Origin of the sequence: Acinetobacter sp. A1-4-2 (genome assembly GCF_040233925.1) — a bacterium.
Classification (GTDB): Bacteria; Pseudomonadota; Gammaproteobacteria; order Pseudomonadales; family Moraxellaceae; genus Acinetobacter.
In genome coordinates, this window is sequence record NZ_CP157981.1 from 2,302,594 (window position 1) to 2,360,264 (window position 57,671).

General features: G+C 41.4%; 52 protein-coding genes and 1 tRNA gene (2 of these 53 only partly in view). 23 read left to right on the forward strand and 30 right to left on the reverse strand.

Annotated elements, in window-relative coordinates:
- Both ABJ384_RS11215 and prpF read right to left on the reverse strand, forming a co-directional pair.
- Positions 1 to 13, reverse strand: partial view of a farnesyl diphosphate synthase gene (locus ABJ384_RS11215; RefSeq protein WP_349927374.1) — the beginning only. Its footprint begins 896 nt before the window's first position; 13 of the gene's 909 nt are visible here — the first part of the coding sequence; it begins with the start codon at positions 11 to 13; its stop codon lies beyond the left edge, outside the window.
- A 219-nt stretch (positions 14 to 232) separates the two neighbouring features.
- Positions 233 to 1,423, reverse strand: a complete 1,191-nt coding sequence (gene prpF, locus ABJ384_RS11220; protein ID WP_166171231.1) for a 2-methylaconitate cis-trans isomerase PrpF — start codon at positions 1,421 to 1,423, stop codon at positions 233 to 235.
- 326 nt (positions 1,424 to 1,749) lie between these two features.
- Between prpF and ABJ384_RS11225 the strand changes: the two genes are divergently transcribed.
- From ABJ384_RS11225 to ABJ384_RS11240, 4 genes are all read left to right on the forward strand, one after another.
- Positions 1,750 to 3,105, forward strand: a complete 1,356-nt coding sequence (locus tag ABJ384_RS11225; RefSeq protein ID WP_349927376.1) for an amino acid permease — start codon at positions 1,750 to 1,752, stop codon at positions 3,103 to 3,105.
- Positions 3,106 to 3,195: 90 nt separating this feature from the next.
- Positions 3,196 to 3,268: transfer RNA gene (locus ABJ384_RS11230), tRNA-Arg, on the forward strand.
- 564 nt (positions 3,269 to 3,832) lie between these two features.
- Complete coding sequence (locus ABJ384_RS11235) at positions 3,833 to 5,086, forward strand: transporter (RefSeq protein WP_349927378.1); 1,254 nt, start codon at positions 3,833 to 3,835, stop codon at positions 5,084 to 5,086.
- Between the two features lie 329 nt (positions 5,087 to 5,415).
- Entirely contained in the window at positions 5,416 to 6,636 is a 1,221-nt protein-coding gene (locus tag ABJ384_RS11240; RefSeq protein WP_349927380.1) for an outer membrane protein transport protein, read from the forward strand.
- 71 nt (positions 6,637 to 6,707) lie between these two features.
- Here ABJ384_RS11240 and thrH read toward each other — a convergent pair whose 3' ends face one another.
- Positions 6,708 to 7,325 carry a bifunctional phosphoserine phosphatase/homoserine phosphotransferase ThrH gene (thrH, locus tag ABJ384_RS11245; RefSeq protein ID WP_086196902.1) on the reverse strand — a complete coding sequence of 206 codons (618 nt, stop codon included), beginning with the start codon at positions 7,323 to 7,325 and terminating at the stop codon, positions 6,708 to 6,710.
- A gap of 199 nt (positions 7,326 to 7,524) precedes the next feature.
- Here thrH and ABJ384_RS11250 point away from each other — a divergent pair, with 199 nt between their 5' ends.
- Both ABJ384_RS11250 and ABJ384_RS11255 read left to right on the forward strand, forming a co-directional pair.
- Complete coding sequence (locus ABJ384_RS11250) at positions 7,525 to 8,256, forward strand: phosphoadenylyl-sulfate reductase (RefSeq protein WP_349927382.1); 732 nt, start codon at positions 7,525 to 7,527, stop codon at positions 8,254 to 8,256.
- Between the two features lie 167 nt (positions 8,257 to 8,423).
- Entirely contained in the window at positions 8,424 to 9,809 is a 1,386-nt protein-coding gene (locus ABJ384_RS11255) for a wax ester/triacylglycerol synthase family O-acyltransferase (RefSeq protein ID WP_349927385.1), read from the forward strand.
- Positions 9,810 to 9,885: 76 nt separating this feature from the next.
- Here ABJ384_RS11255 and ABJ384_RS11260 read toward each other — a convergent pair whose 3' ends face one another.
- The 6 genes from ABJ384_RS11260 to ABJ384_RS11285 form a co-directional block, all read right to left on the reverse strand.
- On the reverse strand, positions 9,886 to 10,056 hold the full coding sequence (locus ABJ384_RS11260) for a PA1571 family protein (protein ID WP_086196905.1): 171 nt from the start codon (positions 10,054 to 10,056) through the stop codon (positions 9,886 to 9,888).
- Between the two features lie 135 nt (positions 10,057 to 10,191).
- The gene (gene rng, locus ABJ384_RS11265; RefSeq protein WP_166171219.1) at positions 10,192 to 11,646 is read right to left on the reverse strand and encodes a ribonuclease G; all 1,455 of its coding nucleotides are present in this window, start codon (positions 11,644 to 11,646) and stop codon (positions 10,192 to 10,194) included.
- 42 nt (positions 11,647 to 11,688) lie between these two features.
- The gene (locus ABJ384_RS11270) at positions 11,689 to 12,255 is read right to left on the reverse strand and encodes a Maf-like protein (protein WP_349927388.1); all 567 of its coding nucleotides are present in this window, start codon (positions 12,253 to 12,255) and stop codon (positions 11,689 to 11,691) included.
- Positions 12,243 to 12,734: a rod shape-determining protein MreD gene (gene mreD / locus ABJ384_RS11275; RefSeq protein WP_086196908.1), complete on the reverse strand. Its 492-nt coding sequence runs from the start codon at positions 12,732 to 12,734 to the stop codon at positions 12,243 to 12,245. Before mreD ends, ABJ384_RS11270 begins: the two co-directional genes overlap by 13 nt.
- Positions 12,721 to 13,578: a rod shape-determining protein MreC gene (gene mreC, locus ABJ384_RS11280; protein ID WP_086196909.1), complete on the reverse strand. Its 858-nt coding sequence runs from the start codon at positions 13,576 to 13,578 to the stop codon at positions 12,721 to 12,723. The genes mreD and mreC overlap by 14 nt, the downstream gene beginning before the upstream one ends.
- 15 nt (positions 13,579 to 13,593) lie before the next feature.
- Positions 13,594 to 14,640, reverse strand: a complete 1,047-nt coding sequence (locus ABJ384_RS11285) for a rod shape-determining protein (protein WP_086196910.1) — start codon at positions 14,638 to 14,640, stop codon at positions 13,594 to 13,596.
- A 132-nt stretch (positions 14,641 to 14,772) separates the two neighbouring features.
- On the opposite strand from ABJ384_RS11285, the gene gatC reads away from it, so the two are divergent.
- From gatC to gatB, 3 genes are read left to right on the forward strand one after another with little or no spacing between them, the layout of a single operon-like run.
- Positions 14,773 to 15,087: an Asp-tRNA(Asn)/Glu-tRNA(Gln) amidotransferase subunit GatC gene (gene gatC / locus ABJ384_RS11290; RefSeq protein ID WP_086174772.1), complete on the forward strand. Its 315-nt coding sequence runs from the start codon at positions 14,773 to 14,775 to the stop codon at positions 15,085 to 15,087.
- Positions 15,088 to 15,139: 52 nt separating this feature from the next.
- Entirely contained in the window at positions 15,140 to 16,618 is a 1,479-nt protein-coding gene (gatA, locus tag ABJ384_RS11295) for an Asp-tRNA(Asn)/Glu-tRNA(Gln) amidotransferase subunit GatA (RefSeq protein WP_349927391.1), read from the forward strand.
- The gene (gene gatB / locus ABJ384_RS11300) at positions 16,618 to 18,093 is read left to right on the forward strand and encodes an Asp-tRNA(Asn)/Glu-tRNA(Gln) amidotransferase subunit GatB (RefSeq protein WP_349927393.1); all 1,476 of its coding nucleotides are present in this window, start codon (positions 16,618 to 16,620) and stop codon (positions 18,091 to 18,093) included. Before gatA ends, gatB begins: the two co-directional genes overlap by 1 nt.
- 48 nt (positions 18,094 to 18,141) lie before the next feature.
- Here gatB and ABJ384_RS11305 read toward each other — a convergent pair whose 3' ends face one another.
- Both ABJ384_RS11305 and ABJ384_RS11310 read right to left on the reverse strand, forming a co-directional pair.
- Positions 18,142 to 18,954 (reverse strand): hypothetical protein, encoded by an 813-nt coding sequence (locus ABJ384_RS11305; protein ID WP_349927394.1) that lies wholly within the window; start codon positions 18,952 to 18,954, stop codon positions 18,142 to 18,144.
- A 415-nt stretch (positions 18,955 to 19,369) separates the two neighbouring features.
- Positions 19,370 to 19,894, reverse strand: a complete 525-nt coding sequence (locus tag ABJ384_RS11310) for a hypothetical protein (protein WP_349927396.1) — start codon at positions 19,892 to 19,894, stop codon at positions 19,370 to 19,372.
- Positions 19,895 to 20,128: 234 nt separating this feature from the next.
- On the opposite strand from ABJ384_RS11310, the gene ABJ384_RS11315 reads away from it, so the two are divergent.
- On the forward strand, positions 20,129 to 20,707 hold the full coding sequence (locus tag ABJ384_RS11315) for a DJ-1/PfpI family protein (RefSeq protein WP_349927398.1): 579 nt from the start codon (positions 20,129 to 20,131) through the stop codon (positions 20,705 to 20,707).
- Between the two features lie 90 nt (positions 20,708 to 20,797).
- On the opposite strand, the gene ABJ384_RS11320 is transcribed toward ABJ384_RS11315, so the two are convergent.
- The 3 genes from ABJ384_RS11320 to sbmA all read right to left on the reverse strand — a co-directional run bounded on the left by ABJ384_RS11320 (position 20,798) and on the right by sbmA (position 24,506).
- Positions 20,798 to 21,793: a hypothetical protein gene (locus ABJ384_RS11320; protein ID WP_349927400.1), complete on the reverse strand. Its 996-nt coding sequence runs from the start codon at positions 21,791 to 21,793 to the stop codon at positions 20,798 to 20,800.
- A gap of 326 nt (positions 21,794 to 22,119) precedes the next feature.
- A complete protein-coding gene (locus ABJ384_RS11325) occupies positions 22,120 to 23,190 on the reverse strand; it encodes a DUF1176 domain-containing protein (RefSeq protein WP_349927402.1) in 1,071 nt (356 codons plus the stop codon).
- A 119-nt stretch (positions 23,191 to 23,309) separates the two neighbouring features.
- Positions 23,310 to 24,506 carry a peptide antibiotic transporter SbmA gene (gene sbmA / locus ABJ384_RS11330; RefSeq protein ID WP_349927404.1) on the reverse strand — a complete coding sequence of 399 codons (1,197 nt, stop codon included), beginning with the start codon at positions 24,504 to 24,506 and terminating at the stop codon, positions 23,310 to 23,312.
- Between the two features lie 562 nt (positions 24,507 to 25,068).
- Between sbmA and ABJ384_RS11335 the strand changes: the two genes are divergently transcribed.
- Positions 25,069 to 25,263: a hypothetical protein gene (locus ABJ384_RS11335; protein ID WP_086196922.1), complete on the forward strand. Its 195-nt coding sequence runs from the start codon at positions 25,069 to 25,071 to the stop codon at positions 25,261 to 25,263.
- A gap of 275 nt (positions 25,264 to 25,538) precedes the next feature.
- Here the strand turns inward: ABJ384_RS11335 and ABJ384_RS11340 are convergent, their stop codons facing one another.
- A complete protein-coding gene (locus ABJ384_RS11340) occupies positions 25,539 to 26,339 on the reverse strand; it encodes a hypothetical protein (RefSeq protein ID WP_349927406.1) in 801 nt (266 codons plus the stop codon).
- Positions 26,340 to 26,608: 269 nt separating this feature from the next.
- The gene (locus tag ABJ384_RS11345; protein WP_349927408.1) at positions 26,609 to 27,331 is read right to left on the reverse strand and encodes a hypothetical protein; all 723 of its coding nucleotides are present in this window, start codon (positions 27,329 to 27,331) and stop codon (positions 26,609 to 26,611) included.
- A 308-nt stretch (positions 27,332 to 27,639) separates the two neighbouring features.
- Here ABJ384_RS11345 and metG point away from each other — a divergent pair, with 308 nt between their 5' ends.
- Complete coding sequence (gene metG, locus ABJ384_RS11350) at positions 27,640 to 29,697, forward strand: methionine--tRNA ligase (RefSeq protein ID WP_349927410.1); 2,058 nt, start codon at positions 27,640 to 27,642, stop codon at positions 29,695 to 29,697.
- 440 nt (positions 29,698 to 30,137) lie between these two features.
- On the opposite strand, the gene ABJ384_RS11355 is transcribed toward metG, so the two are convergent.
- Positions 30,138 to 31,285 (reverse strand): IS3 family transposase gene (locus ABJ384_RS11355; RefSeq protein ID WP_349927412.1). Its coding sequence is split into 2 segments (ribosomal slippage): positions 30,138 to 31,039 and positions 31,039 to 31,285, totalling 1,149 coding nucleotides; the frame shifts between segments, so codons are not numbered across the junction.
- 255 nt (positions 31,286 to 31,540) lie between these two features.
- Between ABJ384_RS11355 and ABJ384_RS11360 the strand changes: the two genes are divergently transcribed.
- Positions 31,541 to 32,020 carry a DUF4145 domain-containing protein gene (locus ABJ384_RS11360; RefSeq protein WP_349927414.1) on the forward strand — a complete coding sequence of 160 codons (480 nt, stop codon included), beginning with the start codon at positions 31,541 to 31,543 and terminating at the stop codon, positions 32,018 to 32,020.
- Positions 32,021 to 32,261: 241 nt separating this feature from the next.
- Positions 32,262 to 33,236, forward strand: a complete 975-nt coding sequence (locus tag ABJ384_RS11365) for an MBL fold metallo-hydrolase (RefSeq protein WP_349927416.1) — start codon at positions 32,262 to 32,264, stop codon at positions 33,234 to 33,236.
- A 43-nt stretch (positions 33,237 to 33,279) separates the two neighbouring features.
- On the opposite strand, the gene ABJ384_RS11370 is transcribed toward ABJ384_RS11365, so the two are convergent.
- Positions 33,280 to 34,260 (reverse strand): diguanylate cyclase, encoded by a 981-nt coding sequence (locus ABJ384_RS11370; protein ID WP_180042995.1) that lies wholly within the window; start codon positions 34,258 to 34,260, stop codon positions 33,280 to 33,282.
- A 552-nt stretch (positions 34,261 to 34,812) separates the two neighbouring features.
- Between ABJ384_RS11370 and ABJ384_RS11375 the strand changes: the two genes are divergently transcribed.
- Together ABJ384_RS11375 and ABJ384_RS11380 are read left to right on the forward strand one after the other, a co-directional pair.
- A complete protein-coding gene (locus ABJ384_RS11375; protein WP_349927418.1) occupies positions 34,813 to 36,066 on the forward strand; it encodes an exonuclease SbcCD subunit D C-terminal domain-containing protein in 1,254 nt (417 codons plus the stop codon).
- A gap of 9 nt (positions 36,067 to 36,075) precedes the next feature.
- Positions 36,076 to 39,672: an AAA family ATPase gene (locus ABJ384_RS11380; RefSeq protein WP_349927420.1), complete on the forward strand. Its 3,597-nt coding sequence runs from the start codon at positions 36,076 to 36,078 to the stop codon at positions 39,670 to 39,672.
- 81 nt (positions 39,673 to 39,753) lie between these two features.
- Here the strand turns inward: ABJ384_RS11380 and ABJ384_RS11385 are convergent, their stop codons facing one another.
- Together ABJ384_RS11385 and ABJ384_RS11390 are read right to left on the reverse strand one after the other, a co-directional pair.
- On the reverse strand, positions 39,754 to 40,551 hold the full coding sequence (locus ABJ384_RS11385) for a thioesterase family protein (protein ID WP_349927422.1): 798 nt from the start codon (positions 40,549 to 40,551) through the stop codon (positions 39,754 to 39,756).
- Positions 40,552 to 40,711: 160 nt separating this feature from the next.
- Entirely contained in the window at positions 40,712 to 41,398 is a 687-nt protein-coding gene (locus ABJ384_RS11390) for a YggS family pyridoxal phosphate-dependent enzyme (RefSeq protein WP_349927424.1), read from the reverse strand.
- Positions 41,399 to 41,521: 123 nt separating this feature from the next.
- On the opposite strand from ABJ384_RS11390, the gene ABJ384_RS11395 reads away from it, so the two are divergent.
- Entirely contained in the window at positions 41,522 to 42,559 is a 1,038-nt protein-coding gene (locus ABJ384_RS11395; protein ID WP_086196416.1) for a type IV pilus twitching motility protein PilT, read from the forward strand.
- Between the two features lie 25 nt (positions 42,560 to 42,584).
- A complete protein-coding gene (locus ABJ384_RS11400) occupies positions 42,585 to 43,706 on the forward strand; it encodes a PilT/PilU family type 4a pilus ATPase (protein ID WP_349927426.1) in 1,122 nt (373 codons plus the stop codon).
- Between the two features lie 71 nt (positions 43,707 to 43,777).
- Here ABJ384_RS11400 and fur read toward each other — a convergent pair whose 3' ends face one another.
- Positions 43,778 to 44,215, reverse strand: a complete 438-nt coding sequence (gene fur / locus ABJ384_RS11405; protein WP_086175193.1) for a ferric iron uptake transcriptional regulator — start codon at positions 44,213 to 44,215, stop codon at positions 43,778 to 43,780.
- Positions 44,216 to 44,327: 112 nt separating this feature from the next.
- Between fur and bamE the strand changes: the two genes are divergently transcribed.
- Positions 44,328 to 44,726 carry an outer membrane protein assembly factor BamE gene (bamE, locus tag ABJ384_RS11410; RefSeq protein ID WP_166171149.1) on the forward strand — a complete coding sequence of 133 codons (399 nt, stop codon included), beginning with the start codon at positions 44,328 to 44,330 and terminating at the stop codon, positions 44,724 to 44,726.
- Positions 44,727 to 44,771: 45 nt separating this feature from the next.
- On the opposite strand, the gene ABJ384_RS11415 is transcribed toward bamE, so the two are convergent.
- From ABJ384_RS11415 to ABJ384_RS11455, 9 genes are all read right to left on the reverse strand, one after another.
- Positions 44,772 to 45,095, reverse strand: coding sequence for an RnfH family protein (locus ABJ384_RS11415; protein ID WP_349927428.1), 324 nt, complete (start codon positions 45,093 to 45,095; stop codon positions 44,772 to 44,774).
- Entirely contained in the window at positions 45,095 to 46,177 is a 1,083-nt protein-coding gene (locus ABJ384_RS11420) for a hypothetical protein (RefSeq protein ID WP_349927429.1), read from the reverse strand. The genes ABJ384_RS11415 and ABJ384_RS11420 overlap by 1 nt, the downstream gene beginning before the upstream one ends.
- 142 nt (positions 46,178 to 46,319) lie before the next feature.
- Positions 46,320 to 46,775 (reverse strand): bacteriohemerythrin, encoded by a 456-nt coding sequence (locus tag ABJ384_RS11425; RefSeq protein ID WP_349927430.1) that lies wholly within the window; start codon positions 46,773 to 46,775, stop codon positions 46,320 to 46,322.
- 417 nt (positions 46,776 to 47,192) lie between these two features.
- Positions 47,193 to 48,041, reverse strand: coding sequence for a class II glutamine amidotransferase (locus ABJ384_RS11430; protein ID WP_349927431.1), 849 nt, complete (start codon positions 48,039 to 48,041; stop codon positions 47,193 to 47,195).
- 194 nt (positions 48,042 to 48,235) lie between these two features.
- Complete coding sequence (gene argB / locus ABJ384_RS11435; RefSeq protein WP_086196423.1) at positions 48,236 to 49,135, reverse strand: acetylglutamate kinase; 900 nt, start codon at positions 49,133 to 49,135, stop codon at positions 48,236 to 48,238.
- A 10-nt stretch (positions 49,136 to 49,145) separates the two neighbouring features.
- Positions 49,146 to 50,570: a phosphomannomutase/phosphoglucomutase gene (locus ABJ384_RS11440; protein WP_349929745.1), complete on the reverse strand. Its 1,425-nt coding sequence runs from the start codon at positions 50,568 to 50,570 to the stop codon at positions 49,146 to 49,148.
- A 461-nt stretch (positions 50,571 to 51,031) separates the two neighbouring features.
- Positions 51,032 to 51,484, reverse strand: a complete 453-nt coding sequence (dut, locus tag ABJ384_RS11445; protein ID WP_166171142.1) for a dUTP diphosphatase — start codon at positions 51,482 to 51,484, stop codon at positions 51,032 to 51,034.
- Between the two features lie 51 nt (positions 51,485 to 51,535).
- Positions 51,536 to 53,575, reverse strand: coding sequence for a UvrD-helicase domain-containing protein (locus tag ABJ384_RS11450; protein WP_166171140.1), 2,040 nt, complete (start codon positions 53,573 to 53,575; stop codon positions 51,536 to 51,538).
- Between the two features lie 135 nt (positions 53,576 to 53,710).
- On the reverse strand, positions 53,711 to 54,364 hold the full coding sequence (locus ABJ384_RS11455) for an OmpA family protein (protein ID WP_086196426.1): 654 nt from the start codon (positions 54,362 to 54,364) through the stop codon (positions 53,711 to 53,713).
- Between the two features lie 248 nt (positions 54,365 to 54,612).
- On the opposite strand from ABJ384_RS11455, the gene ABJ384_RS11460 reads away from it, so the two are divergent.
- The 4 genes from ABJ384_RS11460 to minD all read left to right on the forward strand — a co-directional run.
- Positions 54,613 to 55,536, forward strand: coding sequence for an acyltransferase (locus ABJ384_RS11460; RefSeq protein WP_349927432.1), 924 nt, complete (start codon positions 54,613 to 54,615; stop codon positions 55,534 to 55,536).
- Positions 55,537 to 55,554: 18 nt separating this feature from the next.
- Positions 55,555 to 56,607, forward strand: a complete 1,053-nt coding sequence (locus tag ABJ384_RS11465; protein ID WP_349927434.1) for a preprotein translocase subunit SecA — start codon at positions 55,555 to 55,557, stop codon at positions 56,605 to 56,607.
- A gap of 122 nt (positions 56,608 to 56,729) precedes the next feature.
- Entirely contained in the window at positions 56,730 to 57,461 is a 732-nt protein-coding gene (minC, locus tag ABJ384_RS11470) for a septum site-determining protein MinC (protein WP_349927436.1), read from the forward strand.
- 66 nt (positions 57,462 to 57,527) lie between these two features.
- Positions 57,528 to 57,671 carry the 5' end (the start) of a septum site-determining protein MinD gene (minD, locus tag ABJ384_RS11475; RefSeq protein ID WP_086196430.1) on the forward strand. It continues 669 nt past the right edge of the window, so 144 of the gene's 813 nt are visible here — the first part of the coding sequence; the start codon lies at positions 57,528 to 57,530; the stop codon falls past the right edge of the window.

The following is a 57,671-nucleotide window of genomic DNA, read 5'->3' on the forward strand; positions in this document are numbered from 1 at the left end:
TTAAAGATGACACATTCGCCTCGAATACTTTGCTTTGGGAATAGATCGGGAAAATTAAAAATGACCCCGATCTAATATACAACGCTCTTGTCACCTTCGACAGAGAACTTGCGATTCCTCATCTACATGAGAATTGAACCGTCATCATCGTTTAAGCTTTAATCAGGCTAACTTATTGATCAATGACAAGCAGCATGATACTGCTTTCTCGCAAGATTCTCTATCTTGTTTGCTATTTCAAGCTATCTTCCGGAATTCGGACCCAGCCTTCCATCAGTACCCGCGCACTGCGGCTCATGACAGCTTTTTTGACCACCCATTGTCCATTTTCCTGCACAGCTTGTGCGCCGACTCTTAAGGTACCTGATGGATGTCCAAAGCGTACTGCTTCACGTACTCCGCCACCTGCTGCCAGATTAACCAAAGTTCCAGGAATCGCAGCAGCCGTACCGATCGCCACTGCAGCCGTTCCCATCATGGCATGATGCAGTTTACCCATCGACAAGGCACGAACCAGCAAATCGACATCAGTGGTTTGAATATCTTTACCGCTTGAAGATGTATAGGCTTTAGGTTTCGATACAAAGGCAATTTTCGGGGTATGCTGGCGCTTTTCCGCTTCGGAAATATCCTGAATCAGACCCATCTGTTTTGCGCCATAAGCGCGGATAGTTTCAAAACGTGCCAGTGCCTGAGCATCGCTATTGATGGCATCCTGTAATTCAGTACCTTCATAACCAATATCTTCTGCATTTAAAAAAATGGTCGGAATACCGGCATTAATAAAGGTTGCCTGAAAAGTTCCGATTTCCGGTACTTCAAGAGTATCTACGACATTCCCCGTCGGGAACATGGCTCCGCCCTCTTCACCATCATCAGCCGGGTCCAGAAATTCAATGGCAACTTCAGCTGCCGGGAAAGTCACCCCATCCAGCTCAAAATTACCAGTTTCCTGCACCTGTCCATTGGTGATCGGCACATGGGCAATAATGGTTTTTTGGATATTGGCTTGCCAGATACGGACTGTACAAATGCCATTTTCCGGAATACGTTCTGCACTGACCAAGCCATTGGAAATGGCAAATGAGCCGACTGCAGCCGTTAAGTTTCCGCAGTTACCACTCCAGTCCACAAAAGGCTGATCAATCGAAACCTGTCCAAATAAATAATCGACATCATGATCTGGCTGGACACTTTTGGCCAAAATCACGGTTTTACTGGTACTTGAAGTTGCTCCACCCATGCCATCAATCTGCTTGCCATATGGATCAGGGCTTCCAATCACTCGCAGCAATAACTGATCACGCACTTTTCCAGCCTGCTGTGCAGCTTGTGGCAAGTCATCCAGTTTAAAGAACACCCCTTTACTGGTACCGCCACGCATATAAGTTGCTGGAATCTTGATTTGTGGAGCAAAACTCATTTCTCTTTTATCCTTTCATTTATCATTGTTGTACATCGCCGTCAGCAAAATGCTAAAAAGTATCATAGCGATTTTTTTATGAAATAGATGCTTTCTTGACTTAAGTATAAAAAACGAATATCAAACTTTTTTTCATCATTTACCTCATTTTATTTTATGTATTAAAAAATAAAATTAATTTATTGATTCAAAATAGGAATATATAAAATATTTTTTATATGATTATTTTTTAACAATCCCTCTCTAGAGCCCGTACTAGGCTTATACATTTCAATCTATTACAATCCATTTCAATCCTTTCCTTACACATTGTCGGGCTGAATACTTTGAACAACGAGTCTTCCAAACTTCAGCGTGGCTTAAAGAACCGTCATATCCAACTGATCGCCATGGGCGGTGCAATTGGGACAGGCTTATTCTTAGGTTCCGCACAGGTCATCCAATCTGCTGGTCCTTCCATCATTTTGGGTTATGCCATTGGTGGTTTAATCGCCTTTTTAATCATGCGCCAACTGGGCGAAATGATTGTTCATGAGCCTGTAGCAGGATCATTTAGCCACTTTGCCAATAAATATTGGGGCAAATTCCCAGGCTTCCTGGCGGGCTGGAATTACTGGATTTTGTACGTTCTGGTTGCCATGACAGAGCTTACTGCAGTCGCCAAATATATTAATTACTGGTGGCCGCATATTCCTGCATGGGCTTCGGTACTGTTATTTTTCATTGTCATTACTCTGGTCAATCTCGGCAATGTCAAGTTTTATGGCGAATCCGAATTCTGGCTTTCCATTGTTAAAGTGACTGCCGTGATTTCCATGATTGTTTTCGGCCTGTATTTATTACTGACTGCAGATGCAGGATCAACCTCTTCATTTAGCAATCTTTGGTCACATGGCGGTTTCTTCCCGAATGGTTTTGAAGGCCTGTTCTATATGCTGGCTTTCCTCATGTTCGCCTTTGGCGGTATTGAACTGATTGGTATGGCGGCTGCAGAAGCCAAAGACCCGGAAAAGACCATTCCTAAGGCCATTAACCAGGTCGTGTTCCGTATTCTGATTTTCTATATTGGCTCACTCACGATTCTTTTATCCTTAGTGCCTTGGAACCAGCTGGAACTGGGTGGTATGGATAAAAGTCCATTTGTAATGATTTTCAGTCAACTCGGAATTGGCTGGGCAGCACATCTACTCAATTTCATTATCTTGACTGCGGCACTGTCTGTTTATAACAGTGGTATGTATGCCAATAGCCGTATGCTGTATGGTCTGGCACAGCAAGGCAATGCACCGAAAGCGTTCATGAAAGTAAATAAACAAGGTGTGCCTGTTCCTGCTGTTTTATTCTCAGCCCTGCTCATTTTCGGTTGTGTGCTTTTAAACTACTTTGTCCCAGAAGACGCTTTGGGCCACTTGATGTATGTGGTCGTAGGTGCCTTGGTGCTAAACTGGGCCATGATTAGTTTGACACATTTGAAATTCAAACAGGCTGTCAAAAACGCTGCGATTCAAACCAAGTTCCCGGCACTCTGGGCTCCTGTCAGCAATTATGTGGTACTGATCTTTATTGCGACAGTACTTTATATTATGTGGACCCAAGGTTTTAAAGAATCCGTATTGATGATTCCCGTCTGGATAGTGCTGATGTTTGGCCTATTTAAAAGCCTAAAGACGAAGAAATCTTAAACATAAAATTCGTTTAAATCATTTTAAAAAGTTATTGTTTCGACAATAACTTTTTTTTTACCTGTATTTGCGCTACATTAGCTGCGCATTGCGCCCTTAGCTTAACTGGATAGAGCAGTTGCCTCCTAAGCGACCGACGTGGGTTCGAGTCCCGCAGGGCGCACAATACTTTTCACCCTAGAATGTTTAATAAAAATAATCTAAAGCCCTATTCAGCCTGCCAGATCTCGCTTCCCTACCTGCCTATATTTAAACTTTCCCTTAGTCAGGTAATGATACGAGTGTTTTAAAATTCCCAAATAGCAATTAATAATAAAAAATATTTAAAAAATTAAATTTCCTGACCTGCTGTTTTTTAAATTTCAATTATTACGTTTGAAGAGAGAACTCTATCACATAAAAATACGATACTTTTTATGATAAATGGTCATTTTTTAATCAAACAAATATTCACATAAAATAATTATCAATTTAGTTTAATTAATTATTTTTCAATTATTTAAAATAAACTATTAGTATAAATTTAGACTAAAAACTCTAATACGTTCATTTTTTAAACTCCAGAGTTTTTTATAGAGCATTTACTCTTTTTTTTATTGTGCTATTTTTGTCACATGGAGTAACAAATGATATCTGGTTATATAACTGATATTAGGAAAATAAATTTAGCGCATTCAAAAACACAAATCAGCCGTAATAAAATTTGTACCTCAAGGAAAGACACAAAATGAAATTAAAAACTCTTAGTACCGCAATGATTCTTGCAACAGTACCAATGACGGGTGCATTTGCAGCTGCACTAGATCGCTCAGGTCAATCTATTTCAGCCTTCCTACAACCGGGTAACTATTTCGAAGCGGGTATTTCTGTTTTAGATCCAACCGTTGAAGGTAAAGCGAAAGCAACTTCTGGAGGGGGCTCATTATCTGATATGGGAGATGATTATTATTTTCCTACAGCAGCACTGAAGTTCCAGCCAACTGAAAAATTCTCTGTAGGCATCTTATATGACCATCCATTTGGAGCAGATGCTACTTACTCAAGTTCAGATCCGTTAGTTGCTGCAGGTACTGGCTTATTCCATCTTAATGGCGAAAGTACAGAAGTAGAAGTGACTACACAAAATTTATCTTTGATCTTGGGTTTCCAACCAATTGAAAATATCAATATTTATGGTGGTGCCGTTTATCAAACTGTAGAAGGTGACGTACAACTTCGTGGTGCAGCCTATGGTTCTGCAAATGCTTTAGGCAAATATAATGCATCAATGAAAGAAGATTCTGCAGTGGGTTGGTTAGCAGGTTTCGCCTACCAGATTCCAGAGATCGCATTAAAAGCTTCTTTAACATATCGCTCAGAAATCGATCATGAAGCGGCTACTCGTGAATATGGTCAAAGTAATATTCTGGCGCTTGTTGCTCAAAATCCTGCCGCTGCTTTATATGATGTTAATACAACCACTAAAATCACAACTCCACAGTCTGTAAACTTGGATTTCCAAACTGGCATCATGGCAGATACCGTAGCATTTGCTAATTTACGTTGGGTAAACTGGAAAGATTTTTCTATTCGTCCAGAGAAATTTGGTCAAATTGCGCAAACTTTAGGTGCTGTTGGTCAAACCCCTGATAATCCTAATGGCTTTGACTTAGTCGCTTATACAGATGATCAAATCTCAGCAACCGTTGGTGTTGGTCGTAAACTGAGTGAACAATGGGCTGGTAATGTTTCAGTAGGTTATGATACCGGTGCAGGCAACCCTGTATCTACCCTTGGCCCAACAGAAGGTTACTGGAATGTGGGTCTAGGTATTCAATTTTCACCTGCTCCTAACTACTTCATCGCTGGTGGTGTGAAATACTTCATGCTAGGCGATGCTGCGGCCCAACCCGCATCTATGTTCGGAACAAATAAAGCAATTGCAGAATTCGAAGATAATGATGCATGGGCTTATGGTCTTAAAATTGGTTACCGCTTCTAATCTTATTTAACCAAACAATAAAAGACCATTGTTCGCAATGGTCTTTTTTTTCAGTCTTTGATTAGCATTTAATATACACTTATAAATTAATAGCTGTATTTTCAATCAAACAGTTAATTTTTTATTTTGAAATTTACTCCATTCTTTATAATTTTCTTTTTATTTAAAAATCATAAAGATAATTTAACAAAAATAGAATTATTACTCTATCAAGCATCATTTGTGTGCTTACAAGTCAATTATTAAACTCTAGCAGAGTATTTACTCTTTTTTTATTTATGTTACTTTTCCAGCACTTTTAGTTACAAAATGGCATCAGGGAAAGAACCATGAAGCTCAACAAAATATATTCAGCAGTTTTAATTAGCTTACTTCCATCTGCTTCAGTATTGGCCGCTGGCTTAGATCGCTCAGGTCAATCTATAGCCGCATTCTTACAACCCGGAAATTATTTTGAAGCAGGCATTTCTATTTTAGACCCTGAAGTTTCAGGTAAAGATAAGTCTGGAAATACGGCTACAGATATGGCTGGTGACTACTATTTCCCACATGCTGCTTTGAAAGTTCAAGCGAATGAACACTTTTCTGTAGGTTTAATTTATGATCAACCTTATGGTGCGGATGCAGAATACTCTGGAAATAATAATTTTGTAGAAAATCGTCCTGTTCCTTTTAAAGGTGGCACCTCTGTCGAAGTAGACACACAAAACTTAAATCTCATATTAGGCTACCAACCGACTCAGAATTGGAACTTATATGCAGGTGCCGTATATCAAACTGTGGATGGTACAGTACTACTTCGTGGTACTACCTATAGTGCTTTCAATGGCTACGATTTTAGAACGGGTGAAGATGAATCGGCAGGCTGGTTAGCAGGTGTTGCATATCAAATTCCGGAAATTGCACTCAAAGCTTCCGTCACCTATCGTTCAGAAATCAAGCACAAGATCAATGCTTATGAACGCTTTAATGCTGCAGGCATGACAGGCAATACCCTATTAGATAATGCAATGACTGCCTTGAATGCATCTTCAGGACAAACTGAATTAACCACGCCACAATCTGTCAATGTTGATTTACAGAGCGGCATTATGGCGGACACTGTTGCCTTTGCAAATCTGCGTTGGGTGGATTGGTCTAATTTTAAAGTTCAACCCTACAATTTTGGAAAACTCTCTCAAATGCTTGGACAAGCAGGTCTGGTACCGGGAAAACCGAATGGCTTTAATCTAATTGACTATAAAGACGATCAAATTTCTGCAACAGTAGGCCTAGGCCGTAAACTGAATGAACGTTGGGGTGCCAATGTCTCTGTAGGCTGGGATTCAGGTGCAGGTAATCCAGTCACCACCCTTGGTCCAACCGAAGGCTACTGGAATGTGGGAACAGGTGTGCGCTTCTCCCCTGCTGAAAATTACTTTATCGGAGCAGGTGTGAAATATTTCTGGTTAGGTGATGCTGATGCTGTGACTGGAGCTCATACCCAAGCAGGACAATTTGCGGATAACCATGCTATCGCTTATGGTTTGAATGTAGGTTATAAATTCTAAACATATTTTATATGTTTAAAAAAGGCGTACCCATCGGGTACGCCTTTTTTTACTTATATAAATATAAGGATTTATGCTGGAATATTACGCACTGAAGCATTACGAATCGCTTCTTTTAATGCATCATAACCGTGAATAGGCGGGAACTGAGGGAATTCAGCAATGACATTTTCCGGTGCATCAAACAGGAACCCGTGGTCTGCTTCGCCCAACATCGTAGTATCGTTATAAGAATCGCCTGCTGCAATCACACGGAAGTTCAAACCATGCAGGGCTTTAACAGCTTGGCGTTTTTGATCAGGCTGACGAAGTTTATAAGCTGTGATCATGCCATTTTCATCAGTTTCTAACTTGTGACAGAAAATGGTTGGCCAATCGAGTTGCTTCATTAAAGGATGAGCAAACTCATAGAACGTATCGGAAAGAATAATCAATTGAAAATGTGTACTCACCCATTTCACAAATTCTTTTGCACCTGGGAAAGGTCCCATCTCTGCAATTACTTCCTGAATATCATTTAAGCCTAAACCATGCTCTTTTAAGATATTCAGGCGCTGCGTCATTAACACATCGTAGTCTGGAATATCACGTGTAGTGGCTTCCAACGCTTTAATTCCAGTTTTCTTGGCAAAGTTAATCCAAATTTCCGGAACCAACACCCCTTCAAGATCAAGACATACGATTTCCATGGGCTCTCCCAATGTCAGTAAAAAATTTTGCGTTATGATAGCTTAAAAATAGAGATTTCAGGGGCTGTTTTTTAAATCTATTTTATTCATAAGCATTTATTTTTTAGTGCTAAGCGGATTATTTCAATTCCATTAAAATCATTGTGAATTAAACTAATATAGGTTTTTAAGTGTCCAAGCCTATACGCCAGGAACTGTCATGACTAAAATCCCTACCATTGACCTTGTTGATGCACTTGCATCTGAATATGCCGATAAATCTCCCAGCGAGATTCTGGAACTTGCTTTAAGTCAAGAAGGTGAAATTGCCATTTCATTTTCAGGTGCTGAAGATGTGGTTTTAATTGATATGGCTTCTCATTTGGGCAAACCTTTTCGTGTCTTTAGTCTCGATACCGGTCGTTTACATGCAAAAACCTATCAATTTATCGATCAGGTCCGTAAACATTATAATATTGAGATCGAAATTTGTTTCCCTGAAACAGAAGTGATGCAAAAACTGGTGACTGAAAAAGGTTTTTTCAGCTTCTATCAGGATGGCCATCAGGAATGTTGCGGTATCCGTAAAGTTCAACCCTTACGCAAAAAGCTGGCTACACTGGATGGCTGGATTACCGGTCAACGTAAAGATCAAAGTCCGGGGACTCGTAATGAAATTCCAGTGGTGCAAGCAGATGCCGGTTTTTCAGGTCCAGGAAAACAGCTGATCAAATATAATCCTTTGGCAAACTGGTCAAGTTCCGACGTGTGGAACTATATCCGCATGATGGAAATCCCTTATAATCCGTTGCATGAGCGTGGCTTTATTTCGATTGGTTGTGAGCCCTGCACTCGTCCTGTATTGCCAAATCAGCATGAACGTGAAGGCCGCTGGTGGTGGGAAGAAGCGACCCATAAAGAATGCGGGTTACACGCAGGAAATTTAAAATAATATTTAAAAAAATCACTGTTATTCAGTGATTTTTTTAACTTATCATTACACATAAAGCAGTTCATTTCTTTTTGAAAAAAGATATACTAAAAACACTCTTTTATATAATTCTAACAAGCCTGTTCATATAAGAACAGGCACAAAATTGCAGTGAGGCATTCAACGCTATGCGTCCATTACACCCAATTGATTTTATTTTTCTGTCGCTTGAAAAGCGTCAGCAACCGATGCACGTCGGTGGGCTGTTCCTGTTTCAAATTCCTGACAATGCACCTGATACATTTATTCAAGACCTCGTTGCTGATATTCGTAAATCCAAATGTCTTCCTGTTGCGCCTTTTAATAATAAACTCAATGGCCTATTTTGGGATGAAGACCAAGAATTTGATCTAGACCATCATTTCCGCCACATTGCACTACCGCACCCGGGTCGAATCCGTGAATTACTGACTTATATTTCACAAGAACATAGCGCACTGCTTGATCGTGCCAAACCACTCTGGACCTGCAACATTATTGAAGGCATTGAAGGCAACCGCTTTGCCATGTACTTTAAAATTCACCATGCTATGGTTGATGGTATTGCCGGTATGCGTTTAGTAGAAAAATCACTATCCTATGATCCAGAAGCCAAGAGTATTGTGCCACTCTGGTGTGTCGAAGGTCCTCGTGCTAAACGATTAAAAGAACCGAAAGCAAGTCGTATAAAGAAAGTCATGGGGGCTGTAAAATCACAATTTGAAGCGACCCCTAAAGTCATGTATGAACTATCGCAAACCATCTGCAAAGATATGGGGCGCAATCCTGACTATGTTTCCAGCTTCCAGGCACCCAGCAGCATTTTAAATCAGCGAGTCAGTTCATCACGCCGTTTTGCCGCACAATCCTTTGAATTGGGCCGCTTAAGCAAAATCGCAAAAGCACTGGGTGTCACCATCAATGATGTAGTCTTGGCCATCTGTTCTGGCGCACTGCGTGAGTATTTGATCAGTCATCACGCATTGCCGAAAAAACCGCTGATTGCTATGGTTCCTGCTTCAATTCGTGATGATGATTCTGAAGTTTCAAACCGTATTACCATGATTTTGGCTAATCTGGGCACACATAAAGATACGCCTTTAGAACGCCTGCAAATTATTCGCCGTAGTGTGTTAAATGCCAAGCAGCGGTTCAAACGCATGAATTCAAATCAAATTTTAAACTATAGCGCATTAGTTTACGGTGCAGCAGGTTTAAATATTGTCTCGGGAATGATGCCAAAACGCCAAGCGTTCAATATTGTGATTTCTAACGTGCCAGGGCCACGCGAACCGCTATACTGGAATGGTGCAAAACTGGATGCACTCTATCCAGCTTCAATTGTACTGGATGGACAGGCACTGAATATTACCATGACCAGCTATCTAGATAAACTGGAAGTGGGGTTAACTGGTTGTCGTAATGCCTTACCGAAAATGCAAAACTTGCTCACGCACCTGGAAGATGAAATTCAGCACTTTGAAGAAATTGTAGGTCAAGATATTCCACCAAAAAAGTTAAAAGCGGTGAGTTAACCGCAGCTTCAAAAGAGTGAATAATAAATAAAATAAGGGACCTTTTAGAGGTCCCTTTATTTTCTATTGCACGAAATTAATTCTTAATTGCACGACATTGATTTAATAGTTGATGACAAACTGAATGAATCATGGCAGCTGTAATTTGAACTTCTTTACCCTGCTCATTGACGATATAACCGTTTTGGCTCATTTTATTATCTGTAACTTTCGTATTTTGTTGAACTGCTACTTGGCTTATACTCATGTCATACCTCTTGTTTGCTAAACCAAAACTGGGAGATTTTGGCTTTGGCTACTTGTGTATGACTAGTATTAAAAATTCAGCCTAAAAAGTAAAATTTCAGATGTAACAAGTGTTTAACGATATTCTGTTACAATTTCAGCTCAGAATGATATCGTATTGCTCTTGCGTATACAGATTTTCCACCTGAAATTTGATGATACGCCCTATAAAGTGCTCTAAATCGGCCACTGCAGGTGCTTCCGCTGTTAACAATCGGTCAATCACCAAAGGGTGTGCCACCACAGTAAAACCACTTTTACATTCAAAAGCGCGGGCATATCTTAAAATTTCCCGAAAAATCTCGTAACACACTGTCTCTGCCGTTTTCACATAACCCCGTCCCTGACAGGTTGGACACGATTCACATAATAAGTGTTCTAAAGATTCACGAGTACGCTTTCGGGTCATTTCCACCAGGCCCAGTTCGGAAACCTGGGTAATTTTGGTTTTGGCATGATCACGTTCCAGCATACGCTCAAACTGGCTCATGACTTCTTCACGATGCTGCGCTTCCTGCATGTCAATGAAGTCAATAATAATGATGCCACCCAAATTACGTAAGCGTAGCTGACGGGCAATGACTTGAGTCGCTTCCATATTGGTTTTAAATACGGTGTCTTCTAAAGTCCGGCCACCGACATAGGAGCCGGTATTGACATCTATAGTGGTCATAGCTTCAGTCTGGTCGATCATCAAATAGCCACCCGATTTCAATGCTACGCGGGTTTGCAGGGCCTTCTGAATATCTTCTTCAACATTGTACAAGTCAAAAATGGGACGTTCACCCGGATAGTGAACCAGTCGATCTTGCATACTGGGAACAAACTCAAGTACAAATTCTTGCAACTTGGCATGTATTTCACGTGAGTCGACAGAGATTTTAGAAGTATCTTCATTGGCCAAATCACGAATCACGCGCTGTGGCAGCGGCAGTTCTTCAAAAATCAGAGAAGGGACAGCAATGCTTTTTTGCTTGCGCTGAATAAATTCCCAAAGTTTGGCCAAATATGCCATATCCTGTGCAATTTCAGCTTCAGGAATCCCCTCTGCCGCAGTACGGACAATGACGCTGCCGGGTAATTTATGCTCGCTTTGAATGCGTTCGATCATCGAACGCAGCCGATCTCGTTCTTCTTCTGATTCAATGCGTTGTGATACACCAATATGATGACCATAAGGCATCAATACCAGATAACGTGAAGGAATGGAAAGATCGGTAGAAAGACGCGCCCCTTTGGTCCCGAGCATATCCTTCATCACTTGCACCGTGAGAATCTGACCGGGTTGCAGCAGTTCAAAAACGTTGGGGGTCGGTTGATTGCGGGGCCAGACCATATCGTTGATATGGAGGAAGGCGGTTCGAGAAAGACCAATATCAACAAAAGCAGCCTGCATACCCGGAAGTACACGCACCACTTTGCCTTTATAAATATTGCCCACCAATCCACGCTTAACCGTACGCTCAACAAATAATTCATTGACCGTGCCGTTCTGGATTAAGGCCACACGACATTCCATAGGTGTGACGTTAATCAACAACTCGTCAGACATAATAAAACTCAAAACATTATAAAAATTCTTTTTTGAGGTCAGTTAATTTAGTGCCTTAACTGCCTGTAATAACTGTACGGTTTCATGTAAAGGCAAGCCCACGACATTGCTATAACTGCCTTCGATACGGGCAATATAACGCGCTGCGATGCCTTGAATGGCATAAGCACCCGCTTTGCCTAGGGGCTCCCCTGTTGCCCAATAACTTTCCATATCATTGAGACTTAACTTTTGAAACTCAACCTGTGTTCGTACCACTATACTTGATTTTTTTGTACTTGTACGCACACAAACACCTGAAAACACATCATGCTTGCGCCCAGAAATGCGCTGCCACATTTCAAAAGCATGTTGTTTTGATTCAGGTTTACCTAAAATCTGATTATCCACACCTAAACTGGTGTCAGCGGCGATGACGATGGCATCCGGAAATTGCTCCAATACAGCTTGAGCCTTGCTACAGGCTAAACGCTCGACATAGGCGGCAACATCTTCTCCGTCAAGAATAGATTCATCGATATCCGGACTATAAATCTCGAATTCTAAACCTAACTGTTGCAGCAGTTCCCGACGCCGTGGAGAACTCGAAGCCAGAATTAAACGCGCCATTTTTTAAGCATAAAATACATGACAGGGAAAACCAGCACACTGCTCAATAAAGGCTGCCAGTGTCGGGTAATGGAAAATTGCAAGCCACCCATCGTTTGGGCAATCCAGATCACAAATAAATGTGCCATTACTGCCAGAAAGCTAATCACCCAGAGATTGCCAAAGGTCATGATGCGTCGTTCACGGGTTAAAAACCGGACAATAAAGGTAATCAACACAAAACTTAGTGCATTCATGCCTAAAGGGGCATCCACCAGCAGGTCGGTAAACATGCCGGTGGCAAAGGCAAACCAGATTCCGCACCATGTAGGTTGGCACATCACCCAAAATAGCATGAGCAGCAACATGAATAAGGGACGTGCACCTGACACGGCATAAGACAATGGATAAACCATCAGCACCGAACAGACAATGACTGAAACAATGATCGCAATTAAAGGATCCCGATTGCTTTCAGCCCGTAATTTAGCGAGTGGCATGTGGCTGCTCCATCGCTAATGAATCAGAAAAAAGTACCACGACATGATGTCCACCGGCCAATTGTGCGGCTGGAATGACTTCAATCTGGGCAAATTCACCCGAATTATGCCGGTTGACTTTAGACACTGTGCCGACCAGATAGCCTGCAGGGAAATGTGCACCCAAACCTGAGCTATACACTTTTTCACCCACCTTGACATTGGCACTGGTCGGAACATATTCCATCTTCAAATGACCTAAATCACCTGTACCCGAGACAATGGCACGCATCCCGGTATGTTCCAAACGCACAGAGAGAGAATGTTCTTTATCGGACAGCAACATAATACGACTACTATGCGAATTGACATTGATGATCTGCCCCATAATTCCTTTATCATCCAGTACGGTTTGACCGACCTTAAGCTGACTGTTGGAACCACGGTTAATCACAATAATATGCCGTAACGGATCGGCATCTGTACCGATGACTTCTGCAATTTCCATGCGTCCATCAATAATCAAAGGCGTATCCAGCAGACCTCTTAAACGGGTATTTTCGGCAGAAAGTTCAGATAATTTTTGCAGACGAACCTGAGCCTGTAACAACTCGGCTTGCATCGCGGTATTTTCACGACGTAACTGGGCTTCAGACTTGGTTTGTTGATTGAGCCATTCTCGCGATAACACTGGATAACTTGCAAGGGCATAAATAGGATTATATGCCGCATACAAGACATCACGTGCGGGCTGAATCACATGCGGCATGCGCCAGTTAAAAAACAGCACCACCAGACATGTAATCACCGCAATGATAAATGAGCGAAAAGATGGCGGTTGTCGAGAAAACAGTTGTGTTTGCACCGCCTGGTCCCTAACTTAACCTACAAATAACATGTCGTGATTTGGATTGTCGAAGAATTCCAGAACCTTGCCACCACCACGAGTCACGCAAGTCAACGGATCTTCAGCCACAACCACAGGCAAACCGGTTTCTTGCGCAAGAAGTTTGTCCAGGTTACGAAGTAGTGCGCCACCACCAGTCAGCACAATACCACGTTCTGCAATGTCAGAAGACAGTTCAGGCGGGGTTTGTTCAAGGGCAGATTTAACCGCAGAGACAATATTTTGTAATGGGTCTGAAATCGCCTGGGTAATTTCGTCTGAAGTCACAGTAATGGCGCGAGGCACACCTTCAGCCAGGTTACGGCCACGCACTTCAATTTCCAGCGGCTTCGCGCCTTCATCCGGAAGTGCCATACCCACTTCTTTTTTAATCACTTCGGCAGTGGTTTCACCAATCACACAGCCATGCGCTTTACGCACGTAGTTAATGATCTGTTCATCAAAGACATCACCACCAATACGGAGCGAATCTGCGTAAACACAGCCCTGCAATGAAATAATTGCGATTTCAGTGGTACCACCACCCACATCGACCACCATAGAACCACAGGCCTGTTCAACCGGCATACCGGCACCAATTGCAGCAGCCATTGGCTCTTCAATTAAGCGGACATCACGTGCTCCAGCATTGAATACCGCTTCACGAATGGCACGGCGCTCAACCAGCGTTGATTTACACGGTACACACACCACCACACGCGGTGCAGGCGGGAATAGACGCTTTTCATGTACTTTACCAATAAACTGGTTCAACATGGTTTCGGTCACTTCGAAATCGGCAATCACCCCGTCTTTCATCGGGCGGATTGCAGAAATATTTGCAGGTGTACGACCGAGCATTTGTTTAGCATCAAGACCAACCGCGGCAACGATTTTCTGTGAACCGCTGTGACGGATGGCCACAACCGTCGGTTCATTTAATATAATGCCTCGTCCTGGTGCATAAATAAGTGTATTTGCTGTACCTAAATCAATGGCTAGATCGGGCGAAAACAAGCCAATTAGTCTTTTTAGAATCACGGAGACGTTCTCGATTAAACTTTATGTGGACGCAAGGTGGCAACTTTAACTAAATGTGATGATTTGGACAAGTCAATCGCTTATTATAACGCACGATATTTTGAATTTTTTTAATACTGATTAGGTAATATTATGTCTACATCGGATGCACAGCATTCTGCAGATTTAAATGCAAAAACAGTTTCAGCAATCGCACATCTGGCTCGATTGTCGCTAAATGATACGCAATCTGCTGAATATGCTCAAAGTCTAAATAAAATTTTAGGCATGATGGAAACCTTAAAAGGCATTGACACTGAAAATGTCGAGCCGCTTAAAAGTCCATTTGACCATCCACAGCCCTTACGTGAAGACGTGGTTTCTGAAGAAAATCATCGTGAAGAATATCAAGCTGTTGCACCGGCAACCCAAGATGGCTTGTACCTTGTTCCGCGTGTGATTGAATAATCTTTATTCAGTTAAATCATTTTATTAAATTAAACGTAAAGAAATATTTCTCATGACAGATTTACATCGCTTATCGATTCGTGAACTTTCCGAGGGTTTAGCTGGGGCTAAATTTTCGTCTCGCGAATTGACTGAACATTATTTAAAACGCATTGCAAAAATCGATGCCCAAGTACAATCTTATGTGACCGTAACCGCCGAGCAGGCATTGGCCCAAGCCGATGCTGCTGATGCTGCAATTAAAGCCGGCAATGCAACTTCCTTAACCGGTGTGCCAATTGCACATAAAGATATTTTCTGTACCCAAGGCATTAAGACCACAGCCGGTTCTAAAATGCTGGACAATTTTATCTCTCCTTACGACGCGACCATTGTAGCGAAAGGTAAAGCTGCGGGCTTAGTCACTCTTGGTAAAGTGAACATGGACGAATTCGCCATGGGTTCAACTTCCGAGTCTTCTTATTTTGGCGCGACCAAAAACCCGTGGGCACTGGATCACGTTCCGGGTGGTTCTTCAGGTGGTTCTGCTGCGGCTGTAGCGGCTGACCTTGCACCATTTTCAACCGGTACCGATACTGGTGGTTCAATCCGTCAGCCTGCGTCTTTCTGTGGTTTGACCGGTCTGAAACCAACTTATGGCCGTGTATCACGTTTCGGTATGATTGCCTATGCATCATCTCTGGATCAGGGTGGTCCAATAGCGCGTTCGGCTGAAGACTGTGCTTACCTGATGAATGTGATGGCAGGTCATGACGCAAAAGATTCTACTTCTGTAAACAAAGATGTTGATGATTATGTGGCAAACCTGAACGGTACATCAGTTAAAGGTTTACGCATTGGTATTCCGAAACAGTACTTCAACGTTCACGGCTTAGATGCAGACGTGAAAGCACGTGTTGAAGAATCACTGAAAAAATTGGAAGAGATGGGCGCAACGTTGGTTGAGATTGACCTCAACATGACAGAAGCTTATGTTCCGACGTATTACCTGATTGCCCCTGCTGAAGCATCTTCAAACTTGTCACGTTTTGATGGCGTGCGTTATGGCTACCGCTGTGAAGATCCGAAAGACATTATGGACTTATACAAACGCTCTCGTTCAGAAGGTTTTGGTAAAGAAGTTCAGCAACGTATCCTGATTGGTACTTATGCGCTTTCTGCGGGTTACTACGATGCTTACTACGTGAAAGCACAAAAAGTCCGTCGTTTAATTCAACAAGACTTCCTGAAAGCTTTTGAAAATGTCGATGTGATTGCAGCCCCTTCTGCGCCAACCACGGCTTACAGAATTGGTGCAAACCTGTCGCCTGTGGAAATGTACCTGGGTGACATTTACACTATCGCGGTGAACCTGGCAGGTCTACCTGCGATTAATGCGCCTGTTGGTTTTGACAAAGATAACTTACCTGTTGGCTTACAGCTGATTGGTAACTACTGGTCAGAATCTCAATTGTTGTCTGTGGTGCATCAATACCAACAAGCAACGGATTGGCATACAAAACGCGCTGCAATTGCTGAGGAGAACGCATAATGGCTAAGAACGCTGCTAAACCAAAATCTAACCTGATTGATGGTTGGGAAGTCGTTATTGGTATCGAGATTCACACTCAGCTGGCAACCAATACTAAAATTTTCTCTGGTTCTTCAACCACTTTCGGTCAAGACCCAAATACACAAGCCAGCCTGGTTGATTTAGCGATGCCAGGCGTATTGCCAGTACTCAACAAAGAAGTGGTTGATCTTGCAATTCGTTTTGGTTTGGGTATCGACGCGTATATTGACAAAGCCTCTGTGTTTGCACGTAAAAACTATTTCTACCCGGACTCGCCTAAAGGCTACCAGATCAGCCAGATGGACAACCCGATTGTGGGCTTGGGTCATATTGATATCCAGCTTGAAGATGGTACGACTAAACGCATTGGCGTAACCCGTGCACATTTAGAGGAAGATGCTGGTAAATCGATTCATGACCAGTTTGAAGGTATGTCAGGCATCGACCTCAACCGTGCAGGTACGCCGCTGCTTGAAATCGTATCTGAACCAGATATGCGTTCGGTTGAAGAAGCGGTTGCCTATATCAAAGCGATTCACACGCTGGTGCGCTGGTTAGGCATTTCTGACGGTAACATGGCAGAAGGTTCGTTCCGTGCGGACTGTAACGTGTCTTTACGTCGTCCTGGTCAACCCTTCGGTACGCGTTGTGAACTGAAAAACCTGAACTCATTCCGTTTCATTGAACAGGCGATCAATGTTGAAATTGAACGTCAAATGGAAATCCTGGAATGGGACGGCACCATCGATCAGGAAACGCGTTTGTTCGACCCTGTGAAGATGGAAACGCGTTCTATGCGTTCTAAAGAAGAAGCGAACGATTACCGCTACTTCCCTGATCCAGACTTGTTGCCTGTGATCATTGCAGATGCACAAATCGAAGCGATTAAAGCGACCATGCCTGAGCTTCCTGCTGCACGTCGTGAACGTTTTGTGGCGGACTTTGGTGTGACTGAGTACGATGCTCACGTTCTTACATTGACTCGTGAAATGTCAGAATTTTATGAAGAAGTAGTCGCTGCTGCTGGCGGTGCTGCACAAGGTAAGATTGCTGCAAACTGGGTGATGGGTGAATTCTCAGGGGCGCTAAACAAAGCCGGCTTAGATTTGGCTGATTCTCCTGTTTCTGCGGAAAAACTTGGCGGTATGATCGCGCGTATTGTGGACAACACGATTAGCGGTAAGATTGCGAAACAAGTGTTCGGCTTTATGTGGGATGAAGGCAAAACTGCGGACGAAATTATTGCTGAAAAAGGCTTGAAACAGGAAACTGATACAGGTGCGATTGAAGCGATTATTAAGGAAGTGCTTGCTGCCAATGAGAAGATGGTTGAAGAGTATAAATCTGGTAAAGAGAAAGCTTTCAACGGTCTTGTGGGTCAAGTAATGAAAGCATCTAAGGGTAAAGCCAACCCTGCGCAAGTGAATGAATTAATGAAGAAATTGATTGGTTGATCTGGTCTTTCTTTAAAAAAACCCGTCTTAGGACGGGTTTTTTAGGCTTTAAAACGGTAATTCATCATCATTATTACGAATAATATTTTTAATCAATTCATTATATTTATGAGCATAATTAATTGAAATTTTTTCCTTGAATTTTATATAAAATCTTTCTTTTTCAAAAGAATAGCTAACCTCCATAACTAATGGAATTTTAGTCTCAATCATATTAAGTATAGTTGCTAACTTATCAGCATATTGAATTTGATGGTCAATTATCAAATTATCCGTACTTTGTAAGATATTAGAAGTAGATTCTAAATTATTATGATTTAAATTTTTAATTTGTGATTCCAAAACCGTCATTTTATTGAGAACTTTTTCAATAGCTTCACTTTCACCAATAGATTTATTTTCAACCCTAGCTACTTCAAATTTTCCGAAATAACTTAGAAATGATTGATATTCCTCTCTCTGAGAAGCCTCATAAGTTTTGACAATTTTTCTACTTAAATCATCAATAAATTTTTCTACAGTACTGTGTCTCAAATCTTTTCTATATGGTTCATGCTGAATATTACCAGTATCAAATGAATAGTCAGTTTTATCATCCTTAACTATTACAATAGGTTTATTAAAAGCTAATCGCATTCCTAGTTCAAACATGACATTGGCATTTTTATTACTTACATCACAAACAATTATTGCATCATTATAAATATTATTAATGATTGATCCATGAATAACTGTGCTTTCCTCTGAATCACTTACAATACGAGGAATAAAACCTGCTTTCTCAATTGCTTTATGTAATATATGTCGCACATCAGACCAATGATCTGAGGTATATTCAGCCGACATAGTTGCAATCGGCATAATAATTCCACAAGTAAGTCGAGTATCTTTGTGCTCTTTTGTAGTAGCCTCTTCCCCAACTTGAAGATCAACTTTTTATTCATTGCATGTACCAAATATATTTTCTTGAATCATATCGAAATTGATAATAATTAACCAGTTACCCTATATACATTGCAACTAAGCCCCTCACCCCAGCCCTCTCCCAACGGGAGAGGGAGCTTTCGTTATAAATTAAATGCCGTCATGAATTTAATATTGGATATTCCCTCTCCTTTTAGGAGAGGGCTAGGGAGAGGTATTCTGAATGAATTTTATAGCACTGCTTTAAAGCGAAGCATAAGTAAGGGTTAGAGGAAGGTTCTGTTCACTTTAAAGTCAAATTCAAGTAATAAGCATCCTCAAAATATATTTTAAGTTCTCAAGGGAAAGGGGATTACTTCCCTCTTATCTCCCCCAACTTATTCCACACATCCGGCGTTAAAAACGTCATCACCATTTTATTCAGGTCAACATAACGCAATACACCTTTCAGCTGACTTTTCACTTCAGGATTGTTAATAATTTCTTCCCCTGTGACACTGCCTAACTCCTGAAAACTGTCCCCCACCGCTTGTACACCCTCCGCAGCAATTACAGCTTTGGTCTGGCTCGAGCATTGCTCCACCAATATCCGCTGCAATACTTGGGCTAAATTATTATCCAGCTGGGTTCTCTGCTCTTCATTCACATTACTGAATTTCTTCAATTCCGGATGTGCAGATAACGCCACAAAAGTCCATTGCAACACTGTTGTTTTATCTGCTTCCGTGGTGGATTTCACCAGACAGTGACTCAACTGATCTACCGTTGGCCCGGCCATTGCAATTTGTGTGGTTCCCATAATCGTAGTTGCCATCAAAACCGAACAACCGATTCGAGCAAAGCGACGACCAAAGGTGGTAAAAATAGAGTAAAACATAAAGCAAACTTCCATTCTGAACTGCTGCCTTTTTATCATAAATTACCGGGTACAGCCTGTTATGACTCTGTAAAATCAAACTTCTTTTCAGCTTGTCTATCCACCTGATGATTTGAACGTTTTCTGGCTTCGACTAAAGAAAGCAAGCTCCTTCTTAAATCTGACATCTGATTATGCTAAGGTGAATGAAAATAAAACTTTATATAAATCATATGCAAACAGAGGGAAAAAATCATGGCTAAACAAATCTTGATGCTGGTGGGCGACTATGCCGAAGACTACGAAACTATGGTGCCGTTCCAGTTTTTAACCGGTCTGGGCTATACCGTACATGCGGTTTGCCCGGATAAAAAAGCTGGTGACAGCATCGCCACCGCTATTCATGACTTTGAGGGCGAACAAACCTATAGTGAAAAGCGTGGTCATAACTTTGCTATTAATTATGACTTCGACTCGGTCAATACCGAAGATTATGTCGGACTGGTGATTCCGGGCGGACGTGCACCTGAATACTTACGCATGAATGCACGCGTGGTAGAAATTGTACGTGAATTTGATGCTGTTCAAAAACCAATTGCAGCCGTATGTCACGGTGCGCAGCTGCTTGCCGCGGCCGATGTGCTTAAAGGTAAAACCTGTTCTGCTTACCCTGCATGTGCAGCGGAAGTCAAACTTGCAGGCGGTCAATATGCTGATATCGCAGTGACGGAAGCAGTCACCGACGGACATCTGGTGACTGCACCGGCTTGGCCTGCCCACCCTGCTTGGATGGCACAATTTGTGAAAGCATTAGGTGCAACGATTAGTCTGTAATACTGCCAAATTCAGATTTGAAAGTTTCACCTTCACGTTCCATCACCACATGATGGAACGTGACACTGATTCAGATGAACAAAATCGCTTTTATTTCATCTGCCTCAACATATTTTTTGCCCCACTGTGATTGTAATTCACGGCTAAATTTTGCAAGACTCGCGTTGCTTGAGCTTTGGAATTAGAAAAACGGTTGCTATAACTGGGTACACTGGTTAAGCAACGTGCAACCAGCATCCCCGATTCGGTATAGACCCGGGTCCCCTCAGTTCCTTGCAGCTTGCCATAGTTATAAGCCCGCTGGGCATTATTACAGGCAGAGATCTGATTTTTACCACTATTTAAATCACGACGTGCAGCGACGTAAAATTTCATCTGTTGCTGTTGCGGACTTTCCACGACTTTTAGCGGCTGTGCTGCTGGCAACTCCGGAGTTAGTTTGGTTTCTTTTTTAAGATCTGCTTCTTTTTTAGCTTCAGCCTCTTTTTGAAGGGCAGATTTATTTAACGCTTTTTTATTGCCCAGATCATTGGAATTGATTTTTTTATCCGCAGCATTTGTGGTCATACTAATATTTTTATAAAACTTTTTAGCTTCATCCGCCGACATGAGTCTGGTCTGTAAGCTGACTGCCCGTGCATCCGAACCATCATTGAGTTTACGTTCAGCCACCGGTTCAATAGAGGCAATCCAGCTCTGTCCATTCTTTTGTACACACTTATAGGCGCCTATGCCCTGTTTGACATTACCGGAAGCAGACAAGCGTTTTTTATCCGATACATCCTTCACCAGAGCCAAGGAACTCTTATACAGCAGCGTGAATTTGCCCTGCTTGGCAGAACAGTAATTGTTTAAATATTTTCTGGGATATAAAGATTGCGTTTCTTTGTCATTCTGTTTTGCTCCCCATGAATAGACATATTCTTTGGCCTGTCCATTGGGTTGGTTGATATTTTTTTGAACGATCATTTCCTGTGCTGAAGCATAATTTTTAACAGAATCATCTGAGCTCAAAGCATTAAAACTGGTACAGCCATGTAAAGTGATGCCCACTCCGACAATCAAGATGAATGTTTTGAAATTCACGTGTTAATGCTCACTGATGCTGTAACTCAAAAATATATCAAAATTGGGGAAATCACAAATATAGCACTTTGATTTTATTATTAATTCCCTTCAAGTTAAATGATAGATTTTTGCCTGAAAATGCAAAATAACTGCCAACCTTTTAAAAGTTTTAGTACTAAAATCCGAATGGGATAACACTTTTTAGCCAGTTTAAAATTTTTTATGATTGGTGAAGCTTTAGTTATCCCTGAAACTATTCGGCAATTTCCATCATAAACCGATGAAAATTTAATCTTTTATATAAATAGCTAGCTGGCGTACTCAAAAGCTAAAATTAAAATGGGTTATTTCACCACGGCTTCAATTAAATCAAGATCCCAAGCCCCACCGGCAAAACCTTTACACATGCCAGACCAGCGATCTACAGTTTGAACGAAAGCTTGTCCCTGCCAAATCCATTCGCTGATCTTCCAGCAATCACCAATACCACGACCCTTTTGCGCACTGCTGATTTCGCCTGCTGCAAAATCCGATGCAGATTCGGTCACAAAGCTGGCTTTGCCTGTTAAAGATTGATTCATTACCCAAGCCCCATAGCCTTCATTGTAGGCTCCGCGCCAGCATAGAGTGGTAGCTAGAATTTTGTTATTGGTGAGCTTATAGAGTTCAATCGCTTGTGGTTTTGCACCCTCTCCATCATAAATACCTTCACAAAATTCAGCTGCATCTGACTGTGTCGGCCGGGCAGCCATGAGCAACTGATGCAGGGTTTGGTACTGCCTGCTATTGGGCTGTAGTGTTAAATAAGGTTTTGCTGCGGTTTTTACTTTATTGACCACTAATTTGGGCTGTGCTGCCAATACTTTCGACTCACCTGCAGTTCCGGGGTTGACCAAAGCCCCTACCGTACCCATACGTTGTTGAAAATCATCCATTTTCAACAATGAAGCCATCATGCCTGCATCCGAAACCTGCCAGCTGTAATCAGCATTTTTAAATACGATGTTCGCTTTTTTCCGGGTCTGTTGTAACAGTGCATTGAGCTGTTTGCTATTTAGCGCTCCTGTGAGCAGTTGCTCTGAAATGTTAATCCTGACTCGGCCATAATCCTGATTATTCAGATAAAAATGTAAATTATTCAATTTCTTGTTATCTAGGGCCTGATCAAAACTGGATAAGGCAAATGTCCCGTGTATTGGCTGTTTTGCTCCAGCTTTACGGGTCAACAAGATTGTGGCGGGCATGCTTTGCAGATAATCATCCTGATAGCCTGCTGCCCGACAGGTGCCGGTATTACTGCAATACACTTCCCAATCCTGATGAGAAAAAGACATGCCTTGAATTTCTTTGGCAAATGTTAGAGGACTGGTCACGGCCAGACAGCAAAGCGAAGTCCATGCATAAAACCTTTTCATTTTTTTCTGACCCTTTCCCTTTTTAATTACTATACTTCAGCATTTTCATGATTGTTAAATATAAAGCATTATAAAAAAACCCGCATTATGCGGGTTCTGTTGCTCAATTTGAGTATACCTTATTTATGCAAAGTCGATTCAAATGCCCGTAAACGCTTATAAATCGAAAGCAATTCAATAATGGTCGGCCAAGACTCGATTAAATACTGGAAGGACTCGCGTACCTTGCCAAAGACATTGGCAATCTGCATCATCAAACCTAAAGTAATCGCCCCTGCGGCAATACTTGGAAACAGCACAAACAAGCCATACAGATTGTCCAGTTGCATGTACCAGATGCGTACCATGTTGAAATAGGCATAATGGAAATACAGGCGGAAATAATTAAAACGCACGCGGCTGAACAGTTCTTTTAAGGTGAGCGGATCGGCACGATCGGCATAATCTTCACCATAAACCAGCTCTTTGCGGTAAGCAGCTTCAACTTTCTGGTTGTTAAATTCCAGACCCGGCAATTTATAACCTACCAGCATCAACACCACAGTACCCAGCACCGCCCAGCTGATGGCAGCCCAGACCAGTGCATAAGGAATTTCACCAATCACCGGGAGCTGTTTCACATGCGATGATAACTGTAACAACACCGGTAAAAATGCCATGAGCGTCATCAGGGCCTGAATGAAACTCACCCCTAAACTTTCGGTGGTTTTGGCAAAACGCATGGTATCTTCCTGAATACGCTGCGAAGCCCCTTCAATATAACGTAACTGTTCCCAATGCGCGGTGTAATAGTCATTCATCGCCGTACGCCACCGGAAGATATAATGGCTGACAAAGAACAGGTTAAACACGGCAATCGTCACATAGACCATGGCGACATACAGGAAGGTCAGGGTTTCACTATAAAGTAAATTGACATCTCCGCCACCACTGCTCAGCATTTTCTGAATCAGGTCATAAAATGGGCTGTACCAGGCATTCACCACGACATTGACCTGCACCGCAAACCAGATATTGAACAGGATAAAAGCCGAGCCCCAGACCGACCAGCCCTGCCATGGATTGCTGGATTTAAAGCGCCAGAACAGCGCAAAAATAACGGTAGAAACCATGAACCACAGATAGAACCATAAAAATGAAGGTGCCCAAAAGCGGCTTACTCCAACAGGTAATTCTGCAGTGGCATAACCTGGTGCAAAGCCTAAAAATGTTCCCCAGCCACTTCCACCGGAATACCACAATGCAATATTGATGACAAACCAGAGTACCAACGATGAAAAGAACCACTTTGGATTAGGAAAAAAAGATTTAAACATCAGTTAGGGTTATTCCTTTATTTTTAGTTTCAAACTTGCCAATCAACCACCCGACCTATTTAGACTGGATGGATGAAGCGGCTATTATTCTCGTCTTTTCATCTTTGTAGCAACTTATAGACTGTTTGTGAAATGTTTTTTCAGGTGAATTCATTTTCTTTGAATGATGCCTCTTATAATCAAGTTGTATGCTTCATTCGCCCTGTGATGAGGTTTTTATCACGCCAGTTCAGCCTAAAATCTGCTGCATCTCGCATCCAATGCAGCAGAGGTGACTTTTAGTCAGATTTTGCCCCAGCATAGACGGAACAAATTAAAATTTGCTTAAAAATAATCCAGCCATTAAATCCCTATAAATTTTATGGAACTATTTTGAAAAACCGGAGCTAAATCAAAATATAAGTTTTAATTTTATCTCGTTTTAATATACAATATGTGACCCATGTCATATTTTTCATCCATTTGTTTTTGGATTTTAGTTATCAAGACTGATAGGATTGGTTAAATATTTACCAATTTATGATACTATTAACCTAATTTATAAGATCTAGGGGGAAGTGCAATGGAAAATTTAATCATCGAATTATTAAAACCTGTGACCTTGGAAAAAGAGAACTGTAGTCCTCTGGTTTTTGAACAAGGTACGATCTTAAAAGTCATTATGCAAACACCGACCAGCCTGCTGGTATCAGACGATACCGACTTTAATTTTACTGTTTCTTTGCAAGATGAAAATAAAGTCTGGCGTGAACTATAAGTTTCATGAGATTTTTATAGTAATTTAAAAAATTTGGCTACGGAATCCTCGAACTTGAGTATAACTCCCCTAAACTCAAGTTCGAGAATTTCGATGTGCCATAAACAACAATAAAATTTGGCTGAACAGCACCCCTGCTGATCAAAACCATAGAAAAGAGATACATACTTTATCTGTTGTGAACGTTAAAAGTTCCCTCTATCTCCAGCCCATCCAGTATATAAGCTCACCCAAACCCAGCGGCTTTAAGCCGAATATGGTTTAGATCAGCTTGTTCAATACTTAAGCGTTCCCATAAAACTCAGCGCAGAAAACAGCCAGATAAACAAAACAAAACTGCGTCCCTGATTAAAATGATTCAGATCTGTACCATGCAGAATGTTATGACGAGTCATGCTCACGGTTGAACTGCTATCCTTTTTATAAGCGGCAAGTTCAGCAAAGTACGGATTCATTTCAGTCGCAATTTTAGATTTGTGCCACAAGCTTTTTATTTCATTGCCCTTTAAGCCTGGAACAATTTTATAAACATCCACAAACCTGGTTGCATTTTGTTTTAAAAAACCCGCCTCAATCAGGACATTCGTCAATATTCCTTCAAGTTGTGCATACAATATGGGAATACAGCCTGCATAAAAACCCAATTTATATAACTTGAATGCTTCCAGAAGTACGAGACGACGCTGCGCTTTATGTTCTGAAATATTTAAAGCATCAAAAGCCTTGAGCATTTCAGCCTGAAAATTTTCCGAGTTGATCACATCCAGTAAACTGAATTTTTCGATATCTTCAAACTGATGAACCGCTTGCCAGAAATACAGCAGGTTTAAAGCATCATTGGCAATTTTCGCCCCAATCGGTTGATCAAGTTCATCTGCCAAGACTTGGAAGTAAGCATCTTGCTCTACCAAGCCCAATAGGGTGTTGATTAAAAGTGCATGCTCATCTGCCGAGATCTCTTCAAGATATTGCTCAGCCTCTTTTAAAATCTGACTGCCCAATTGTTTTTGACTCGCAGTATTTTGTTTAATACGGGTAACGGGTTGGTCGAAATCGAAATCATCTTCGTCAATCATGATCTTTACTCTGGGCACATTGCTTTAAGTGCCCATTATCACAGGTATTCAATACAGCAGATAGCGCTATAAAATAAATACTGACCTTGATGGAACCGCAATCGAGATTCAATCAAGGTCATAGACGCTCAATAACAGTGTCCCTGATTTAGACATTCCCAATATGCAGATGGAGCATGTTTTGATGGCATCCGAACAATCTTAAATTTTTCGGTCTTTCTAGCTCCTTCAACCCTGCCCTGACTGAAGTATCTTTAAAATTGAAAGCATTACTGATGATTTTTATTTTGGTTAGGCTTGTTTTGCTCAGATTGATCGGTTTTATCTTGATCCTGCTTTTTCGGCTCACCTGACTGAGATTGATCTTCGCCTTTCATTTTACTCATTGTGTCTGTCGCCATCTGTCTCAGTTCCCCCAGTTTGACAGAGGATTCATTGACCAACTCCATAATTTTCTGTTTGGTATCTTCAAACTTATGCAGAGCCTCATCTTTGAAATGTGCCATACGATCCTGCTGATCTGACTGATTTGCCGATTTATCTTCCGAGGTATGATCCGCTTTCGCCTTTTTCGTGTCACCAGAACCCTGTTCACCAGTTTGCTGACTGTCTGACTTGCCATTTTTTAGTTCATTCAGAATCTTTTCGGCTTTTTTCAGTAGATCCTCACCAATCGCGATTGCCTTCGCTTTTAAGTCATCCATCTTAATAGTTTCAGTTTTATTATCCGACTGGCCAGACTGAGCTTCTTTAGAATTATCTTTTTGCTCTGCATGTTCACCATTGGGCTGAGCACCTTGCTTCACTGCAGACTTTTCATCAGTATTGTTGTTCTGGGCTTCTAGAACGTCCTGATGTTCCTGCTTGTGCTGTTTATCAATCTCGTTCTGCTTTTGCTCTTTTTCCAATTGCTCATTCAGTTGTTGTGCATGTGGTTCTTTATCTTGGTTTTGCTTTGAAGTAGAAGTACTTGTCTGGTTATTCTGAGTCATGAGTACCCTCCTGAGGTGTCATAAAATGATCAGACAAATTTTTTAGCACAAAGCATGCAATCCAGCGGACGAATTAAGCAAACTGCAACAAAGCCTGTACATGTTGTTGCTATTGATTGCAGAAAGTAGCGTTAACCTAGCTCGATCAATTATTTAATATTCGCTCATCGGATGATATCGAATATTATATTTGAATATTCAAGTTGCTTTATTCATTGCGCTTCAGCTAAAGCATTTCTTTGTAATCCCCTCTGCATCATGTAAAATTATGACCCATTGCATAAAATACGAATGAGAGAGTCATATCCGTGCGTAATATCCTAGTCACTAACGCCCTTCCATACGCCAATGGTCCGATCCATATGGGTCACTTACTCGGTTATATCCAGGCAGATATCTGGGTTCGTGCCATGCGTGCAATGGGTCATAACGTGACTTATGTCTGCGCGGATGATGCTCACGGCACGGCGATCATGCTGCGTGCTGAAGCCAACGGTATTACGCCTGAACAGCAAATTGCCAATGTCCAAAAAGAACATGAGCGTGACTTTGCCGGTTTTAAAGTGGACTTCGACCACTACGACTCAACCAACAGCACTGAAAACCAGGCTCGTGCATCTGAGATTTATATCAAGAACCGTGAAGCCGGCAACATTGCCGTTCGCCCTGTTACGCAGTTATTTGATCCTGAAAAAGGCATGTTCCTGTCTGACCGTTTTATTAAAGGCACCTGCCCGAAATGTAAAGCGGAAGATCAATACGGCGACTCATGTGAAGTCTGTGGTACAACCTACAACGCAACTGAACTTTTAAATCCAAAATCAACTTTAAGCGGTGCGACGCCTGTAGAGAAATCTTCAGATCACTACTTCTTTAAACTGCCGAATTTTGGTGAATACCTGCAAAAATGGACACGTGACGAAGGTCGTTTACCTGTGTCGATTGCCAACAAGTTAGATGAATGGTTTGAAGCAGGTTTGTCGGATTGGGATATTTCTCGTGATGCGCCATATTTTGGTTTTGAGATTCCAGATGCACCAAACAAATACTTCTACGTTTGGGTAGACGCGCCGATCGGCTATATGTCGAGCTTTGAAAATTATATTAAAACCAAACGTCCTGACTTGAGCTTTGACAATTACTGGAAAAAAGATTCTAAAAATGAAGTCTATCACTTCATTGGTAAAGACATCGTTTACTTCCACGCATTGTTCTGGCCTGCGATGCTTGAAGGTGCAAACTACCGCACCCCGACAAGCTTGTTCGTTAACGGTTTCTTGACGGTGAACGGTCAGAAGATGTCGAAATCTCGTGGTACATTCATTAAAGCTGAAACGTATTTAGAGCATCTCAACCCTGAATATTTGCGTTACTACTTCGCCTCTAAACTTTCTGACAAAGTTGAAGATTCAGACTTGAATCTTGATGACTTCGTACAGAAAGTAAACTCTGACCTGGTGGGTAAAGTGGTGAACATTGCCAGCCGCTGTGCAAAATTCATCAACACCAAGTTTGACAATAAATTGTCTGCGACTTGTGCAGAGCCTGAACTGGTACAAAGCTTTATTGATGCAGGTGCATCGATTGCTGCTCAATACGAAGCACGTGAATTCTCTGCTGCGATTCGTGAAATCATGGCGCTTGCAGATAAAGCCAACCAATACATCGATGAGAAAAAACCTTGGGCTTTGGCGAAAATTGAAGGCGAAGAACAACAGGTACATAACGTATGTTCTGTCGGTATTAACCTGTTCCGTCAATTGGCTGTTTACCTAGCACCTGTGCTTCCAACTTTGGCTAAACAAGTGCAATTCTTCTTACAGTTAGACAGCTTTAACTTTGAATCTCGTAAGACTGTATTAATCGGTCATGAAATTACGTTGTTCCAACCATTAATGCAACGTGTTGATCCGAAAGCTGTGGCGGCAATGGTTGATGCATCTAAAGATTCTTTAGCGGCGCCTGCTGAAGCACCAAAAGCGGAAAAGAAAAAAGAGAAGAAGGTTGAGAAAAAACCTGAAGCTAAAGTCGGTGAAGCTGAAATCATTAATATTGATGATTTTATGAAAGTTGATCTACGTGTCGCTGAAGTTGTCGACGCAGCTACGGTTGAAGGTTCTGACAAGCTGCTTCAACTGACTTTAAATGTAGGTGAAGCTGAGCCACGTAACGTATTCAGTGGTATTCGTGAATTCTACCAACCTGAAGACTTAAAAGGTAAATTAGTGGTCATGGTTGCTAACCTTGCACCACGTAAGATGCGTTTTGGTATTTCTAACGGTATGGTTTTAGCTGCGGGTAATGGCGAAGGCGTTTGGGTGATTTCACCTGAATCTGGTGCTAAACCGGGTGATAAAGTGTCTTAAGATTTAGATCGAAAGATAAGAAAAGCCTCTAGTGATAGGGGCTTTTTTATGCTTATAAGTTCCCTCTCCTTTTGTAAAGGAGAGGGTTAGGAAGAGGATTTATTGAATCACAGCCCCATTTTGACTTTATAAAAAATAGTTTCTTTACGTAGGTATTGCCTTACTTTTGAAAGATCAAAAGTAACAAAAATCTTTTGTCCGCTTGATGATACGTCCATATATCACAAGCGAACGGCGACATCCATGTCGCCCATACCATTAGTTTCGTCTAGATTAATTAAGAATTAGGTGTATTATTTGTATAAGTAGAATCTATATAAATCAATAAAATGAACCACTTTCTCATACACAAATGTAACTTCTGTAATTCTAATAATATTAGATTAGATGTATTTAAAACAACTCTACATTCTTACAGATCTTGAATAGCCACCAAAATTCTAGACACACATAACCATCTTTTGATGGGCCTTTTCATAATCTAATGGAGAACGCTGACCATTGGAACCATGTCTGCGTTTTGAATTGTAGAACATCTCAATATATTCAAAAATATCCGATCTGGCTTCAGTTCTTGATGCATAGATTTTCTTCTTAATTCGTTCCCGCTTTAATAGCTGAAAGAAGCTTTCTGCAACAGCATTGTCATGGCAATTCCCTCTACGACTCATACTACTTTCAAGATTATGATGCTTGAGAAATGTCTGCCATTCATGGCTGGTGTATTGGCTGCCTTGGTCAGAATGGATTAGGACTTTGTTCTTTGGGTTTCTTCGCCATAAAGCCATCAATAATGCATCTAAAACCAGGTCTGTCGTGATTCTGGATTTCATCGACCAGCCAACAACAAGACGTGAAAACAGGTCAATCACAACTGCGAGATATAGCCACCCTTCATGAGTACGGATATAGGTAATATCTGTCACCCATATTTGGTTGGGATAAGTTGGATTAAATTGGCGGTCTAAAGTGTTTGCGGCAACGATAGCTGGATTACCAGCGTGAGCTCTAGGTTTACGATAGCCACGCTGTGATTTGAGACCATTCGCCTTCATGAGCCGATGTACTCGATTAATCCCGCAACTTTCACCAACATCTTTTAAATCACAGTGAATCTTGCGATAGCCGTAGATACCACCAGATTCCAGCCAGAACTGTTTAATCAATCCTGAAAGCTGTTGCCGTTTCCTCGCAGTTTTACTGGTGGGTTGCTTTAACCATGCGTAATAACCACTGTGATGAACATCCAGAGCTGAACATAAACGACGGACAGGCCATATGTGCTGATTGTCCTGAATAAAGGCGTACCTCATTTGGACTGGCTTGCGAAGTACACCGCGGCCTTTTTTAATATGTCTCTTTCTTCAGTGACCCTTTGCAGCTCTTTTTTTAACTTTGCCAATTCTGCACTTGGATCAGTAGATTCTGTTGTCTTGGGTTGCTGTGGATCATAACGTTTAATCCAGGCATATAAACTATGTGTGGTGGTTCCTAAACGTGCAGCAACTTCGGTCACACTATGACCTTTCTCAGTGACTTGTTTTACTGCTTCAATTTTGAATTCTTCAGGATATCGTTTACTGCTCATAAGCACCTCGTTAATTAGCCATTTTATCTAACTAAAAGGTGTCTACAAAATCGGTGGCTATTCATCTTATGGTAGTCAACGTTTTTATTGGCAAGCATTTTCTACTTGTAGTAATTGCAAAAATGGAATGATTTTAAGATTGGAAGCTAATCTAGATAAAATTCGGGATGATTTGTCCTTAAACTACGCAGATAAAGAATCCTTTGTGGAAAAAAGGATTTATGTAAATTTGAAAAAACAAATATAAATGATCATGTGAGGATTAGTGGGATAATATCTCCACCTTTAAAACAATTATATATATGTCCTGCATATGTACCTGATAACATAAAAAGTATTTTCGATGAAGCGACAAAATGCCTTTCAATGAATTGCTTTGTCGCTAGCGGTTCTATGTTTAGATTGTGCTTAGATTTAGTCACTAAAGATTTATTAGAAAAATGGTTAGAAGAACATCAAACTTCTGAGCAACAACCAAATAAAGATCAAAGAAATAAATTAGCCTATCGAATTGATTTTCTAATCGAGCAAGAAAAAATCCCTAAACGATTAAAAGAACTTGCTCACTGTATTCGTCATGATGGCAATGATTCTGCACATGATGGAAATACTGGTGAAGACGAAGCATTAGATTGTTTAGATTTCACAGAAGCATTACTCACTGAAATTTATACGTTGCCTGCACAGATTAATGAAGCAAATAGAAGACGGAATGAACGTCGAGCAAAATCCTGAAAATCTGTATTAATCTAATCACATGACCTGCGACATGGATGTCGCCAGTTCGTTAGGGGCACATGGACGTGCCCTCTAACGAACGAAGGATTTTTGTTACTTTTGATCCTTCAAAAGTAAGGCAAAGAATTCCCCTCATCCCAACCTTCTCCCATAGGGAGAAGGAGCTTTCAATAAAATTTTAAAATTTATAGTTATTATGATAAAAAATATTCATCACTTTAACTTTAATAAGAATCCCATGAAAAACCTAAAACCCCTCCTCCTAGCTTTGACCCTTGGCACAACAACCATCGCCACTACACAAGCTGCTGAACCCACCACCATCCAAACCCCAAAACAAGTTGCGGGCTATTACCATCACCAAATCGGCAACACTCAAATCACTGCCCTGCTCGATGGTACGCTTTACCTCAACCCATCCATGTTTAAAGGCTTAAGCGACACAGAAAAAACTGAAATTTTAAAGAAATACTATGCTGACCAAGCCCAAGGCATCCAGACTTCAGTCAATGCCTTCCTCATCAATACAGGCAATCAATTGTTGATGGTAGATAGCGGTGCAGCCAGCTGCTTTGGCGCACATTTAGGTTCGATCTATAACAACCTGAAAGCATCGGGTTATCAGCCTGAACAAGTAAACGAGATTTTCCTGACCCATTTACACCCTGACCATGTCTGCGGCATCTCAAATAACGGCGTAGCGAATTACCCCAATGCCACGCTGCACATTGCCAAAACAGAATATGATTACTGGCTAAATCCCAATACCGTGAAGAAACTGCCAAAAGACAAGCAAGCAGGTTTCTTGGGTACAGTTGAGAAAATTAAGGCTGCTTTAGCACCCTATGAAAAAGCTAAAAAGATTAAAGTCTTCTCAGATAAATCTTTAGCCTTTGGCGATATTCAATTTAAACCTTCTTTTGGTCATACACCGGGACATTACAGCTTTAAACTGAAAGCTGATGGTCAGGAAGTTGTGTTTATTGGCGACATCGTGCATTCACACACTTTGCAGTTTGACCGTCCTGAAACTGCAATCGAGTTTGATACTGATCCCAAAGCAGCGGTACAGACACGTTTAAAACACTTTGCCGAATATGCCAAAGAGGGTCAGCTCATTGCCGCCCCACATTTACCTTTCCCGGGAATTGGACATATTTACTCTCAAGATGGGAAAAGCTATCAGTGGATTCCGGTACACTTTAAAGATTAAAAAAATCCCCTCACTTGAGGGGATTTTTGATTTTATCTGCGTTTCAATTGTTCGCTGAACTTAAAATTGAATTTGATATTTCATCGGCAACAAAACGTTTACGTCCGGTCTGTTTGGCTTTAAACAGGTTTTTATCGACCATATTTAAAAAGTGTATTTTGTCATCTTTCTCTGTCGGACAAATACATTTCACCCCCAGACTTAAACTGACATTTTCTGAAATGGGAGATGCTCGATGCGGTAGATTTGCCTGATCTATCATACGAAGTATATTGTTTGCAATTTGAATCGCACCTTCTAAATCCGTTTCTGGCAATACAATCGCAAATTCCTCACCCCCATAACGTGCCACCAGGTCACGTGGACGTACACAGCAACTTTCCAACATCTGTGCAATCTGCTTGATACAGGCATCGCCGATAATATGCCCATTAAAATCATTGTATTGTTTAAAAAAATCGATATCGATCAAAATGACCGACAGTGGCTTTTGTTCACGTATTGCGTTGTTCCATTCACGTGAATAAAAATCATCAAATAAGCGTCGGTTGGCAATTTCAGTTAAACCATCTTTATAGGAAAATTCTTCCAGCTTGCGGTGCAACGCTTTTAATTCCTCTTCCTTTTTCTTACGTTCAGAAATATCAAACATAAAACCGACTAAACGTTCAACTTCACCATTTTCCTTGCGTACCACATGAACTACATCACGAATCCAGCAATATCCACCGCTTGCCTTTAAGGCACGATAATCCGCTTCATGATCTATGCCGGCAATAGATTGCGACACACAATAATTCAACACATGATCACGATCATCCCGGTGCATACGGTCTGCCCAGTCCTGCACCGATTTCCAGGAATCCTGTTCCCAGCCCAGTAACTTTTCAATTTGAGGACCAATATAACTAAACTGTTTGGTGGCCCAGTCTATGCTCCAGGGTATGGCCAAAGTCGACTCTAATAATGTTTTATAAAACATGTCATTCGACAATTGCTGCTCATCAAACGGATTTTTCGGCATAGGACGGACTACTCTGATTTGAATGGGCAAAAAAATATCTTCGCATGTTCTGGTTTTAGCATACACGACATTTCAATACGCTCTTGATAATTAACACACTTGAAGCAGGTTACCCAATAAAAACTGCTTTTTCATCACTGAACATTTTTACATTTCAAGATGGTTATTTATTCTACAATTTCTCTCTAAAAAAAGTATATCCTTCAGATCATTTAATATATTTTAAAAAGTAGTCAAAAATTTCTTATCCGAAATATCTCCTATAAATTTTCTAAAATATGCAGAATTCATTATGTTTAGATCAAAGAGCGAATAAGATTGTCTAGATTGCAGTCCAAACCTTGCACCTATCTAGCGACCTTCATATTCAACAAATTGTTTTGACCGGAAATTTGGTAAAGTAAAATATTTTGCTGAAACAAAAAATTAAATATTTCAATTCTAAAGACTTACTTTAATTTTAATGGTTCTTTCTGTAATCAATGACAGAATCAGCTGCATCATTTATGGTAATTTATAAGCTCATTTTATCCATTGTGATTTGGGGCATTCGTGGCTGTTCATTTTTTGCATACATCTGACTGGCACTTGGGACAGTTCTTTTATAACCATTCACGCCAGTATGAACATGAACAGTTTTTAAGCTGGTTACTTCAACAAATCCAGCAGAAACAGCCCCATGCCTTACTGATCGCCGGTGATATTTTTGATGTCATCAACCCTGCATCTAGCGCACAAAAACAGCTTTATCAATTCCTAGCCGATGCACATGAACTTGCCCCGCATATGCAAACGCTGATGATTGCCGGTAATCATGACTCAGGATATCGCATTGAACAGGTCGAACCTTTACTGGAAAAATATAATGCTAAAACGGTGGGAGTGATTCATAAAAATGCGGCAGGCCAGATTGATTTAGACCGTTTGCTGCTGCCTATTTACGATCAGCAAAAACAGATTGTAGCCTGGTGTATGGCACTACCGTTTTTACGTCCAGCAGAAATTACCGGTGTGAATGAACACACCAGTAATAGCCAAAATGCGATTGCCTATTTGCACCAGCAACTGATTGCCGAAGCCAAAAAACGTAAAACGGATAATCAGGCGCTTATTCTGATGTCACATGCGCATATGCAAGGCGGTGAAACGTCTGATTCGGAACGTCCGATTATTATTGGCAATGAAGAAGCCTTATCGACTGCATTATTTGATGACTGTATTGATTATGTGGCGCTGGGGCATTTACACAAACCGCAAAAAGTTCAGCATCCACACATCCGTTATAGTGGCTCGCCTATCCCTTTGTCTTTTAGTGAAATCAACTACAAACATCAGGTTGTAGAAGTACAGATTGATCCGTTAAAGCAGGATGAATCACGCTTTCTGTTTGAAGCGATTGCCATTCAGCGCTGTATTCAGTTGCATAAAATTCGTGGCGAGCTGAATGAAGTGCTGCAAAAACTCAAAGCCTTGCCCGAAGGTGAAATTGAACAGATTGATCAGCGTGAATATGTCGATATTGAATATCACACCCTGACACCGCCCTTGCCCAATTTAAGACAACAGTTTGAAGAAGCGCTGCCTAAAAATCGCTATCGACTGGTGCGAATTTCACGGCAATATTTATCTGTGGAAAATGACAGTACAACAATTGCAAAAATTTGTCTGGAACCGCCGACACCGGAAAAACTGTTTCAGCAAATCTGGGAAAAACATGGCTATAGCAATGATGAAAATGTCTTAAAAGATTTTATCAGTCTGATGCATGAAGCAGAAAAATCACTTGAAGAACAACAAATACGTTAAGAACTGTCCATGAAAATTTTATCCATTCGTATAAAAAATTTAGCTTCGCTTTCGGGTGAGCATTTTATTGATTTTGAAACTGAACCTTTGGCCAGTGCGGGTTTGATTGCCATCGTCGGCAAAACCGGTGCCGGAAAATCCACCATTTTAGATGCCATGTGTCTGGCACTGTTCAACAAGATTCCACGTTTAAAAGACAGCGACGGAAAATTGCAGGATGTCGATGGTTCAGAGTTACTGACCAACTCACCTTTGACTGTTTTGCGCCGGGGTACCGCGCATGGCTTTGCCGAAGTTTGCTTTGTCGCACAGGACCAGAAACGCTATCTTGCACGCTGGGAACTGAAACGTTCACGTGAAAAAGCCGATGGCAAACTGCAAAGTGTGCAGCGCTATTTAACCTGCCTGACCGACGGCGTGGTGATTGCCGATAAAGCCAAAGCGGTCGATGCACATATTCATCAAATATGCCAACTCAGTTTTGAGCAATTTACCCGTGCAGTGTTATTGGCACAGTCGGAAGTGACGGCATTTTTAAAAGCCCGTGATAATGAACGTGGTGAACTGCTGGAATATCTGACCAATTCGAGTATTTTCGGAAAAATTGGCCAACTGGCTTATGAAAAAACCAAACAGATTGCCAATCAGCGCAAAGAGCTCGAAAACGTTTTAGGTCATATTGAGTTACTGTCTGAAGAGGATTTCACTGCCTACTCCTCAAAACTTCAACAACTGAACCAAGATCATCAAAAACTGGATATTGAAAAGCAAAATCTACAAAAGCAACAACAATGGTTTGAACAAAAACATAAACTTCAAGCTGATATACAAACACGTCAACAATATTTGGAGGCTCAGCAACAATATCTAGATGCACTTGCTCCGCAAAAAGCACAACTGCAACAACTTGAATGTTTTTCCTCTATTCGGCCTAGCGTCATTCTGCAGAAAAATTTAAATGCTGACATTGCAATACTTCAACCCAAATTAGAACACGTTCAGAAGCAATTCACGGTGATTGAACAACAATTCAATACTGAAAAATTGACCTTTGAAAAAATAGATAACGCGCAAAAACAGCAACATCAATTTGAAATTCAACATCAGCAAAACATTGAGATGGTTCGTGCTCGCATTGCCGATCGACGTGTTTTGGGTGATCAGTTGCTTAAAATTAAAGATGAACTAAAGACTTTACGGGAGCAGCACTCTCCTCTTGTAAATGCTGAACAGCAAGTCAAAAATGAGCTTCAACAATTACAACATGACATTATACAACACACTGCACTTTTGGCTGAATCTGCACATTTCAATCCTTTGGATGATGGGCTTTCGGCACATTTGAGCCAGTTACAACGCTTTATTCAAAGCTATACTCAATTTGAAAAAAACCATGGCAATGTGAGTCAAGCGCATCAGAATGTAATGCAACAACAGCAACAGCTTGAACAACTGACGCAGCAATATGGGCAAGATGATGAACTGAATCAAAAAATTGCTGCTATACGCACTGAGCGTGAACATCATTTACAACAGTTGAATCTACTTGATGTCACACACACGCATTGGCAAAACTTCCAAAATATTAGTGCTGAAAACTGCAAGCTAGTTTCGGCACAAAATAAGCTGCAACAACAAATTGACCAAAGTCATGCACAACTTCAATCTGCTGAAAAAGCCTATCAGGATCAAAAAATTGCACGTGAACAATTACAACAGATGTTGCAAAAGCAACGTTTACTCCATACTGAAAATATTGAACATTTAAGAGCGAGCCTGGTCGACGGCGAAGCATGTTTAGTTTGTGGTAGTACACATCATCCGTATATACAAAATCAGGATGCACTTTCAAACGAATTGTTCAAACTGCAAGAGCAACAAGAACAACAAGAACTTGAAAAAGAAAAAACGGCTTTCGAAGCATGGCAACATTTGCAAAAAATGTATGCCCAACAAATAGCATCATCGGAAGCAAATGCCCGCCAACTAGCAACACTGTCATCACGACTGCAGCCTGCTCAAACTCAGCTTGAACAACAACTTAATACGCTGAATATCCCCTTTGATTTCTCGCAAGATCATCTGGTATTAGATCAAGCCCTGGCGACAAAGGTTATTGAATTTCAACATACGCAAAAACAACTTGAAGATACACTCAGTACACATGAGCAAGTACAAAAACAGCGTCATGCACTTCTTCAAATAATTCAACAAACCAGCCAGCAACTTTCTGTCCTAAAACAGGCTGAAGAAAATATTCAAGATGTTGTAGGTTTATTGAATGACACCCAAGGTCAAGCATGGATTCACAATACGCTGAGTACGGCTGAACAAGTTCAAGTCATGTTATTACAGCGTAAAAATACCTTAAAACAACTGAACGATTTAAATGCTCAGCTTAATCAAAAATCGCAACAGCTCGATCAAGCTGTTCAAAATCTAAAATTTAGTCAGGAAAAAATTAAGACGACAGAAACTCGCATGGAAAACCTTACACAAGAAGGCAAACAGAATAGCGATTTAGCCATTCAAGCCATTTTTGACATGACACAAAGCAATGTTGAAAAACCACATGAATGGTTAGCGCAGTTCGATCAAAATAGACAACAATTGCACATTCAATTTAATCAAGCTCGTCAGCAGTTTGACCAAGTACGTCAAGCTTTTGAAAGCGCTCAAAGCACGCTAAAAGAATGTCAAACTCAGCAAACTCAATTTCAAACCCAAAAGCAAAATGTTGAACACAATATTCAACAGTGGTTAAGTCAGCATACAGATTTCAATGCGCTGTTATTGCAACAACTGAGCGAAATTTCACATGAACAAGAACAGCAACTTAAACAGCGTGTGGTCGATGTTGAACGAGCGCACTCAGATGCTCTAGCAAGTATTAAAGCCATTCAGGAACAGCTTCTACAACATATGGAACATCAACCTGAAATTGATGCTGAAACCCTATCTTCACAACTGACGACCGTTACTGAACAGCTCAAGCAATTGATTGAACAGCGGGATCAAGTGAAACTCAAAATTGAAATGCATCAACGTAATCTTGAAAAGCAAAAGCAATTTGCAGATCAAATTCAAGCCATTCAAAGTGAAGAACACCGTTGGAGTAAAATTTCAGGACTAATGGGCGATGCAAACGGCAAAAAATTCCGCGATTATGCGCAGCAATATAATCTGGATATCTTGATTGAGCATGCCAACCAGCAACTGGCCATGCTCTCGCAGCGCTATACCTTAAAACGTCTGGACAACTCCTTGAGTCTGGCGATTATTGACCACGATATGGATGGTGAAACCCGTTCGGTCGCTTCGCTTTCAGGTGGAGAATCCTTCCTGACTGCACTGGCCTTATCCCTGGCGATTGCCAATATGGCATCAGGTTCCATGAAAATTGAATCTTTGTTTATTGATGAAGGCTTTGGCACGCTGGATGCCTCATCTTTATATATGGTGATGAATGCGCTGGATCAATTACAGAATCAGGGTCGTAAAGTGGTGTTGATCTCGCATATTCAGGAAATGCACGAACGCATTCCGGTACAGATTCAGGTCAAGCCTTTGGGTGCTGGTGCAAGCACCATCGAGATTGTGGGATAAATTTAAAAGCTCGGCTCATCCAAGAAAACATCATTAAAAAGCCTAGACAATGCTCTAGGCTTTTTATCAGACAGATATCAGTTATGCGATGGGACGCAATGTCAAAATCTGTTCACTGCGCCCGAATGGCCCATAAAGATCATGCAACACAGAACTGGTCAGGCCAATGCCATCTTCGCCATACTGCTGCACGGTTTCCAAGCCCAGCCACTGACCTTGTGGCAAGCGGTGCAGATGGATCTGTAAATCCAAGTTTGGAAAGCCCCAGCTAAAAGGCACTTCTTGACGTGGTACAACGCCATTGGCGGTATCAACCATGCCCATCAAACGGACAAAATCAGTGGTAGGTTCACCTTCAATCATGTCATGCTGGGTTCGTAACCACACTATGCCCTTTCCAGCACGGCGCTCATGGCTTCTTGCTTCTATCGACTCAATATATCCGCCCGGCCACTGACGGATTCCCTCCCAGATTGATGCATGGTCAGGGCCAGCCACCTGAGCATCTTCCAGACTTTTCACGACCTGACTATTTTGCGTCATCATGCGCCAGGTCCGTGCCACAATACAGCTTTTCCCTTGAGCCTGCATTTCGGACTCAATCAGCTCAATGGTTTTCCCGGGGCGAATGACTTTGGTGGTGATACTAAACTCTCCAGCAGGAATCAGACCTAAAATATCTAAACTGATCCGGCCAATCCGCATCCCCTGACGTGGCATAAAACGGTCTAACTCTGCACAGATAATGCCTGTTGCGGGTGCCATGTGTTGCTCGTGCTCATTCCATGCACCCTGTGCCAGCAATGTAGATTGATAATGTGCCGTAACAATACCTGTCGCATCCGTATTGCGCCCGATCAGTTGATAATATGCCGCCATACACGTCCCTATTTCCCTAGTTTAATAAATAATTTCTTATCTAAAGTCGTTGTTTAGATTGTTTTTTGTACTCAACTTTAATGGAAAATTCAACTTTAAAAACAAAAACTGAACCCTAAGGTTCAGTTTTCCAAATCAGAAAAATTGGTGGTTCTGCGATTTATTTCGAATAATCCCGTGCACCAAACAATGCAGTGCCTACACGGACCATGGTTGAACCTGCGGCAATAGCTTCCTGCATATCCCCCGACATGCCCATGCTTAAGGTATCCCAATCTTCAGGATGGGCATGTTCAGTTTTTACACTTTCAAACAAAGCTTTGGCATCACTAAATGCCTGCGGATTATTCGGGGCAGGAATCACCATCAGACCACGCAATTTTAAATGCGGTAACTGGCTGATCTGCTTCACCAGCTCAGCCACTGCACCCGGTTGGCAGCCATCTTTGGTGTCTTGTGCATCAATATTGACCTGCAAACAAATATTCAGTGGCACCTGATTCGCCTCACGCTGACTCGACAAGCGCTCTGCAATAATCAAACGGTCTACTCCATGCACCCAGGCAAACTTTTCTGCCAGATGCTTGGTCTTGTTGCGCTGCACATGACCAATAAAATGCCATTCAATATCCAGATCACTTAAAGCCTCAATTTTATCTAAAGCTTCCTGTAAATAATTTTCTCCAAATGCACGTTGTCCAGTTTGGTACATCTCGCGCAAAGACTCACTTGGATGGGTCTTTGAAACAGCCAGCAACTGCACACTTTCTACATTGCGCCGGGCGTGTTTACAGGCATCTTCTATTTGCTGTATAACTTGATTTCGTGACTGTTGAAGACTATTCATTGACGAGGTTCTCATTTCATTCATCTTTTTTGGGCTTCCCTTACAACTAACTGTTGGTTAAGTTTTGGGAAAGCCTTATTATTCTATCAAAATAAATAACATTTAAATGAACTCGGGGAAATTATGGATATCACTGAACTTTTAGCGTTTTCAGCTAAAAACGGGGCATCAGATTTACACTTGTCTGCGGGGATGCCGCCACTGATCCGTGTCGATGGTGAAGTTCGCCGTATTAATCTGCCTGCTTTAGAACATAAAGAAGTACACAAACTTGTGTATGACATTATGAATGATAAACAGCGTCGTGATTTTGAAGAAAAGCTAGAAACAGACTTTTCATTTGAAGTTCCAGGTGTAGCTCGTTTCCGTGTGAATGCATTTAACCAGAACCGTGGTGCAGGTGCCGTGTTCCGTACCATTCCTTCAAAAGTACTTACCATTGAAGATCTGGGTATGGGTCAGATCTTTAAAGATATCTGTAATTACCCGCGTGGTATCGTACTGGTGACCGGACCTACAGGTTCAGGTAAATCTACTACACTAGCGGCCATGATCGACTATATTAATGATCAGCGTTATGACCATATCCTGACGGTAGAAGACCCGATCGAATTTGTACACGAATCTAAAAAATGCCTAGTCAACCAGCGTGAAGTACATCGCGATACCCATGGCTTTAATGAAGCTCTTCGTTCAGCACTGCGTGAAGACCCGGATATTATTCTGGTCGGTGAGATGCGTGACCTTGAAACCATCCGTTTGGCATTAACTGCCGCTGAAACCGGTCACCTGGTGTTTGGAACGCTACATACCACCTCTGCAGCAAAAACCATTGACCGTGTGATTGACGTATTCCCGGCAGAAGAAAAAGACATGGTTCGTGCCATGTTGTCTGAATCCTTACAAGCCGTGATTTCTCAAACATTATTGAAGAAAAATGGTGGTGGTCGTGTTGCAGCACATGAAATCATGATTGGTATTCCTGCCATCCGTAACCTGATCCGTGAAAACAAAGTGGCTCAAATGTATTCTGCCATTCAAACTGGTGCCAACTACGGTATGACCACGCTTGATCAAAGTTTAAAAACCCTGGTTGCAAAAGGTGTGATCAGTGCGCAAACTGCCCGCACCATGGCAAAACAACCAGAATCATTCTTATAAGTTTAAACGGATTTAGGATCTTATTATGGATTTTAACGACTTACTGAATTTGATGATTCAACAACAGGCATCCGACTTATTTATTACTGCCGATGTTGAACCGTCCATGAAAATTAATGGGCAGATTCTGCCCATTGCAAAGACCAAGCTGACTGGCGAAATTGTTGGACAACTTTTAAACTCAATAATGAGTGAAAAGCAACGTAAAGAATTTGCTGAAACACGCGAATGTAACTTTGCCATCAGCAACCGCGACAAAACTGCCCGTTTCCGTGTCAGTGCATTTCAACAACGCGATGAACCCGGTATGGTATTGCGTCGTATCGAAACCGTCATTCCGACCATGGAACAGCTGAAGCTACCGCCTATTTTAAAAGAATTGGCGATGACCAAGCGCGGTATCATCATGTTTGTGGGTGCAACCGGTACAGGTAAATCGACCTCTTTGGCTTCCATTATTGGTTATCGTAACCAGAATTCCAAAGGTCATATCATTACCATTGAAGACCCGATTGAATTTATTCATGAACATGCGGGCTGTATCATTACCCAGCGTGAAGTGGGCATTGATACCGACTCTTTTGAAGTTGCTTTGAAAAATACCCTGCGTCAGGCACCTGATGTTATTTTGATTGGTGAGATTCGTTCGCGCGAAACCATGGATTATGCGATTGCCTTTGCGGAAACCGGTCACTTGGTATTTGCCACGCTGCATGCCAACAACGCCAACCAGGCACTTGACCGGATTATTCACTTCTTTGAAGCAGACCGGCATAACCAGTTGTTTATGGATTTGTCTTTAAACATGAAAGCGATTGTGGCCCAGCAACTGATTCCAACGCTGGATGGCACTGGACGCCGTGCTGCAATTGAAATCCTGATCAATTCACCTTTAATTTCAGACCTAATCCGTAAAGGTGATGTGCATGAAATTAAAGACCTGATGAAACGTTCACGTGAACTGGGCATGCAAACCTTTGACCAGGCCCTGTTTGACTTGTACAAAGCCAAGCAAATTAGCTATAAAGATGCATTGAAACATGCCGACTCACCAAACGATCTGCGTTTGCAAATCAAGTTGTCGGAAGAAGGCGGCGATCGCTTAATGCGCGCCAGTTCGAATATTACTTTCGATGGTCAGGCTTAAGGCCCAGATTAAGATGCAAAAAAAACAGGCTTCAAATAAAGCCTGTTTTTTTAACTGATTCCAAGTCAGTATTATTTTTTACGTAATGCGTCCTGGCATTCCGCTGCATCACAATAACCATACAGATTTAGAGAGTGACCAGTTAAAGTAAAGCCAAATTTTTCAGCTACTTCATGTTGTTCATGTTCAATCACATCATTGGTGAATTCGACCACTTTATTACAATTTTGGCAAACAATATGATCATGATGATCTTCTTGCATAATTTCAAAAACTGAATGATTATTTTCAAAATGATGACGCTGGATAATACCTGCAGCTTCAAACTGTGTTAACACTCGATACACAGTTGCTAAACCGACATCTTCACCCTGTTCAAGTAAAGTCTTATAAATATCTTCTGCGCTTAAATGATGTTGTCTTGAATTTTCTAATAATTCTAATATTTTTATTCGTGGAAGCGTAACTTTAAGTCCAGCTTTGCGTAAATCTTGATTTGAAATAGGCATGTAAAAGGGTCTCTCAACAAATTTAAAGTTGGAATATGCAACAAAGTTAAGATGCAGTATGATCTATCCGTGGATCAAATGCATCATAATTAATTTGGGATAGTGTAGCAAAATGCAAAAAATCATGTTGACGTTATTCGTCACTTCACTGCTCGCAGGCTGTTCGACCTTGGGCGTTTATAAAGTTGATATTCCTCAAGGAACACCATTAACTCAAGCACAAGCATCAAAAATTCAAGTCGGTATGAGCCACCAACAAGTTCGCTTTTTGCTAGGCAGTCCAACGGTCACAGATCCAATGAATCCTTTACGTTGGGACTATATTTACAATTACATCCCAGGAACTTATGCTAAAAAAGCCAAGATTCCTGCAGCACATGGTCAACATTTAAAAATTTACTTCGATCAAACCGGTACGGTGCAAAAGATTGAAGGTCTAGAAACTATTCCAGAATCTCAACCCGGCTTACCAGGTTCAAAGGAAGCGATTTTAACTGCGCCACCACTATAGACGCTTTAAAATAAAAATAAACCCCTCATTGAGGGGTTTTTCTTATCACTTCAATTGTTTAAAGCGATTTCCACGACAATATCGCCCAACCGGGTTGGCTGCTGCACGTTTGCGTCGAATATCCTTCGGATTGATAGTTAGCGGTCGATAAATCTCGACACGGTCACCTGCTTGTAAAATATGGTGCAGATCTTTCAGGCGCACGCCAAAAATTCCCAGAGCAAGCGGTTCCGCCAAATCAACCTGTACCCGAATACCACTTTGTTCAATCGCATCTAAAGCCGTCATTCCTTGCTGAAAGGGCACCGCAATATGAAACTGTTGCTCGGGTGCTGCATAGGCGACCCAAACCTGTTGTGTCTCACTCATCAGAACAATTGCCCAATAATTGCGATTATCGCCAAAATAATCGAAACAGGTAACACCACACGAACAGCAATACGCCACAGGTTATAAAATAACTCATTGCTGAAATTCATCGCTTTACGCAGATGGCTAATTTTCATGATCCATCCGGCAAAAATGGCATAGATCAGGCAAATTGCTAAACCCCAAAGCATCAGCAGGCTATTGAAAACTGGAGTGATGGCTGGAATTGCCCAGACAAATACGGCAGCTAACATAAGCAACCATTGAATCACGATATTCAACTGACGGTGTAACAGCTGTTCACGCGCCATTTGCAATAACAATGCCGCAGCACTCACCACTGCAACCACAAAAGCCAAACTCGGGATTTGAGCATTGGCAGCAAAGAAACCAAAAGCAATTACCGCAAGTAACTGTGCAATCCAGATCGGCAATACTGTTTTAGTTGCAGTATCTTGCGGTTGAACTGCAGGCAAACTAATTTGCCAGTACAGCCCCATGCCTAAACCACTTGCTACCAGTGCCAAAACGGTAGCACTGCCCCACTCGCTAAATTCAAACGCTGTGACATGCCAAGCCGGCAAAGGAGTTCCCATCACATTGGCCAGAATTAAAGCAGCAAAAACACCAATCACCGTTAAAAGCAGAATAATTTTTCGTGGTGCAAATGAAAGTAAAACTGCAACTATCGCAAGAGCAATAAATAAAAAATTAGCTGCAATTCCATTAGCGGCAAAATGCTCCAGCAATTGCCCCGCACTCGACAATATGCCACCTGCCAGAAAAGGAATAAAGACCACGGCCAGCCAGCCAACGATACGCCATTTTTGCGAGGCATCCGCATCACGGGTCAAACTGGACAAGGCATTTAAAGCTGTGGTTTTAGAACGCTTTGCCAAAGCAATTTCTAAATAGCAGACCGGTAAAGCCAAAATAAGCATGGTACCTAACCATAACAGCCAAAAATCAAGCTGGCGATCAAGCTGAATCCCTACAATCGGTGCTAAAGTGGCAATGATGATAAAAGATAAACAAAATGCCATCAGCGGTGATAGCCATCGTGTCATAGCATTGTCCTGCATGATGCGTTCCTAAAAAAAGTCTTTCGCTATTTTGCCTTTCTCATAAGTGAAAATCAAAAAGAAAAAAGCAAACCATTATGCCTAATGATTTGCAGCGCAAGATTATTATCTTTTTTTTAATTGTAGTTATCTCATTTATCTTTTATGAGAAAAACCGAGCAAACCAGTTTTTACCTTTTTTCTGTTCTTTTTCTTTAATAATGCCCATCATGTTTTGTTTTACAGCACCGACATAATCAGCATCATCGTGCTGAATATGGTTAATCAGCCATTTCGCCAGTACTTCATGCAATTCACCTTCAATCGCATGTCCCATTTCAAAGCGATCACGATAAGATTCAATCTTTTTAATGAATAAATCATGGACACGTTTATGCGGTACGCGGTATTTATAACCCGCCTCTTCCTGCAAAGATTCTTCAAAAGTAAAATGCGACTGAGTGTAATCAATAATATTTTCAAGAATCTGTTTAATACGCGCACGGTCGGTATTTTCAACGATATCATCAATTTCATTGATGTAATCCAGAATTCGTTTATGTTGATCGTCAATCACATCGATGCCAGTATTATATTCTGGGACCCATTTCATTTTCATTACGACCACCTATCAGATATAAACGATTAATCACATAAATTCATAATATATTGATATTAAACAAATAAAAATGCACCAAAACAGTCGACTTTTAGTTTTTTTCATAAAATAAACATAAACCATTGATATATATATAATTATGATATAATACCTACTAAAAGGATAAAGTATTTTTTAACCAATCGCATTAAAAAATATGCTTTATTCAAAAGTTAACATGAGTTTATAAACTATATTTTTTAGAAGTCATTTTTTCATTATATTAAATAAATATTGTGCGATTATATAAAAATATCCAGAAGCCGTAAGATTAAAATCTGGCGATAAAATTTTAAAATATTTCAACTAATTATAAATAATAAAGCCAGATATTTATCTAATAAATATCTGACACTAAAGTTTTATCTGAAATTGCAATCAATATTGATCGGCTTTAGTGATTCGTTTCAATGCCGGATTCAAGCGTTCACGTTCTAAACGTTCAACATGAGTCTGCTGTTTCCGAACCGGTCGGCCATCCTGAAATAAAATCATCTCTCCTGGTACAAAAGCGTTCCAGGTTTCATTTTGGGTTAAAGGTTCTGTGGTAATGATGGCGACACGATCTTCTGGAGTCGTCACCTGACTGAAATCAACTTCAACGTCCAGATCAATCAATTGTGCAGGTTTAAAAGGATATTCACGTACCAGCCAGTGCAATTTGGTAATTGCATACGTAAAGAGTGCCTGACCGTTCGACAGGCAGAAATTAAAGGTGCCATGTTCGGCTATTTTTGGAGAAACTTCAGCCAATAAATCGAACACCTGATCGAGTTTGGGTTCATGATAACCAAACTTAAGTACCAGTTGATCTAATAAATAACAGAATGCGCGCTCACTGTCGGTATTGCCGACCGGAGTAAAACGCCCCGATAAAGTTGGATTAAAGTCATGTAAATCACCATTATGGGCAAAAATCCACTGCCGTCCCCAAAGCTCACGGCTAAAGGGATGTGAATTTTCCAGATTGATTTTACCCTGGGTGGCTTTACGGATATGTGCAATCACATTGCGCGACTTAATTGGATAATTACGGATCAGTTCAGCAATCGGCGATTCAACTGCGGATTGATTATCGACAAAAAGTCGGCAGGCTTTATCTTCAAAAAAAGCAATGCCAAAACCATCACAATGGTCTGAGGTAATGCCAGCACGCTGAGAAAAACCACGAAATGAGAAAGTCACATCCGTTGGCGTAGCACAATTCATTCCGAGTAACTGGCACATAATCTTGATCAAACAGCAAATACATGATTTTTCTATTTTGCATGAGTGGGCAGAGGGTTGCAAATCTCAATTCACGATAGTCATCACGATTTTATGTATTAAGACAAAATTGAGATTTCAATCATCAGTCTATTGAGCAGGTCAAAATAGTCGCCATAAAAAAGCCTCACAAGGAGGCTTTTTAAAATCACGGTTTAATGCTTGGCACGGTTGGTAATTAAAGTTCCTACCCCATGATCGGTAAAAATTTCCAATAAAGTGGCATGTGGAACACGGCCATCAACAATATGTGCGCTGACCACGCCACCTTTGACTGCATCTAGTGCACAGCCCACTTTTGGAATCATGCCGCCATAAATCACACCGGTTTCTATTAAACGGTCCACTTCCTGGGTCGTTAAACCCGTCAGCAGGTTTTTATTTTCGTCCAGCACACCGGTGATATTGGTCAACAGAATAAGTTTTTCTGCGCCTAAAGCTTCAGCGACTTTACCTGCCACCAAATCGGCATTGATGTTATAGGTATTGCCTTCTTCATCTACACCTAGAGGCGCAATCACAGGAATGAAATCACCTTGGGTAAACATTTCCAGAACGTCGGTTTTCACACCAACGACTTCCCCCACCAGACCAAGATCAATTTGCTTGACCGTGCCATCTTCAGCGGTTTTTTCCATCAGTAGCTTTTGCGCACGTAACAGGTTGCCATCTTTACCGGTCAAACCAATGGCACGACCGCCATGCTGATTGATCAGATTGACGATGGATTTATTCACGCTACCACCCAAGACCATTTCCACCACTTCCATGGTTGCAGGGTCAGTGACACGCATGCCATCAATACGGTCAGATTCTCGGCCTAACTGTTTCAAAAATGAATCAACTTGCGGGCCGCCACCATGAACCACTATCGGATTCAAACCGACCGTTTTTAACAATACAATGTCACGCGCAAACGAGCTTTCCAGCTCTGGGTCGGTCATTGCATTGCCACCATATTTCACAACCAGCGTTTTACCTGCAAAACGTTGAATGTACGGCAAAGCTTCAGTCAAAACTTGTGCTTTGTCGAGGCCGGTATGTTGATATGGCATTCACCTCTCCTTATTGAGCATCTAAAATGTCTTGTGCGATTTGAGGATATCGGTCACTTAACATGGAAACAAATGTATGTCGAATATCGTTTAATCTTACCGGATTATCCGCATCAAAGCGCACGGTAAAATATTCCCCGGTATTCGATGCCCGAATAATGCCAAATCCATCTTTAAAATCAAGTCGTACCCCATCAATTTTACTTAACTGGGCACCAAAATCCTGACTTTGCATTTCGACATCATGCAATACTGCTTTGGGCTCTATGTTATGGGTACTGATATAGGTATCTTCAGTGCAATAACGTTCCGGATAAGCCTTTAAGGCCTGGGATAGGGTTAAATCAGCCTGCGAACCAAGATATTCCAGTACCCGTAATGCCGCATACAAGCCATCATCATAGCCAAAACCACGCCCGTCATTAAACACATAATGACCTGCATATTCTCCACCAAATACAGCTCTGCCTTTGGACTGCGACATGTAAGTCCGTAAAAAAGAGCTTCCGGTACGGATCATTTTGGCCTGTCCGCCTAGATGACACACAGTATTGCCTACCATGGTGGAACATTTGACATCAAAAACCACTTCATGACCAGGATGCGTTTTCAGGCACATTTCTGAAAATAGCGACAACAACCGGTCTGCGGAGATTGTGGTGCCATGTTCATCAATCAACACCACTCGGTCGCCATCGCCATCCAGAGCAATACCAATATCAGCCTGCTGTTCAAGCACGGTCTGCTTTAACTCTGCCAGATTTTTCTCTTGTGACGGATCGGGTGCATGGTCAGGAAAATGGCCATTGGCTTCACAGCGGATAGTGGTCAGTTCACAGCCCAGTTTTTTTAACACTAAAGCTGCACAACATCCAGCTGAACCATTCAAGCCATCCAGCACCACCTTAAATGGTCGCTTTAACTGGATATCGTTTAGGAGTGCCTGTTGATATTCAAGACAGTATTTCACCACAATTTCATGCTGAACCAGTTGAATCACCAGATTATGTAATAGATCAAAAGCCGCGCTCGCGCTCTGACCGACCTGTTGAATCATGTCTGGACAGGGTGGTTCACCCTGAACAATCCATTTAATTCCATTGTCAGTTTTTGGATTATGGCTGGCTGTAATCATAATGCCATTACCGCCAAACTGACGGGCAATAAAATATAAAAGGGGTGTCGAACAACAGCCAATGATTGTGGCATGCAGTCCTTTTTCTTCACATACCCGTCTGATAATTTCTGCATATTGAGGACTGGTTAAACGTGCATCATAGCCGATAGCCAGCTGTGTTTGCCCAGCCTTGTGATATTGCTCAACCAATCCATAAGCAGTCGCTTGTACAATTTCAGGCGTCAAAAGTGATATTTTTCCACGAATATCATAGGCACGAAAAATTTGTAGAGGAAATTTTTTATTTTTAAAATTCATGATGACATCTTCTACTTTAGAATAACCCATGAAATGAGAATTTCATAGCATGCTGGATTAGCTCAGTATTCACAACCAGTGCATCATCTGATGAAATAAGAAGATTAATATTTAAAAGCATTTCGTGTTATTAAGCAACGGTAAAAGTTACTTACAATTTTGTTTTAAAAATACTTTATTTGATTGAAAAATAAATCATTTGTGAAATTAAAAAACAAAAGTATTCAAATAACTTTAATTTAAAACAATTATTTACAAAAACAATAAAATATTTTTAACTGATCCATACATTAAAAATTATTTTGCATTTTAATAATATAATTCATTGTTTATTTGTACTTTTTTTATAAAAAAGCTAATAATCTTAAATAAAAGCCTGTTCAAATTAAAGAATAAAACCTGACACAAACAAATAATATTGTTTAAGCATCAGGTTTTGTCATCTTTATGCTAAATCAAACTTAGCCTTTACCCGTATGGCCAAAACCGCCAGCACCGCGTTCAGTCGCTTCAAATTCATTCACAATATCAAACTGCGCCTGGACAACAGGAACAAGTACATATTGTGCTAAACGTTCACCCGGTTGCAAGGTAAATGCTGTTTGGCTACGATTCCAAACCGATACCATCAACTCGCCTTGATAATCCGAATCAATCAGGCCGACCAGATTGCCTAAAACAATCCCATGTTTATGGCCCAGACCTGAACGCGGCAAAATTAAGCCAGCAAAATTTGTATCTTCAATATAAATAGCCAAACCGGTTTTCACCAATACTGTTTGACCCGGTTCAATGACAGTCGCTTCATCGACACAAGCGCGCAAGTCCAAACCTGCTGAACCCGAAGTCGCATAGGTAGGCATCGGCCATTCATTGCCTAAACGTGTATCGAGCACTTTCACTTGAACTTTCATTTGTTTTTTCCTAATTGCATAGTTTAAATGTTGCATGGTTTAAATCGTGAATTAACGCTTGATTAGGGCGCGTAAATTTTCCAGATAATGCTGGGCTTGCAATTTTGGATCAATATTGCCTGCCAATTTTTTCTTGCGACCCAGCCATTCCAGCTCATCTTGCGGCAATTCATCCAGAAAGCGGCTTGGCGTCATCTGTTTCATCTGTCCGCCCGCTTTACGCTGCTCGGCCAAAGTAATGGTCAAACCTTGACGGGCACGGGTAATACCCACGTACATCAAACGGCGTTCTTCTTCCACGGTTTCGGCTGCAATCGAGTTTTTATGCGGCAGAATTTCTTCTTCCAGTCCAATCAGATAGACATAAGGAAATTCCAGACCTTTGGATGCATGCAAAGTCAATAAATTCACTTTATCGGTATCTTCTTCTTCCTGCTGCTGCTCCAGCATATCCAGCAGTACCATTTTACGAATCACGCTTTCAATATTCTTGTCATCCACATCTTCAGCGCGGTTAATTAGACTCTGAATGCTGCTATACAGCACTTCAATATTATCCAGCTTGGTTTTTTCCTGCGCTGGCGTTGCTGCGGATTCCTTGATGTAATCGATATAGCCTGCTTCCTGCATCATCTGGCGAATAATTGGTACAGGCTCGTCATCATCCAGTAAATTACGGGTGAAATTTCCAATAAAATCAGAAAATTCAGCCAGTTGTGTAGTCGCTTTTTTCGGCATTACCATGGTCAGGCGCTGATCACCTGCCGCTGCCAGCAATGACAAATGATTTTCCTGTGCAAATAGACCTAACTTTTCTAAGGTTACAGGTCCAATGGCTCGTTTCGGCGTGTTAATAATCCGTAAAAATGCACTGTCATCTTCAGGGTTAATAATCAGACGCAAATAACTCATGATGTCTTTAATTTCTGCACGAGCAAAGAAAGACTGGCCACCAGAAAGCTTGTATGGAATCTGCATTTGACGCAGCTGTGTTTCTAAAATACGGGCCTGAAAATTACCGCGATACAAAATCGCATAATCCTTCCAGTTTTTTCCATTCATCAGCTTATGGGTGATCAGATCCTTCACTACGCGTTCGGATTCATCATCATCATTACGGCAGGTAATCACGCGAATCACCTCACCGTGGCCTTTATCTGACCAGAGCTTTTTATCAAAAATATGCGGATTATTGCCAATCACCGTATTCGCCGCTTTCAAAATACGGCTGGTGGAACGGTAATTTTGTTCTAATTTAATGACTTTTAAATTCGGAAAATCTTCCTTCAACAAAGCCATATTTTCAGGCTTTGCCCCACGCCAAGCATAAATGGACTGGTCATCATCACCTACCGCAGTGAACTGTCCCATCACACCGACCAGCAGTTTCACCAGAATATACTGCGCGGTATTGGTATCCTGATATTCATCCACCAGCAGATAACGCACCCGATTTTGCCATTTATCCCGAACTTCGGCATTTTCCTGCAATAGGCGGGTTGGCATCACGATCAAGTCGTCAAAATCCACGGCATTATAAGCACGCAAGTTGCGTTCATAGAGCTGATATAAATGCGCAAACTGGACATCTTCGGCGGTTTCACAGGTGGTATGCGCTTGTTCCGGTGGAATCAGGTCATTTTTCCAGTCCGAAATCATCTTCATTGCCTTGGCAATGAGTTCTTTACTTTCCGCGCCGGATAAATTATCACGGTGCATTAAATCCATCAGGATGCGCTTACAATCATCGGCATCCAGAATAGAAAAATTATTTTTTAATGGGGTATGTTTGAGTTCCAATCGGAGCAAATTCAGACCAAAGGTATGGAAAGTTGAAACAGACAGACCTTTGGCTTCTTCACGAGACAATAATTTACCAACACGCTCCTTCATTTCGCGTGCTGCTTTGTTGGTAAAGGTCATGGCCGTGATCCGATGTGCCGGTATACCGCAATTCTTGACCAAATGAGCGACTTTTCGCGTAATTACCGAGGTTTTACCCGAACCTGCCCCTGCAAGTACTAACAAGGGCCCTTGAGTGTATTTCATAGCTTCAAGTTGCTTGTCATTCAGTTGACTTGCCGACGACATAGGATTTCCTCGTGTTAATTGGAGCTCGATTATAGTCATCTCCGCCCAACTTGCATAACCTAAAATACAGATTTGACATTCATAAAAAAACCACCCGAAGGTGGTCTTTTCAATTCATCATTAACGCATGAAGAATTATTGAACCGCGTAAATGCTGATTTCTACACGACGGTTTTGTTCACGGCCTTCAGCTGTCGCATTTGATGCGATCGGGTTCGCTGAACCTTGACCTTGTGCATTAATACGCGTACGTGCCACGCCCTGACCGGCAAGATAGTTAGCTACTGATTGAGCACGCGCTTGAGACAATGGAATGTTAATCGAGTCATTACCCGTGCTGTCTGTATAACCTGTTACAAGAATACCGCTCTTGTTGTCTTCAGTCAGTGTTTGCGCAACTTTGTTCAAAGTCGCGTAGAAGTTCGGTTTGATATTTGATTTGTTGGTATCAAAAGTAATATTACCCGGCATAATCAGGCCAACAGAACCATCCGGATTACGTGTAACATCTACACCAGTACCCGCCATTTGTTGACGTAATTTTTTCTCTTTATTGTCCAGATATACACCTGTTGCACCGCCTAATACAGCACCGATTGCTGCAGCACGGTTATTTTGAGCGCTTGTATTTGCGTTGCTTTTAGAAAGACCATAACCCGCAGCTGCACCCACTATTGCGCCAATTGCTGTTTTATCGTATTCCATACCGCCAATGTTGTTGCCAGTTGTTTGACAGCCTGATAGTGCCAATGCCCCTGCTACTGCTGCTGAAATGACTAGTGCACGCATCGCATGCCTCCTTCTTGTGTTTTATCGTATGCTGGAATAATGAATTAAAAAAAATCGGCATACCATTGATTTTTTGTAAATAACCCATTTATTAGTTACATTTTGTAATATTTCAGCTGAGTGTCAAGAATAACTTCAGCACAATTTCTCCATACTTGTATGAATAGACTTTTTTATTTTAAATTCTACAATTATATTGAATACTGAATAAAAACCTTCGATGATTTTCTTTTAAGGCCTTTTTTTATATGTCATCTCAAAATACCAAGCAACCGATATTAAAAAAAATATCTCGCGGGCTTACTGTCGGATCGGTCATTACTGGAAGCACTTTTTTTCATGGACCACCTGTACTGGCTTTGGGATTAACCAAACTAATTAAAAAATCACGTAAAATAGACGAAACCAACATTCAAATTACCAACAGCTGGCTCAGTGTCAATAATTGGCTGATCGACCATGTATTGCCCAACTTAAAGTGGGATATCACGATTGAGGAAGGTTTAGAGCTCAGTATGCAAGGCCGTTACCTGATGACCTGCAACCATCAAAGCTGGGTAGATACTACGGTAAATCAATACTTTGGTTTAACCCGCATGCCACTTACCCGTTTCTTTACCAAGTGGGAGCTGATCTTTATTCCTTTCGTCGGACAAGCATTTAAAATTTTGGGCTTCCCGATGATGAAGCGTCATAGCAAGGAACAGATAGCCAAAAATCCGGAACTTAAAACACGTGATATGGAAGAATCGCGTAAAGCCTGCGAGCAGCTATTAAGTCAACCGTTTACCTTATTGAACTATTTGGAAGGTACGCGCTTTACACCAGAGAAACATGCACAGCAGCAATCACCTTATAAGCATTTACTCAAACCTAAAGCGGGTGGCTTAGCCTTGGCCCTCAATATTTTAGGTGACAAAATTGATGCGCTGGTCGACATGACTATTGTTTATCCGGATGGTGTCCCAGGTTATGGCGATTTCTGGCTAGGAGAGGTCAATCGCATTGCGGTGAATTTGCGTAAAATCGAGATTCCAGACTGGGTATTAGGCGGTAATTATGAAGATGATGCTGAATATCGGGAACGTTTTCAGCAATGGGTGCATGAACTATGGACTGAAAAAGACCAGCTGATTGAACGCATGCAGCAAGAATTGGCTGCGAAAGCTTAAGCATACCTAAGGAAGAAAATGAAGCAAGACGACCAGATTAAGCCCCCAACTTTTTCTTTTGTAAAAAAAGGCACCTGGGGATGGAAAGTCGCACTGGGCTATGACATTTTTATGATGATTCTGATCATCATCAACCTGTTCTGCCTGAGTGCCAATGCCATTCTGATGAGTGATTTTGGCGGCTGGCTGTTTGACTTCATTCATCTTCCCGAGCTGTTGCAGTTTTACCGTAACTCATTGCGTCCCTGGGTCATCATTACCGAAAGCTGGTTTACCAGTTTTCTGGTCATTGAACTGCTGGCCCGCTGGATAATTGCGGTCATTGGGCAACATCATAAGCGCTGGTTTTTCTTTCCCTTTATTCACTGGTACGAAATTCTCTCCATTATTCCGCAGCTGCGTTTCTTACGTTTATTACGTGCCGGGGCCATCGGCTACAACCTGCACCAGCATGGTTATAAAGTCATTCCGGACGCTTGGTATCGGCGGGCTAAATTCTATTACCACATGGTGCTTGAAGAACTCACCAGCCGTATTGTACTTACGGTCTTAGATGGCATAAAACGTGAACTCTCGACCAGTACCACACATAAAAAACTGATTGAAGATCTGGTTGCCCATCACCGTGATATGTTTGCCGCTGCCCTGGCGGATATTTTGCAAGAGTCTTTAGGCAAAGAGCTGCAAGCGCAAAAAATCATGATTGCCGAAAATGTCGGCGACATTGTCAATCGTGCCATTGAAGACACCCCTGAACTGACCCAATTATTGCGCCTGATTCCGATTGTGGGGGGACGCATCGAGCAACAAATCCAGAGCATTGGACAACGTTTGGGAGAAAATATTACGCTGGGGCTGATTGAACCTTTTGCATATGGTCATAAAAATGAAAAAAATCTGGCATATTTAGAAATTTCAAATAAAATCAGTCAAATACAATTTGAAAATAATACCTATGTGGAAAAACTAGTGGAATCGGCTGTTTTTGAGAGTTTAGAAGCCATTCGCAAACAGGTAAAAGTAAAACAATGGCAACAAATCCTGGAACAGCATGATCAAGTTAAAGAATGATCATGAGATTAAAAATATTGAAAACGTGGCTAGAGAAAAGCTGCAATTTGTTCTAGCATTTGCTCTATTTACAACATCACTTCGACATAAAATTAATGAGTCAGAAGTCTTAAGGAATAATTATGGCTGATATACGGATTACAGGAAGAATGGTTAATTTTACCCGATTAACTTTTGACACCAATGATCACAATGCAATCCGCCAGCAATTGACTCAAATGCTCCAAGAAACTGCTTCTCATGGCACGCTAGTCATTATTGACAGCACGGTAGAACAGGAACTGATTGCACTGATTCAGCTATTGATCAGTCTGGACTTACAGCCGATGGGCGTGATTGACGGTATTCTTTCCGATGAAGCCCGGGCCATTCAGTTTCCTATTCTGCCCGCAGACAACAAACCCTTACAACGTATTAAAGCGACCAAAGAACAAGTGGTTGAGGCCAAACCTGAAGTTAACTCTGCCCTACCCCAAGATGCTGAAGAAGTGCCAGTTAAACCAAGTCGTGTCATCAGCCATGTGACCTCTTATCACGATGAAATTTTGCGCACCGGTCAATGCCTGGTTCAGGATCATGGCGATATTATTCTGAATGCCGGGATCAATAGCGGCTCTGAAGTCATTGCTTCAGGAAATATACATATTTATGGTAGCGCTCGTGGTAGAGTCATCGCCGGCGCAGGCGGGAACGGTGCAGCACGGATTTTCTGCCATTCCCTGGAAGCAGAACTGGTATCGATTGCAGGGACATATTGTGTGGCAGATGACATTCCACAGCATGTCCTGAAAAAATCTGTCCATATTTACTTGAATGATCATCAAGAACTTGTCTTTGAAGTTCTCGAGTTTTAATGTATAAATAAACACCAAAAGCCTCATATTTAAAAAGGGGTTTGAACCATAACAGGAGTGGATTCGGTGGCGAAAATTGTTGTCGTAACATCAGGCAAAGGTGGTGTAGGTAAAACTACTACAAGTGCATCTTTTGCAACAGGTTTAGCCCTTCGTGGTCACAAAACTGTTGTGATCGATTTTGACGTGGGTTTACGTAACCTTGATTTA

What these genes read in the sequence shown, in the direction of transcription:
- prpF (WP_166171231.1), bottom strand. Translation starts at nt 1,423, where the DNA reads ATGAGTTTTGCTCCACAAATCAAGATTCCAGCAACTTATATGCGTGGC.
- ABJ384_RS11235 (WP_349927378.1), top strand. Translation starts at nt 3,833, where the DNA reads ATGAAATTAAAAACTCTTAGTACCGCAATGATTCTTGCAACAGTACCA.
- ABJ384_RS11240 (WP_349927380.1), top strand. Translation starts at nt 5,416, where the DNA reads ATGAAGCTCAACAAAATATATTCAGCAGTTTTAATTAGCTTACTTCCA.
- thrH (WP_086196902.1), bottom strand. Translation starts at nt 7,325, where the DNA reads ATGGAAATCGTATGTCTTGATCTTGAAGGGGTGTTGGTTCCGGAAATT.
- ABJ384_RS11250 (WP_349927382.1), top strand. Translation starts at nt 7,525, where the DNA reads ATGACTAAAATCCCTACCATTGACCTTGTTGATGCACTTGCATCTGAA.
- ABJ384_RS11255 (WP_349927385.1), top strand. Translation starts at nt 8,424, where the DNA reads ATGCGTCCATTACACCCAATTGATTTTATTTTTCTGTCGCTTGAAAAG.
- ABJ384_RS11260 (WP_086196905.1), bottom strand. Translation starts at nt 10,056, where the DNA reads ATGAGTATAAGCCAAGTAGCAGTTCAACAAAATACGAAAGTTACAGAT.
- rng (WP_166171219.1), bottom strand. Translation starts at nt 11,646, where the DNA reads ATGTCTGACGAGTTGTTGATTAACGTCACACCTATGGAATGTCGTGTG.
- ABJ384_RS11270 (WP_349927388.1), bottom strand. Translation starts at nt 12,255, where the DNA reads ATGGCGCGTTTAATTCTGGCTTCGAGTTCTCCACGGCGTCGGGAACTG.
- mreD (WP_086196908.1), bottom strand. Translation starts at nt 12,734, where the DNA reads ATGCCACTCGCTAAATTACGGGCTGAAAGCAATCGGGATCCTTTAATT.
- gatC (WP_086174772.1), top strand. Translation starts at nt 14,773, where the DNA reads ATGTCTACATCGGATGCACAGCATTCTGCAGATTTAAATGCAAAAACA.
- gatA (WP_349927391.1), top strand. Translation starts at nt 15,140, where the DNA reads ATGACAGATTTACATCGCTTATCGATTCGTGAACTTTCCGAGGGTTTA.
- gatB (WP_349927393.1), top strand. Translation starts at nt 16,618, where the DNA reads ATGGCTAAGAACGCTGCTAAACCAAAATCTAACCTGATTGATGGTTGG.
- ABJ384_RS11305 (WP_349927394.1), bottom strand. Translation starts at nt 18,954, where the DNA reads ATGCCGATTGCAACTATGTCGGCTGAATATACCTCAGATCATTGGTCT.
- ABJ384_RS11310 (WP_349927396.1), bottom strand. Translation starts at nt 19,894, where the DNA reads ATGTTTTACTCTATTTTTACCACCTTTGGTCGTCGCTTTGCTCGAATC.
- ABJ384_RS11315 (WP_349927398.1), top strand. Translation starts at nt 20,129, where the DNA reads ATGGCTAAACAAATCTTGATGCTGGTGGGCGACTATGCCGAAGACTAC.
- ABJ384_RS11325 (WP_349927402.1), bottom strand. Translation starts at nt 23,190, where the DNA reads ATGAAAAGGTTTTATGCATGGACTTCGCTTTGCTGTCTGGCCGTGACC.
- sbmA (WP_349927404.1), bottom strand. Translation starts at nt 24,506, where the DNA reads ATGTTTAAATCTTTTTTTCCTAATCCAAAGTGGTTCTTTTCATCGTTG.
- ABJ384_RS11335 (WP_086196922.1), top strand. Translation starts at nt 25,069, where the DNA reads ATGGAAAATTTAATCATCGAATTATTAAAACCTGTGACCTTGGAAAAA.
- ABJ384_RS11340 (WP_349927406.1), bottom strand. Translation starts at nt 26,339, where the DNA reads ATGATTGACGAAGATGATTTCGATTTCGACCAACCCGTTACCCGTATT.
- ABJ384_RS11345 (WP_349927408.1), bottom strand. Translation starts at nt 27,331, where the DNA reads ATGACTCAGAATAACCAGACAAGTACTTCTACTTCAAAGCAAAACCAA.
- ABJ384_RS11365 (WP_349927416.1), top strand. Translation starts at nt 32,262, where the DNA reads ATGAAAAACCTAAAACCCCTCCTCCTAGCTTTGACCCTTGGCACAACA.
- ABJ384_RS11370 (WP_180042995.1), bottom strand. Translation starts at nt 34,260, where the DNA reads ATGCCGAAAAATCCGTTTGATGAGCAGCAATTGTCGAATGACATGTTT.
- ABJ384_RS11380 (WP_349927420.1), top strand. Translation starts at nt 36,076, where the DNA reads ATGAAAATTTTATCCATTCGTATAAAAAATTTAGCTTCGCTTTCGGGT.
- ABJ384_RS11385 (WP_349927422.1), bottom strand. Translation starts at nt 40,551, where the DNA reads ATGGCGGCATATTATCAACTGATCGGGCGCAATACGGATGCGACAGGT.
- ABJ384_RS11390 (WP_349927424.1), bottom strand. Translation starts at nt 41,398, where the DNA reads ATGAATAGTCTTCAACAGTCACGAAATCAAGTTATACAGCAAATAGAA.
- ABJ384_RS11395 (WP_086196416.1), top strand. Translation starts at nt 41,522, where the DNA reads ATGGATATCACTGAACTTTTAGCGTTTTCAGCTAAAAACGGGGCATCA.
- ABJ384_RS11400 (WP_349927426.1), top strand. Translation starts at nt 42,585, where the DNA reads ATGGATTTTAACGACTTACTGAATTTGATGATTCAACAACAGGCATCC.
- fur (WP_086175193.1), bottom strand. Translation starts at nt 44,215, where the DNA reads ATGCCTATTTCAAATCAAGATTTACGCAAAGCTGGACTTAAAGTTACG.
- bamE (WP_166171149.1), top strand. Translation starts at nt 44,328, where the DNA reads ATGCAAAAAATCATGTTGACGTTATTCGTCACTTCACTGCTCGCAGGC.
- ABJ384_RS11415 (WP_349927428.1), bottom strand. Translation starts at nt 45,095, where the DNA reads ATGAGTGAGACACAACAGGTTTGGGTCGCCTATGCAGCACCCGAGCAA.
- ABJ384_RS11420 (WP_349927429.1), bottom strand. Translation starts at nt 46,177, where the DNA reads ATGCAGGACAATGCTATGACACGATGGCTATCACCGCTGATGGCATTT.
- ABJ384_RS11425 (WP_349927430.1), bottom strand. Translation starts at nt 46,775, where the DNA reads ATGAAAATGAAATGGGTCCCAGAATATAATACTGGCATCGATGTGATT.
- ABJ384_RS11430 (WP_349927431.1), bottom strand. Translation starts at nt 48,041, where the DNA reads ATGTGCCAGTTACTCGGAATGAATTGTGCTACGCCAACGGATGTGACT.
- argB (WP_086196423.1), bottom strand. Translation starts at nt 49,135, where the DNA reads ATGCCATATCAACATACCGGCCTCGACAAAGCACAAGTTTTGACTGAA.
- ABJ384_RS11440 (WP_349929745.1), bottom strand. Translation starts at nt 50,570, where the DNA reads ATGAATTTTAAAAATAAAAAATTTCCTCTACAAATTTTTCGTGCCTAT.
- dut (WP_166171142.1), bottom strand. Translation starts at nt 51,484, where the DNA reads ATGAAAGTTCAAGTGAAAGTGCTCGATACACGTTTAGGCAATGAATGG.
- ABJ384_RS11450 (WP_166171140.1), bottom strand. Translation starts at nt 53,575, where the DNA reads ATGTCGTCGGCAAGTCAACTGAATGACAAGCAACTTGAAGCTATGAAA.
- ABJ384_RS11455 (WP_086196426.1), bottom strand. Translation starts at nt 54,364, where the DNA reads ATGCGTGCACTAGTCATTTCAGCAGCAGTAGCAGGGGCATTGGCACTA.
- ABJ384_RS11460 (WP_349927432.1), top strand. Translation starts at nt 54,613, where the DNA reads ATGTCATCTCAAAATACCAAGCAACCGATATTAAAAAAAATATCTCGC.
- ABJ384_RS11465 (WP_349927434.1), top strand. Translation starts at nt 55,555, where the DNA reads ATGAAGCAAGACGACCAGATTAAGCCCCCAACTTTTTCTTTTGTAAAA.
- minC (WP_349927436.1), top strand. Translation starts at nt 56,730, where the DNA reads ATGGCTGATATACGGATTACAGGAAGAATGGTTAATTTTACCCGATTA.